The 57,671-nt window shown below is 57.2% G+C and carries 52 protein-coding genes (1 of these 52 cut by a window edge); 29 read left to right on the forward strand and 23 right to left on the reverse strand.

The genetic code is table 11. The annotated features are described in order from the left end of the window. Nucleotides 1–625: 625 nt before the first annotated feature. The 7 genes from HCU74_RS16215 to HCU74_RS16245 all read left to right on the forward strand — a co-directional run bounded on the left by HCU74_RS16215 (nucleotide 626) and on the right by HCU74_RS16245 (nucleotide 9,653). Nucleotides 626–808, forward strand: coding sequence for a hypothetical protein (locus HCU74_RS16215; protein WP_168451468.1), 183 nt, complete (start codon nucleotides 626–628; stop codon nucleotides 806–808). 197 nt (nucleotides 809–1,005) lie between these two features. After that, entirely contained in the window at nucleotides 1,006–1,203 is a 198-nt protein-coding gene (locus tag HCU74_RS16220) for a hypothetical protein (RefSeq protein WP_168451469.1), read from the forward strand. Nucleotides 1,204–1,432: 229 nt separating this feature from the next. Continuing rightward, a complete protein-coding gene (locus tag HCU74_RS16225) occupies nucleotides 1,433–4,819 on the forward strand; it encodes an Ig-like domain-containing protein (protein WP_168451470.1) in 3,387 nt (1,128 codons plus the stop codon). 53 nt (nucleotides 4,820–4,872) lie between these two features. Further along, nucleotides 4,873–5,598: a carboxy-S-adenosyl-L-methionine synthase CmoA gene (gene cmoA, locus HCU74_RS16230; protein WP_168451471.1), complete on the forward strand. Its 726-nt coding sequence runs from the start codon at nucleotides 4,873–4,875 to the stop codon at nucleotides 5,596–5,598. Next, the gene (gene cmoB, locus HCU74_RS16235; protein ID WP_168451472.1) at nucleotides 5,595–6,575 is read left to right on the forward strand and encodes a tRNA 5-methoxyuridine(34)/uridine 5-oxyacetic acid(34) synthase CmoB; all 981 of its coding nucleotides are present in this window, start codon (nucleotides 5,595–5,597) and stop codon (nucleotides 6,573–6,575) included. Before cmoA ends, cmoB begins: the two co-directional genes overlap by 4 nt. A gap of 221 nt (nucleotides 6,576–6,796) precedes the next feature. Then, a complete protein-coding gene (locus tag HCU74_RS16240; protein ID WP_168451473.1) occupies nucleotides 6,797–8,269 on the forward strand; it encodes a DUF1631 family protein in 1,473 nt (490 codons plus the stop codon). A gap of 106 nt (nucleotides 8,270–8,375) precedes the next feature. Beyond that, a complete protein-coding gene (locus tag HCU74_RS16245) occupies nucleotides 8,376–9,653 on the forward strand; it encodes an aspartate aminotransferase type Ic (protein WP_168451474.1) in 1,278 nt (425 codons plus the stop codon). A gap of 79 nt (nucleotides 9,654–9,732) precedes the next feature. Here HCU74_RS16245 and HCU74_RS16250 read toward each other — a convergent pair whose 3' ends face one another. Continuing rightward, nucleotides 9,733–10,080, reverse strand: a complete 348-nt coding sequence (locus tag HCU74_RS16250; RefSeq protein WP_210425338.1) for a DUF1820 family protein — start codon at nucleotides 10,078–10,080, stop codon at nucleotides 9,733–9,735. A gap of 188 nt (nucleotides 10,081–10,268) precedes the next feature. On the opposite strand from HCU74_RS16250, the gene miaB reads away from it, so the two are divergent. The 9 genes from miaB to holA all read left to right on the forward strand — a co-directional run bounded on the left by miaB (nucleotide 10,269) and on the right by holA (nucleotide 21,473). Further along, nucleotides 10,269–11,606 (forward strand): tRNA (N6-isopentenyl adenosine(37)-C2)-methylthiotransferase MiaB, encoded by a 1,338-nt coding sequence (gene miaB / locus HCU74_RS16255; RefSeq protein ID WP_210425339.1) that lies wholly within the window; start codon nucleotides 10,269–10,271, stop codon nucleotides 11,604–11,606. Between the two features lie 127 nt (nucleotides 11,607–11,733). Then, the gene (locus HCU74_RS16260; RefSeq protein WP_168451476.1) at nucleotides 11,734–12,717 is read left to right on the forward strand and encodes a PhoH family protein; all 984 of its coding nucleotides are present in this window, start codon (nucleotides 11,734–11,736) and stop codon (nucleotides 12,715–12,717) included. A gap of 2 nt (nucleotides 12,718–12,719) precedes the next feature. Beyond that, a complete protein-coding gene (gene ybeY / locus HCU74_RS16265; RefSeq protein ID WP_168451477.1) occupies nucleotides 12,720–13,193 on the forward strand; it encodes an rRNA maturation RNase YbeY in 474 nt (157 codons plus the stop codon). Nucleotides 13,194–13,252: 59 nt separating this feature from the next. Then, nucleotides 13,253–14,104: a CorC family transporter gene (locus HCU74_RS16270; RefSeq protein ID WP_168451478.1), complete on the forward strand. Its 852-nt coding sequence runs from the start codon at nucleotides 13,253–13,255 to the stop codon at nucleotides 14,102–14,104. Nucleotides 14,105–14,186: 82 nt separating this feature from the next. Next, entirely contained in the window at nucleotides 14,187–15,758 is a 1,572-nt protein-coding gene (locus tag HCU74_RS16275) for an FMN-binding glutamate synthase family protein (RefSeq protein ID WP_168451700.1), read from the forward strand. Nucleotides 15,759–15,906: 148 nt separating this feature from the next. After that, the gene (lnt, locus tag HCU74_RS16280) at nucleotides 15,907–17,394 is read left to right on the forward strand and encodes an apolipoprotein N-acyltransferase (protein WP_168451479.1); all 1,488 of its coding nucleotides are present in this window, start codon (nucleotides 15,907–15,909) and stop codon (nucleotides 17,392–17,394) included. A gap of 90 nt (nucleotides 17,395–17,484) precedes the next feature. Then, nucleotides 17,485–19,935 (forward strand): leucine--tRNA ligase, encoded by a 2,451-nt coding sequence (leuS, locus tag HCU74_RS16285; RefSeq protein WP_168451701.1) that lies wholly within the window; start codon nucleotides 17,485–17,487, stop codon nucleotides 19,933–19,935. Further along, a complete protein-coding gene (locus HCU74_RS16290) occupies nucleotides 19,925–20,461 on the forward strand; it encodes an LPS-assembly lipoprotein LptE (RefSeq protein WP_168451480.1) in 537 nt (178 codons plus the stop codon). The genes leuS and HCU74_RS16290 overlap by 11 nt, the downstream gene beginning before the upstream one ends. Then, nucleotides 20,445–21,473, forward strand: coding sequence for a DNA polymerase III subunit delta (holA, locus tag HCU74_RS16295; RefSeq protein ID WP_168451481.1), 1,029 nt, complete (start codon nucleotides 20,445–20,447; stop codon nucleotides 21,471–21,473). Before HCU74_RS16290 ends, holA begins: the two co-directional genes overlap by 17 nt. Here the strand turns inward: holA and lipB are convergent. From lipB to mpl, 15 genes are all read right to left on the reverse strand, one after another. Then, the gene (lipB, locus tag HCU74_RS16300) at nucleotides 21,470–22,150 is read right to left on the reverse strand and encodes a lipoyl(octanoyl) transferase LipB (RefSeq protein ID WP_168451482.1); all 681 of its coding nucleotides are present in this window, start codon (nucleotides 22,148–22,150) and stop codon (nucleotides 21,470–21,472) included. The two genes, holA and lipB, sit on opposite strands and share 4 nt — an antisense overlap. Continuing rightward, nucleotides 22,150–22,419, reverse strand: coding sequence for an HP0495 family protein (locus tag HCU74_RS16305; protein ID WP_168451483.1), 270 nt, complete (start codon nucleotides 22,417–22,419; stop codon nucleotides 22,150–22,152). Before HCU74_RS16305 ends, lipB begins: the two co-directional genes overlap by 1 nt. Before the next feature lie 10 nt (nucleotides 22,420–22,429). Next, nucleotides 22,430–23,542: a D-alanyl-D-alanine carboxypeptidase family protein gene (locus tag HCU74_RS16310; RefSeq protein WP_168451702.1), complete on the reverse strand. Its 1,113-nt coding sequence runs from the start codon at nucleotides 23,540–23,542 to the stop codon at nucleotides 22,430–22,432. Between the two features lie 126 nt (nucleotides 23,543–23,668). Beyond that, entirely contained in the window at nucleotides 23,669–24,487 is an 819-nt protein-coding gene (locus tag HCU74_RS20200; protein WP_168451484.1) for a septal ring lytic transglycosylase RlpA family protein, read from the reverse strand. Continuing rightward, nucleotides 24,484–25,497, reverse strand: a complete 1,014-nt coding sequence (gene mltB / locus HCU74_RS16320; protein WP_168451703.1) for a lytic murein transglycosylase B — start codon at nucleotides 25,495–25,497, stop codon at nucleotides 24,484–24,486. Before mltB ends, HCU74_RS20200 begins: the two co-directional genes overlap by 4 nt. A gap of 39 nt (nucleotides 25,498–25,536) precedes the next feature. Further along, nucleotides 25,537–26,679 carry a rod shape-determining protein RodA gene (gene rodA, locus HCU74_RS16325; RefSeq protein WP_168451485.1) on the reverse strand — a complete coding sequence of 381 codons (1,143 nt, stop codon included), beginning with the start codon at nucleotides 26,677–26,679 and terminating at the stop codon, nucleotides 25,537–25,539. Beyond that, nucleotides 26,672–28,552: a penicillin-binding protein 2 gene (gene mrdA, locus HCU74_RS16330; protein ID WP_168451486.1), complete on the reverse strand. Its 1,881-nt coding sequence runs from the start codon at nucleotides 28,550–28,552 to the stop codon at nucleotides 26,672–26,674. The genes rodA and mrdA overlap by 8 nt, the downstream gene beginning before the upstream one ends. A 7-nt stretch (nucleotides 28,553–28,559) precedes the next feature. Continuing rightward, complete coding sequence (rlmH, locus tag HCU74_RS16335; protein WP_168451487.1) at nucleotides 28,560–29,027, reverse strand: 23S rRNA (pseudouridine(1915)-N(3))-methyltransferase RlmH; 468 nt, start codon at nucleotides 29,025–29,027, stop codon at nucleotides 28,560–28,562. Beyond that, complete coding sequence (gene rsfS / locus HCU74_RS16340; RefSeq protein WP_168451488.1) at nucleotides 29,017–29,361, reverse strand: ribosome silencing factor; 345 nt, start codon at nucleotides 29,359–29,361, stop codon at nucleotides 29,017–29,019. Before rsfS ends, rlmH begins: the two co-directional genes overlap by 11 nt. Further along, a complete protein-coding gene (gene nadD / locus HCU74_RS16345; RefSeq protein ID WP_168451489.1) occupies nucleotides 29,361–30,032 on the reverse strand; it encodes a nicotinate-nucleotide adenylyltransferase in 672 nt (223 codons plus the stop codon). Before nadD ends, rsfS begins: the two co-directional genes overlap by 1 nt. After that, nucleotides 30,033–31,289, reverse strand: a complete 1,257-nt coding sequence (locus HCU74_RS16350) for a glutamate-5-semialdehyde dehydrogenase (protein WP_168451490.1) — start codon at nucleotides 31,287–31,289, stop codon at nucleotides 30,033–30,035. A gap of 150 nt (nucleotides 31,290–31,439) precedes the next feature. Then, nucleotides 31,440–32,048, reverse strand: coding sequence for an LON peptidase substrate-binding domain-containing protein (locus HCU74_RS16355; RefSeq protein WP_168451491.1), 609 nt, complete (start codon nucleotides 32,046–32,048; stop codon nucleotides 31,440–31,442). A gap of 6 nt (nucleotides 32,049–32,054) precedes the next feature. Further along, nucleotides 32,055–34,628 carry an efflux RND transporter permease subunit gene (locus HCU74_RS16360; RefSeq protein ID WP_168451492.1) on the reverse strand — a complete coding sequence of 858 codons (2,574 nt, stop codon included), beginning with the start codon at nucleotides 34,626–34,628 and terminating at the stop codon, nucleotides 32,055–32,057. 81 nt (nucleotides 34,629–34,709) lie between these two features. After that, nucleotides 34,710–35,288, reverse strand: a complete 579-nt coding sequence (locus HCU74_RS16365; protein WP_168451704.1) for a flavin prenyltransferase UbiX — start codon at nucleotides 35,286–35,288, stop codon at nucleotides 34,710–34,712. A gap of 17 nt (nucleotides 35,289–35,305) precedes the next feature. Next, a complete protein-coding gene (gene mpl, locus HCU74_RS16370) occupies nucleotides 35,306–36,682 on the reverse strand; it encodes a UDP-N-acetylmuramate:L-alanyl-gamma-D-glutamyl-meso-diaminopimelate ligase (RefSeq protein WP_168451493.1) in 1,377 nt (458 codons plus the stop codon). Nucleotides 36,683–37,352: 670 nt separating this feature from the next. Here mpl and HCU74_RS16375 point away from each other — a divergent pair. From HCU74_RS16375 to HCU74_RS16395, 5 genes are all read left to right on the forward strand, one after another. After that, the gene (locus tag HCU74_RS16375) at nucleotides 37,353–38,435 is read left to right on the forward strand and encodes a DUF3034 family protein (RefSeq protein WP_168451494.1); all 1,083 of its coding nucleotides are present in this window, start codon (nucleotides 37,353–37,355) and stop codon (nucleotides 38,433–38,435) included. 36 nt (nucleotides 38,436–38,471) lie between these two features. Continuing rightward, nucleotides 38,472–38,936: a group I truncated hemoglobin gene (locus tag HCU74_RS16380; protein WP_168451495.1), complete on the forward strand. Its 465-nt coding sequence runs from the start codon at nucleotides 38,472–38,474 to the stop codon at nucleotides 38,934–38,936. 35 nt (nucleotides 38,937–38,971) lie between these two features. Next, on the forward strand, nucleotides 38,972–39,580 hold the full coding sequence (locus HCU74_RS16385) for an FMN-binding protein (RefSeq protein ID WP_246864670.1): 609 nt from the start codon (nucleotides 38,972–38,974) through the stop codon (nucleotides 39,578–39,580). A 22-nt stretch (nucleotides 39,581–39,602) separates the two neighbouring features. Next, nucleotides 39,603–40,490: a PepSY domain-containing protein gene (locus HCU74_RS16390; protein ID WP_168451496.1), complete on the forward strand. Its 888-nt coding sequence runs from the start codon at nucleotides 39,603–39,605 to the stop codon at nucleotides 40,488–40,490. Nucleotides 40,491–40,590: 100 nt separating this feature from the next. After that, nucleotides 40,591–41,439: a cupredoxin domain-containing protein gene (locus tag HCU74_RS16395; protein ID WP_168451497.1), complete on the forward strand. Its 849-nt coding sequence runs from the start codon at nucleotides 40,591–40,593 to the stop codon at nucleotides 41,437–41,439. 215 nt (nucleotides 41,440–41,654) lie between these two features. Here HCU74_RS16395 and HCU74_RS16400 read toward each other — a convergent pair whose 3' ends face one another. The 3 genes from HCU74_RS16400 to HCU74_RS16410 form a co-directional block, all read right to left on the reverse strand. Continuing rightward, a complete protein-coding gene (locus tag HCU74_RS16400) occupies nucleotides 41,655–42,863 on the reverse strand; it encodes an alginate export family protein (protein ID WP_168451498.1) in 1,209 nt (402 codons plus the stop codon). A gap of 524 nt (nucleotides 42,864–43,387) precedes the next feature. Next, entirely contained in the window at nucleotides 43,388–45,106 is a 1,719-nt protein-coding gene (locus HCU74_RS16405; protein ID WP_168451499.1) for a bifunctional protein-serine/threonine kinase/phosphatase, read from the reverse strand. Between the two features lie 32 nt (nucleotides 45,107–45,138). Beyond that, entirely contained in the window at nucleotides 45,139–46,611 is a 1,473-nt protein-coding gene (locus tag HCU74_RS16410) for a NarK family nitrate/nitrite MFS transporter (RefSeq protein WP_168451500.1), read from the reverse strand. 424 nt (nucleotides 46,612–47,035) lie between these two features. Here HCU74_RS16410 and nirB point away from each other — a divergent pair, with 424 nt between their 5' ends. From nirB to HCU74_RS16435, 5 genes are all read left to right on the forward strand, one after another. Further along, nucleotides 47,036–49,588, forward strand: coding sequence for a nitrite reductase large subunit NirB (gene nirB, locus HCU74_RS16415; protein ID WP_168451501.1), 2,553 nt, complete (start codon nucleotides 47,036–47,038; stop codon nucleotides 49,586–49,588). Nucleotides 49,589–49,653: 65 nt separating this feature from the next. Further along, nucleotides 49,654–49,971, forward strand: coding sequence for a nitrite reductase small subunit NirD (nirD, locus tag HCU74_RS16420; RefSeq protein ID WP_168451502.1), 318 nt, complete (start codon nucleotides 49,654–49,656; stop codon nucleotides 49,969–49,971). A 151-nt stretch (nucleotides 49,972–50,122) separates the two neighbouring features. Next, nucleotides 50,123–50,650: an inorganic diphosphatase gene (gene ppa / locus HCU74_RS16425; protein WP_168451503.1), complete on the forward strand. Its 528-nt coding sequence runs from the start codon at nucleotides 50,123–50,125 to the stop codon at nucleotides 50,648–50,650. Between the two features lie 425 nt (nucleotides 50,651–51,075). Continuing rightward, the gene (gene zntR, locus HCU74_RS16430; RefSeq protein ID WP_168451504.1) at nucleotides 51,076–51,519 is read left to right on the forward strand and encodes a Zn(2+)-responsive transcriptional regulator; all 444 of its coding nucleotides are present in this window, start codon (nucleotides 51,076–51,078) and stop codon (nucleotides 51,517–51,519) included. Then, entirely contained in the window at nucleotides 51,512–52,531 is a 1,020-nt protein-coding gene (locus tag HCU74_RS16435) for a permease (RefSeq protein ID WP_210425340.1), read from the forward strand. The genes zntR and HCU74_RS16435 overlap by 8 nt, the downstream gene beginning before the upstream one ends. Before the next feature lie 41 nt (nucleotides 52,532–52,572). On the opposite strand, the gene HCU74_RS16440 is transcribed toward HCU74_RS16435, so the two are convergent. The 3 genes from HCU74_RS16440 to HCU74_RS16450 all read right to left on the reverse strand — a co-directional run bounded on the left by HCU74_RS16440 (nucleotide 52,573) and on the right by HCU74_RS16450 (nucleotide 54,781). Then, complete coding sequence (locus HCU74_RS16440; RefSeq protein WP_168451505.1) at nucleotides 52,573–53,052, reverse strand: hypothetical protein; 480 nt, start codon at nucleotides 53,050–53,052, stop codon at nucleotides 52,573–52,575. A 209-nt stretch (nucleotides 53,053–53,261) separates the two neighbouring features. Then, the gene (cysE, locus tag HCU74_RS16445) at nucleotides 53,262–54,014 is read right to left on the reverse strand and encodes a serine O-acetyltransferase (RefSeq protein ID WP_168451707.1); all 753 of its coding nucleotides are present in this window, start codon (nucleotides 54,012–54,014) and stop codon (nucleotides 53,262–53,264) included. Between the two features lie 29 nt (nucleotides 54,015–54,043). Then, nucleotides 54,044–54,781 (reverse strand): M15 family metallopeptidase, encoded by a 738-nt coding sequence (locus tag HCU74_RS16450; RefSeq protein WP_210425341.1) that lies wholly within the window; start codon nucleotides 54,779–54,781, stop codon nucleotides 54,044–54,046. Nucleotides 54,782–54,884: 103 nt separating this feature from the next. Between HCU74_RS16450 and HCU74_RS16455 the strand changes: the two genes are divergently transcribed. Together HCU74_RS16455 and HCU74_RS16460 are read left to right on the forward strand one after the other, a co-directional pair. Further along, nucleotides 54,885–55,946: a patatin-like phospholipase family protein gene (locus tag HCU74_RS16455; protein ID WP_210425342.1), complete on the forward strand. Its 1,062-nt coding sequence runs from the start codon at nucleotides 54,885–54,887 to the stop codon at nucleotides 55,944–55,946. Continuing rightward, nucleotides 55,947–56,303, forward strand: a complete 357-nt coding sequence (locus tag HCU74_RS16460; protein WP_168451506.1) for a Rieske (2Fe-2S) protein — start codon at nucleotides 55,947–55,949, stop codon at nucleotides 56,301–56,303. It abuts the gene before it with no gap. On the opposite strand, the gene sfsA is transcribed toward HCU74_RS16460, so the two are convergent. Beyond that, nucleotides 56,300–57,004 carry a DNA/RNA nuclease SfsA gene (gene sfsA, locus HCU74_RS16465; protein ID WP_168451507.1) on the reverse strand — a complete coding sequence of 235 codons (705 nt, stop codon included), beginning with the start codon at nucleotides 57,002–57,004 and terminating at the stop codon, nucleotides 56,300–56,302. The two genes, HCU74_RS16460 and sfsA, sit on opposite strands and share 4 nt — an antisense overlap. Nucleotides 57,005–57,132: 128 nt before the next feature. Between sfsA and HCU74_RS16470 the strand changes: the two genes are divergently transcribed. Beyond that, nucleotides 57,133–57,671, forward strand: partial view of an AsmA family protein gene (locus HCU74_RS16470; RefSeq protein WP_168451508.1) — the 5' portion only. Its footprint extends 2,167 nt past the window's final position; the window shows 539 of its 2,706 coding nt (coding positions 1–539); its start codon is at nucleotides 57,133–57,135; its stop codon lies beyond the right edge, outside the window.

Genomic DNA, 57,671 nt, shown 5'->3' on the forward strand with positions numbered 1-57,671 from the left:
TTATTCAAAAAGCCTGGCTGGTTCACACCGCCGGGCTTTTTTATGGCCCACCCCCAACCGCGGTCTGTCCCCACCTTTGGAGAACAGACCCACACTATAATAATGCAAATGCAGCTTAGGCGTGGAGGGTGGTTCTGTTAGAAGCGACTAGAACCCGTCCGGTATTGTAGGAACGCTGATCACTGCCCCGTCTTTAAATATATACGAAACAGTCTTGGTACCGCTGGCCAGATTCACCCAGGTGTATACCCAGATCACCTCACCCCCTCTGGTTGTAACCGAGTAAGGGTTACCCATCAGCTCAGTGACTTGATCAGCTGACATCCCCAGCTCCACTTTACGGGCATTCTCCCAAGTAAACGGCACGCCTGCACAGGCAACCAGTATCAAGCATGCCAATCCCAACTGAATCATTCTTATTAGCATTTCACCCAATCCTTTGGTTTAGAGGTCCGCGTATCAGACCATACTAACGCTGCCATTCCAAACATTAGGAATAGCCGCTATCAGCCATCGCATCAATCCGGTACGCTCCTGACGATACAACACCCTCCCATTGCCATAAAACGCCGACACCACGATGATTAGCACCATATTATTTCCGACATAACGGGACCATTCAGTTATGAACAAAGAAGGTTGGTGGCTATTGGCGAAAGGGCACCCCCTGATCAGCGCCATTATGGCCATTATCTGGCTGGGCTTAATATCGTTTGGGCTTACCATTGATCTAAGCTTTCTTACGGCTATCGCCCTGGCAACAGGACTGACCTTTGGGTTAATCATGGCGATTGGCCTGTTCGTTTAACGGAGGGCTGTACCAACGGGGTCTGTCCCCGCCTTGAGGGACAGACCCCGTCAGCTGGACGGACCCGCCGGGAAACCACCCAACTTCTCACAATCACCCCAAAATATACTTCTCTCACCCCCTAGCCAACGATCAGGACGCAGGAGCAATATAGCGGCTCCAACTCACACCCTGAGTACCTGCGTCAGCACCCCACCATGATCGACCTTTTCAACCTGTCAGCCCACAGCGCTTTATCCATTAGCATCATTTTCGCCGTCTCCTACCTTATCGGCGACCAGCTACTTGGCCGGCTGGCCACACAACACGGTGCGCCGGAGTATCTTGCGCGACTCATCTCTGCCACCGCTACGGTGCTTCTGCTGCTTGTCGGCCTGATGGCATTCACGCTATAACCACCGCGTCGTGGCGCTGCCGGATTAGATACCAGTAAGCAAACTGCTGCCCTGTTCACAAGTTTTCCCCATTGCCGGGGTAATTGGGCTAATATGCTTTTATTGTGAGTAGCTTACTGCGTTAAGCTAACATTAAATCTGACAGTTGGATTGTCAGCCGCGCCGGTGACAATGAGCCTTGGCGCTGAACCTATAAAACAAAGCGAAATCACAACAGAGGAAGAGGGTTATGGAGCTCAAGTTGCGCGCCAGTATGCTGGCTTTAACGATCGCAGCACTGGCCGGTTGCGGCGGCGGTGGCGGCGGCAGCGGCCCCTCTTTAACCCCGAACAATAACCCCGGCAGTGGCGACGCTGGCGGCGGCGACACCAGCACCACCGTTCGCTTCGGCTTACCCAGTGGCGGCAATTTCCAGGATGGCGTCATGCAGGCGACCCCTGCCACCCTGGCCTCGGGCGAATCCGCGCAAATCTTTGTGGCCTTTGTCGATGGTGATGGCATTCCAAGCAACGTCCCCGCCGACGTGACCTTTACCTCGACCTGTATCGCCAATGGCAAATCGACGATCAACCCCGCAACCGCTGCCAACAGCAACGGTTCCGTGGAAGTGACCTACACCGCAAACGGCTGCAATATCGAAGACAATATTATTGCCCGCACCCAGATTAACGGCACCACGTTTAGTGCGAACGTGGCCGTAGCCACCAGCATTGAAGTAAGCAATGGCGGGGGCGGCACGGGTGCTGGAGAAAGCCCGGACACAGATATACGTTTCGGAATACTCTCCGGCGGTAGCTTTAACGCAGGCAAGATCTCCGCCAACTTCACCGACCTGCGCCCCGGCGACACCGTTGACTTGGCGGTATCCTTTGTCATGCCAAACGGACAACCCTACACCGGCCCTGCCAATGTCACATTCAACTCCACCTGCATTAGCGCGGGACTTTCCACTGTCGCACCGGCAAATGTCACCAACACCAACGGATTGATACAGTCGCAGTACACGTCAAACACCTGCAACGGCGAAGACAATATCATTGCAACCGCCAGCGTAGACAACGCTACCCTAACCGCTGGCGTTATTCTGACAACGACCGCGGCAAACCGATTCGGCAGTTTCAACGGCGGCCGTTTTAGCGACGGCATCATGAAAACCTCAGCCTCTAATCTTAAAACCGGAGACACCGCGGCACTGACGGTACAGCTCCTTGACTCACAGCAGAACCCGATCTCCGGACAGAATGTGCGCTTTTCATCCGGCTGCGTTGGCACAGGCCTTTCCGCGATCACCTCTGCGGCGGCCACAGGAGCTGACGGCATTGCGACAGCCAACTACACTGCAAGTGGCTGTGATGGCGACGACATCGTCGTTGCAGAGACCCGCTACGCCGGCCAAGACCTTACCGCAACCGTCACTCTATCCACAGACGCACTGCAGGTTCGATTTGGTTCGTTTACCAATGTGACCTTTAACGAGGGCACTATTTCCAGCAGCGAAACCAGCGTTATCGAGTCAGGAGAGACCACGACGTTAACGGTTGATTTTATCGATCAGAACGGCGACCGATTCGTTGGCCCCGCAGACGTCTTCTTTACTTCAGCCTGCCTCTCCAATGGATTGGCAGAATTGGCACCGGCTATCGCGACTAACAACGGCGGCAGCGCAAGTGTCGTCTACACTGCCCGCGGCTGTAACGGCAATGACACAGTAACAGCCACCACCAGCGCTGCGGACAACACCCTTACCGCTACAGTGACTCTTGTCACCGACCAACCACCTCTCGGGGCCTTGCAGTTTGTGTCCGCTTCGCCGCAGATTATTGGTCTGAAAGGCACCGAGTCGATCAACGACGAAGACAATGAAGACGGCCGGGAAATTGGCCCACAATCGACGGTTACCTTTAAAGTCACCAGCACTTCCGGACAACCCCTACCCAATCAAACAGTGAACTTTGAGCTGGTCAGCGGAGATACCAATTCCGGCAATGCCGGCCCCGATGCCTTTTTGAATCACAACTCTGCCGCAACCAATGCCGGAGGGCTAGTAACAACCGTTGTCACGCCCGGCACCACAGCAATGCCTGTGAGGGTTCGCGCGACAACTACACATGAAGGCGCGACTGTTACCGCTCTGTCCAACAGCCTGGCAATTACCACAGGCATACCGGACCAGAACAGTATTGATATCAGTGCCTCGTGCCTCAACCCCGATGCGTGGGCCTACAACGGCATTACCACCCGAGTAACCGCGCATCTTGCCGACCGGTTCAACAACCCGGTTCCAGACGGTACTACTGTTATTTTCTGGACAGAAGGCGGCTCGATCGAAGGCAGCTGCGATACCGGGACCGGCGGTTCGCCCCACGGAGAGTGCTCGGTACTGCTTAGAAGCCAAAGCCCCCGTCCCGACAATGGCCGCATCACCATTCTCGCCACCGCAATAGGCGAAGAAAGCTATGATGACACCAATCCTACCAACGGTCGCTTCGACTCACCAACCACCCCGGGCGATTTGACCACCGGCGAACGTTTTTACGATATCGGCGAACCCTTCCTTGATATTGAGGAAGACGGCCTGTACGACAGCGTGTACGAGACCTACACCGACACCGACGGCGACAACCGCTACGACAGGATACCGGAGCCCTATTACGATACAGACCGCGACGGCAAGTGGGACAATGTATTTGAAACCTACACCGATACTGACGGCGATGGTCATTACGACCGGTTTACGGAAACTTATACCGACACCGACGGCGACGGCAGCTACGACAACGTGTCCGAGACCTATACCGACAGCAACTCGAATGGCGCCTACGACCCCGGCGAACCGTTCAATGATATCAATGGCGACGGCAACTACGACCCAAGCCCGGAACCGTTTAATGACATCAACGGCGACCGTAATTTCGACCCCGCTCCCGAGCCTTTTGCCGACACCAATGGCGATGGTAACTTCGACGAGCGCCCAGAACCCTTCGTCGACCTTGATGATGACGGTAATTTCGACCAAGTAGCCGAACCCTTTAACGACATCAATGGCGACGGCAATTTTGACGAAAAACCTGAACTCTTTAGTGACTTCGATAACGACAATAGCCGCGACGCTCCAAATGGGGTTTACGACGGATTGTTATGTGACACGAATCGCGCAAATCAGGTCTGCAATCCGGCGTCGGACACAGTGTTCGTGAGCGACCGCTTGGTTATCGTCTTTGCTGACGCAACGGCTTTAAACACTGACATCCTGATCGACCATCCCCGTGACGGCCTTGGCTATATCGCCGCCAACTCCAGCGACGTGATAGACCTCACCAAAGGCAGTGCGACAGTATTGATCAATGTCTATGATGACCGCGGGCAACTGCCGCCAGGCGGCACCAAGATCACCGCGTCAACCGACTTGGGCGAAATTCCGGACATTGAATACGATGTGCCAAACACCAATAGCCGCGGTCCCTATAGCGCGACTTTTCCAATTGCGCCTGGCACTCCGCCAACAGAACCGAAGACCGGCACAATGGCCATTACTGTCGAAACAGCGAACTGCTCGGAGGTAGAAACTGGCACAGTGACTTACACTCTCCTGATTCCGGTTATTCATAACCCCTGATACAAGTTCACCCGCGCCTGAACCACGGGCGCGGGTCTTCGCAGTGACCTCTCATGACCAAGCCCGACACCCTCTACGCCACTCCCCACCCTAATCTGGGGCGTTTTGCCTTTGACGAACAGGTGGTGGAAGTCTTCCCCGATATGATCCAGCGCTCAGTGCCGGGCTACGCCACTATCATCGCCATGACCGGCGTTATGGCCGGTCGCTACGCCATTGACGGCAGCCATTGCTACGACCTGGGCAGCTCGTTGGGAGCGAGTTCCCTGGCCATTGCCCGGGAGACACGGGGGCGGCGACTGAGGCTAATCGGCGTCGACAACTCTTCGGCGATGATTGAGAGATGCCGGGATTATTGCCGCCAGGAGGAGGTAGACATTGAGCTGCGCTGCGAGTCGATCCAACAGACTGATATTCGCAATGCCTCGGTGGTAGTGTTGAACTTCACCCTGCAGTTCGTACCGGAAAAGGACCGCCAGGCCCTGTGCCAGCGCATCAGTGACGCGATGTTGCCCGGCGGCATTTTGATTCTCTCGGAAAAAATACGCTTTGCCGACGACCACCTTCAGGAGCTGAATACCGAGCTGCACCACGCCTTTAAACGCGCCAACGGTTACAGCGAAATGGAGGTTGCCCAAAAGCGCAGCGCACTGGAAAACGTGCTGATCCCCGAAACCCTGCAACAACACCAACAACGCCTTAAAGACAGCGGCTTCAGCAATGTTGACGTGTGGTTTCAGTGTTTCAATTTCGCCTCAATGGTGGCGATAAAACAATGAGCCAGCGCATGAATTACCGCCCCTTTCTCGATGCGATGCGCACGCACGAGCTACTCGCTGATTGGGCGGACATATTACCTGAGCAGATCGCACGCGGATTGAACCCCAAGCGCTACGGTGATCTTCCCCGCTGGCAACAGGCACTGGATGCACTTCCCGCGCTTAATCTGGCATCGACCCAATTAGATACCTCCCGGGTCGGTGGTGACGGTCCGATCGACGACGCCACCCGTCAACATCTTCGCGAGGCGCTGATGGGGCTGCACCCCTGGCGCAAAGGCCCCTTTGAGCTGTTTGGCGTGCATATCGACACCGAATGGCGCAGCGACTGGAAGTGGGAGCGGCTGCATAAGGCGATTTCGCCGCTGACGGGCCGAACGGTGTTGGATGTGGGTTGCGGCAGTGGCTACCACTGCTGGCGAATGCGCGGCGCAGGTGCCGAGCTCGTCGTCGGCATCGACCCCACCCCCCTGTTTGTCGTGCAATATTTCGCCCTGCAATACTATTTACGCCAGCCTCAGGTGGGTGTATTGCCAATGGGCATTGAGCATCTACCAGAGAAGCTGGAAGCCTTTGATACAGTGTTTTCAATGGGGATTCTCTACCACCGGCGCTCTCCCTTTGATCACCTGTTTGCCCTGCGCGACAGCCTTCGCTCCGGAGGCGAACTGGTGCTGGAAACCCTGGTGATAGAAGGCCAGCTGGGCGATTGTCTGGTGCCGGAGGGGCGCTACAGCAAAATGGGCAATGTCTGGTTTATCCCCAGCCCCGCGACACTGGAAAGCTGGCTGCGCAAGGCCGGCTTTCGCCATATCCGGCTGGTTGATGTGGGCACCACCAGTCTCGAAGAACAGCGCCGAACCGACTGGATGCGCTTTCACTCCCTGGAACAGTTCCTTGACCCGACCGACCCGACCCGCACAGCAGAGGGCCACCCCGCCCCGCGACGTGCGGTGTTTGTCGCCGAAAAACCCTAATTGGACGACCGTACCCGCTCCCTGAACGGTCCCGTTACACCAGCGCGACGGAAAAAACCGGAACAGCGTCAACATTCGGCGAATTCAGCCCCGATATTACCCGCGTATGCGCAATAATATGTGCTATGTTCAATAAGAGTGCATTAAAATCATAAGACTTAACTCGGGCTATGGCCGAGAAGACCACGTAACACACGTAACAACAGGATGTTGCCCAACCGATGACCCCACAAGCGATGGAAAACCTGACGGCGACGATGGTGTCGCTGGCCAGCGGGTGGTTTGAAGACCATCTGTATCGCTATCTGGAGCGTCTGGAGGACAATTTCCGCCGCCGAGCCCTGACCTGCGACGATGACACAGAGCAAGCGGCGCTGCTGAAGCAGCAAAAAGCCGTTAAATCAGGTCAGGATGACGCCTTTCGCCAGTTCATTCGTCAGCTCCAGCAAAATATCGGCCATAGCCGGGGCGTCAACGCCAGTCACCCCCAGCTTTTGCTCATTCAGCAACGCGTAGATCAACTGGGCAACGAAACGGTCTCGGCAACGGTCAACAGACTCTGCCACGCCATTTCACCGGTCTCGCTGCTGGCGGGATTCCAGCATATGCTGCCTACCCTCAAACTCGACAAAGAGCACCACAGCCAATCGCTGGCGCTGTTTAATGTATTGATCCTGAAACAGGTACCCGCCCTTTACACGATGCTGTTGCGGCAAGTGCCCCGCTCCAGCGAGGAACTGCGCCCGAGTATCGACGCGTGGATCAATCACATTGAGCAACAGCTCGCACAGGACAAACTCAGCCCCTCCCAACGGGCCTTGAACGAGTTGCGTTTGCGGCGACTGCAAACCCGACGCCAGCTGGAGCCTGCCAACACCACCGACTCAGCACCGGTTACCGACGATCAACTGATCCACGAAGCCACCGCAATTTTCTACCGCCACGGAGCCAAACGGCGACAGCTTCCACCCAGTGTGCTGGCCTCGCTCAATACCCTGCAAACCCATGCCTGCGGAGTGGCGCTGGCAGAGCGCGAACTATTCCTGAATCCACTCCACCCGGTTCGCCAGATCAGCCACCAGCTGGTTTCCAGCGCCGAACGCTGGGAACAAGCAGAAGCAAGCCACCAACAGGTCTTTGACAGCGAACTTAAGCAAATCGCCCGCCTCGTCAGCAAGAGCCCTCCCAGCACTGCACTGTTCTGTGAGTTACAGGACCGCATCGACCGCTGCTGCCAGCAGCTGGTGCAAAGCGCCCGTGTTAATGACCGCCGCAAAACCCACAGCGAAGCCGGCAAACGACGAATTACTCGCCTGCGCCGCAAAGTACACGGCCTGATAGACAGAAAGACCCACAACGTGGATCTTCCCGCCAGCATCGACAACCTGTTATACGGTCCGGTAACCACCATACTGCTCTACCACTGGCTGCGCCACGGCAGCAACAGCGATGGCCTGCGCCGCAACCTGCAACTCGTCGATGATATTTTGTGGTACATCACTCCGCATCAGGACTGGGCCTTGCTGCGCCGGGCAAAGCTGATGTCTGCTGACCTGGAGCGCAACCTGCTGGAGGGCCTCGAGCGCATCAATGTCGATCCCCAAAGTGCCCGCTCCATTGTCAACGAGCTGCACCAGCTACGCCTGCTGGCCTCGGGCATGTCCAAGGTCAACACCCATAACAAAAGCCTCTGACGACGCCTTACTGATCTTCGGCAAAGACGGTATAATCCCCGCTCGGCGATTTTCCTCGCCCACACTCGACCCCACAAACTGCCAAGCGCAAAATTAGGTGACGACCTTGCAACTTGACCAAGCCTCAACGGAACAACTTCGCCAATGGGAATCTGCGCTCAGCGCGGAATACGAGCAGTTCAAAGCCGCCGGACTCAACCTTGACCTGACCCGCGGCAAGCCCAGCGGCGAACAGCTCAGTCTCTCTGACGCCGTACTCGACATTCTCGGCCGGGATCTCAGCAACGAAACCAACACTGATCTGCGCAACTACGGCGGCATCGACGGCCTGCCCGAGTGCAAGCGCCTGTTCGCGCCCGTGCTGGGCGTGAAGGACAGTGAAATTCTGATTGGCGGCAATAGCAGTCTGTCATTAATGTACTCCGCCGCACTCTACGCCCTGCACATGGGCTTTGGCGATCTCGGCGAGGCCTGGGCGAAGGAAAGTGGCAGTGTTAAATTCCTCTGCCCCGTGCCCGGCTACGACCGCCATTTCGGCGTATGCGAGCACCTGGGCATCGACATGATCCCGGTCGCCATGGATGACAACGGCCCCGACATGGACCAGGTCGAAGCGCTGCTGAAAGCAGACCCCAGCATCAAGGGCATCTGGTGTGTACCCCGCTTCAGCAACCCAACCGGCATTGTATATAGCGACGAGGTGGTGGCCCGCATCGCCAAGCTGGGCAGCATCGCCGGGAAAAACTTCCGCGTATTCTGGGACAACGCCTATGCGGTTCACCAGCTCAGCGAAGACGCCCCACAGCTGGCCAGCCTGATGGATAAATGCCGTGAATTCGGCACTGAAAACAGTGTTTATCTGTTTGGCTCCACCTCAAAAATCACCTACGCCGGTGCCGGTGTCGCCTTTGCGGGCATGTCTGAGGCCAATCTCAAAGCCTTCAAACAACACCTCGGCATGAGCCAGATCGGGCCTGACAAGATCAACCAGCTCCGTCACGTCCGGCTGCTGCAAGACAGCGACGGCCTGCACGCCCATATGCGCGCCCACGCCAGTGTGCTCAAGCCCCGCTTTGACATCGTCCTCAAGCACCTGGACGACGGTTTTGGCGACAACGAGCTGCTGAGCTGGACGGCCCCCGAAGGCGGCTACTTTGTATCGGTAGACACCCTCCCGGGACTCGCCAAAAAAGTCGTCGCCATGGCAGCGGCGGCTGGCGTGAAACTGACCCCGGCGGGCGCGACCTTCCCCTACGGCAATGACCCCGAAGATCGCAATATCCGCATCGCGCCAAGCGTGCCCTCGCTGGAGGAAATCGACAAGGCCATGGCGGTGTTCGTCAACTGCGTCAAACTGGCCTCCGTGCAGCAGCGCCTCGGCTGACACACAGGGCCAACGTGCCGTCGAAACCCCATAAAAAAAGGAGCCTGCTGGCTCCTTTTTTCGTTGTCTCACTCACCAACTAATCCTTGGCAGGTCCCTTCGGCGCCACCGGGCGACCACTCGCCATGGGGAAGTGACGCACATTACTGCTGCCGTCCGTATCCAGAATCTTGCCTGCGCCTTCCTTCTCCACTTCATCAATACGGATAATCGAATACATCGGAAGATAGCTGCGAATCACCCCATTAAACTCGTTTTTGAGCTTTTCTTCGCCGGGATTCACCACAATCTGCCCCGGCTCACCGAACACAAACTCTTCCACTTCAATAAAGCCGTACATTTCGCTCTGGTAAATCGCGCGGGCGTACAGCTCATAAACCTGATTGTTGTTGTGAAAAATCACTTTATAAATCGGGGACTTGGCCATGTGACTTCACTGCTCTCTCTGTGCATGGTCGAAATACTGTCTCAGCGACAGTGGGTTGGACGAGCGCAAGGGCGCTGGACCGGGCGCCGGATGATAGCACAATTCATGGTTGGCACCGACTTCATTGGGCTTTAAGCCCCGACATCGCTATAATGTCGGCCCATTTTCCAGCCACTTGTCGCCAGACTATGACCGAAAAGACGAAAAAGCTGTATATCAAGACCCACGGTTGCCAGATGAACGAATACGACTCTTCGCGTATTCAGGATTTGCTGGGAGTCAGTCATGGCCTGGAACCCACCGACAACCCGGACGAAGCCGATGTACTGTTGCTCAACACCTGCTCGATCCGCGAAAAGGCGCAGGAAAAGGTCTTTCATCAGCTGGGGCGGTGGCGCAAGCTCAAGGAAAACAACCCCGACCTGATTATCGGCGTGGGCGGCTGCGTCGCCAGTCAGGAGGGTGCCGACATCGGGCATCGTGCGCCCTACGTCGATGTCATCTTCGGGCCGCAGACCCTGCACCGAGTGCCGGACATGCTCAATGCACGCAAAGCCGACGGCCCCGCCATTGTCGACGTCACCTTCCCGGAAATTGAAAAATTCGACAGCCTGCCGGAGCCAAGCGTCGATGGCCCCAGCGCCTTCGTTTCGATCATGGAAGGCTGTTCAAAGTACTGCACCTTCTGCGTGGTGCCCTATACCCGCGGCGAAGAAGTCAGCCGCCCCTTCGATGACGTGATCGCCGAGGTCGCCCAGTTGGCCGCCAAGGGCGTCCGCGAGGTCAACCTGCTGGGCCAGAACGTCAACGCCTATCGCGGCGAAAACCACGAGGGTGAGATTGTCGATTTCGCTGAACTGCTGGGCTTTGTCGCCCAAGTACCCGGTATCGACCGCATCCGCTACACCACCTCCCATCCGGTAGAATTCAGCGACGCATTGATCGACGCCTACCGGGATATTCCCGAGCTGGTGAACCACCTGCACCTGCCCGTACAAAGCGGCAGCGACCGTATTCTGGCGGCAATGAAACGCGGCCACGTCATCGCCGAATACCGGGACAAAATTGCCCGACTGCGGGAAATTCGTCCGAACATCAGCTTGTCATCAGACTTTATTATCGGCTTTCCCGGCGAAACCGAGGCGGATTTCAACGACACGATGCAGCTGATTGCCGACATTGGTTTTGACCACAGCTTCAGCTTTATTTACAGCGCCCGCCCCGGCACCCCTGCCGCCCAGCTCGACGACGACACCCCGGAAGCAGTGAAAAAAGAGCGGCTGCAGCGGTTACAGCACCGTATTCTGCAACAGGCCAACCAGATCAGCCGCCAAATGGTCGGCAGTCAGCAACGGATTTTGGTTACCGGTGTCTCCAAGAAAGACCCCGGCCAGCTTCAGGGGCGCACCGAGAACAACCGGGTGGTGAATTTTTCTTCGACAAATCATCAGCTTATTGGTGACTTTGTCGAAGTCCACATCAGCGAGGCGCTGCCTAACTCACTGCGCGGCGCATTAGTTCATTAAACCGTGTTGGCGCCCTCTGGCGCCGACGAAAAAAGCGGATTCACCTCACCCGGAAACCGGCGTACACTTTTAGTATCCAGTGGTCCCCTTTCGGTAAACGCCGCTCGATGCGGCAAGCGGAGCAACATTGACAGCACAGGCCATTCAGCGCGTTCTCACCCTCGAACCCAGCGACAGTCAACATCTGGCAGCCCTTTGCGGACAGCTAAACGAAAACCTGAAACTGATTGAGCAGCGTATGCAGGTGCGCATTGCCGCCCGCGCCAATACCTTTCAGGTCAGTGGCGACGAAGAAGCGGTAGACGAAGCCGTTCACCTGCTCAAACAGCTGTATCGGGAGAGCATTGCCGGCACCAGCCTCAGCCCCGAATCGGTACACCTGCGCATGCAACAGGCCAACAGAGAACAATTTGCCGAGCAAAACAGCGACGACGAGCCCACCGAGGCCCTCGTGATTCGCACTAAAAAGGGCAGCATCAAACCCCGGGGCGGCAATCAGCAGAACTATGTGCGGGCCATTCAGGGCTGCGACGTCAACTTCGGTATCGGCCCTGCGGGCACCGGAAAAACCTATCTTGCCGTCGCCTGCGCGGTAGAGGCGCTGATAAGCCACTCAGTGGAGCGCATTCTGCTTGTGCGCCCGGCGGTGGAAGCCGGTGAAAAGCTCGGCTTCCTACCCGGCGACCTGGCGCAAAAAATCGACCCCTATTTGCGCCCGCTGTACGACGCACTGTATGAAATGCTGGGTTCGGACACCGTCACCAAGCTGATAGAGCGCAATGTGATCGAGATTGCCCCGCTGGCCTATATGCGGGGACGAACCCTCAACGACTCCTTTATCATTCTCGACGAGGCGCAAAACACCACCCGGGAGCAAATGAAAATGTTCCTTACCCGCATCGGCTTCGGCTCGACAGCGGTGATTACCGGTGACGCCACCCAGATTGACCTGCCCCGCGGCACCCCCTCTGGACTGGTTCACGTGATGAAGGTCCTTGATGGCGTTGACGGTATCAGCCTGACCTACTTCCAGTCCCGGGATGTGGTGCGCCACCCCCTGGTACAGAAAATTGTCGAGGCCTATGCCGCCTATGAGGACACCCAGGGCTAACCATGAGCACTTGCACGGCCGATGTGGCCCTGGACCTTGATATTCAGCTAGCCTGTGCCGACAACACGGGTCTGCCCGAAGCCGACAGTTTCCGCCAATGGGCCGCTCTGGCACTGAATGGCCACCGGGAGGACGCCGAACTCACACTCCGGATTGTTGACGAGGCCGAAAGTCAGCAACTGAACGCGACCTATCGCGGCAAAGATGCCCCCACCAATGTACTCTCGTTTCCCGCCGGCCTGCCCCCGGAGCTGGAGTTGCCACTACTGGGCGACCTGGTAGTCTGTCGCCAGGTTGTGGAACGGGAAGCCCGCGAACAAAACAAGGCCGTCTACGACCACTGGGCGCATATGCTGATTCACGGTACACTCCACCTACTCGGCTACGATCATATTAACGATGCCGACGCGGAAGAAATGGAATCACTGGAGATCGCACTGATGGCCCAGCTAGGCATTAGCAACCCTTACGCGTGAATCCATTACCGACGCAACACCCTAAACTTACGCCAAATTAGAGGACAGCACCCAAAATCATGAGCGAAGACCGATCTAGCAACGATCTGGGCGAAAAGACCTGGATCGAAAAAATTGCCCATGCTTTTTCCTCTGAACCAAAAACCCGCGAAGACCTGCTGGATGTGCTCGCCGTAGCCCGCCAGAACGAAGTCATCGACGACGATGCCACCAGCATCGTAGAGGGTGCCATGCACATCAGTGAAATGCAGGCGCGGGAGATCATGATCCCACGGCCGCAGATGGTGGTCCTCAAGGCCTCTCAGCCACTGAGCGAAATTCTGCCTATCATCATTGAGACCGGGCACTCTCGCTATCCCGTCATCGGCGAAAACCTCGACGAAGTGCTTGGCATACTGCTGTCCAAAGACCTGCTGCCACTGCTGTGGAAAGCCGGCCCCGCCGACGACATCGACATGCTGTCGGTACTGCGCCCGGCCACCCTCGTGCCCGAGAGCAAGCGCCTGAACGTCCTGCTGCGTGACTTTCGGGAAAAACGCAACCACATGGCTGTCGTCATTGACGAATACGGTGGCGCCGCCGGACTCATCACCATCGAGGACATTCTCGAGCAGATCGTCGGAGACATCGAAGACGAATACGACGAAGAAGACGACCTGCCCATTCGCAAAATCGCCGACAACGACTTTGTCGTAAAGGCCCTCACTCCCATTGAAGATTTTAACGATTACTTCAAGGCGGAATTGAGCGACGACGAATTCGACACCATCGGCGGCCTGCTGCTGAAATCCTTCGGTCACCTGCCCAGCCGAAACGAGGTCGCCCAGCTGGACCGCTTTGAATTCAAAGTGGTAAACGCCGACCACCGGCAGATCCACCTGCTGCGTATGCGCGAAATTACCCCGGCTTAAGGCCTGCGTTGAACAATTTACTCTGACAAGGTCTACAATGACTCCGTTATCCCGCGAGTCATTTACCTTTGTCGGAGTCCCCATGCCCAGCCACCTGCTCGACAGCCTGAATGCCATTGCCGCAGGTATTCTGCACTACAGCGCCCTGTTATTTGTCATTGCGATTGGCGCGATTGTCGCCTACCTCGCCGTGCTCTATATCAAGGATATGCGCCAGACCCAACACGCGATACGCCGCAACTATCCATTGATCGGCCGTTTCCGCTATTTTTTTGAACATCTGGGTGAGTTTTTCCGCCAGTATTTTTTTGCGATGGATCGGGAAGAACTGCCCTTTAACCGCTCCCAGCGTTCCTGGGTCTACCGCGCCGCCAAAAACGTGGACACCACCATCGCCTTTGGCTCTACCCGCCCCCTCAATCACAGCAATGAAGTGCTGTTTATGAACTGCCTGTTTGCCACCCTGAGCGAAGACGCCGCCCCCACCCACAGCGTCACCATCGGCGAAGGCTACTGCGCACACCCCCACAGCAGCTCGGCGATATTCCATATTTCAGGCATGAGCTACGGCGCCATTTCCAAACCCGCGATACAGGCCCTGTCCGCCGGGGCCAAGGAAGCGGGCATTTGGCTGAACACCGGCGAAGGGGGTCTGTCCCCCTATCACCTCGAAGCGGGCTGCGATCTGGTATTCCAGATCGGCACCGCCAAATACGGAGTACGCGATGAGCAGGGTAATCTGAGTGAAGAGCGCCTGCGCGAAATCGCCGCCTACCCTCAGGTGCGCATGTTCGAGATCAAACTCAGCCAGGGAGCCAAACCCGGCAAGGGCGGCATCCTTCCCGGCGGCAAAGTCACTCCGGAGGTCGCCCGCATACGGGGCATTCCCGAGGGACAAGACTCCATCAGCCCCAACGGCCACCCGGATATTCGCAGTATCGACGACCTGCTCGATATGGTGGTGCGGATTCGCCGTATCACCAACAAGCCGGTAGGGTTCAAGACCGTGCTCGGCTTTTCCGACTGGCTAGACGAACTCGGCGAAGCGATCCACCGCCGCGGCCTCGACAGTGCGCCGGACTTTATCACCATCGACAGTGCCGACGGCGGCACCGGTGCGGCACCGCAAAGCCTGATGGACTACGTGGGCCTGCCGCTGCGGCGCAGCTTGCCCCTTGTCGTCGACAAGCTCAGCGAATACCGTCTGCGCGAGCGCATCAAGGTTATTGCGTCGGGCAAAATGATCAACCCCGCCGAGGCGGCCTGGGCATTGTGCGTGGGGGCCGACTTTATCGTCAGCGCCAGGGGCTTTATGTTCGCCCTGGGCTGTATTCAGGCCCTGCAATGTAATAAAAACACCTGCCCCACCGGGGTCACCACCCACGACCCCGACCTGCAACAGGGATTGGTGCCCGCCGATAAATCCAGGCGTGTGGCAAACTATGCCCGCAACCTGATGCACGAAGTCGGTGTTATCGCCCATTCATGCGGAGTGCGCGAGGCGCGGGCTCTGCAGCGCCGCCACGTCTACCTGATCGACGAGCGCGGCGTACCGGAGCCTCTCACCGACCGCTATCCCGATAAAACACCGCGACCGGAATACCTTATTGCCAGCGACGCCGAGTCGAGTGACACACAAAAAGACACAGCCTGACCCCGGCCCGGGTCACACCGGGCACTGGCTAGCGCACACCCGGCTGGGTAAACTTGGGCGGCGTTGTCAGCGCTGAATGAATCTACTCTGCAACAGACGCGAAGAAATGCGGTCTGTTGCTACTTACACCCGATGGAGTCACCTCTGCATGATGCGGATGCTCGCCCTGATCGCCGGCGCCCTGATCCCCCTGTCCCTCGCCCCATTCAACTACTGGTGGACTGGTCCGATAGCGTTGGCCGCCTTGGCCGCCTGCCTCCAGCACAGCTCCCCACGAGAGAGCTTGCTGCGCGGCTGGCTGTTCGGCAGTGGCAGCTTTCTTGCCGGAGTGTCGTGGATCTACGTGGCGATGTACGTCTATGGCAATACCTCCGCCGCCCTCTCTGCCCTGATGACAGGCTTGTTCTGCCTCGCCCTCGGCTTGGTCACCGGCCTGTTTGCTTACAGCTACAGTCGGTTTTTGCGCACCGAGGGCAGCACCAATATTCTCGGCTTCGCCGCCGCCTGGGTGATATTCGAGTGGTTCCGGGGCTGGTTTATGACCGGCTTCCCCTGGCTTTACCTGGGCTATGCCCACGTCAGTACTCCGCTTTCCGGCTGGGCCCCCATCGTCGGTATTTACGGCCTCAGTTTCTGGACCGCCCTCAGCGGCGCAGCCCTCTATGTTGCGCTGCGCGAATTGCGCTCGCGACCACTTTCCGCCACCCTGCCCCTGCTGTGCTGTGGCGCACTGATGCTGCAAGGACAGTTACTGACAAGCACCGAGTGGACCCAGCTCAAGGAACGCCCGCCCCTGCGCATCGGCGCGGTGCAGGCCAACATTTCCCAGGATAAAAAATGGGACTACACCCATTACTGGAAAACCCTCGAACTGTATGACACCCAATCGGAAAAATTATGGGCCGATGCCGACTTGGTAATCTGGCCCGAGGCCGCAATACCGGCGCTTTATCACCACGCCTTGCCCTTCTTCGACTATATCCGCGAACGGGCCCAGGCCAACAACTCTGCGCTGATTACCGGTGTCCCCACCCGGGACGACGAGGACATGTACAATTCGGTGATGGTCATCAGCGGTGGCGAAGGTACCTATCACAAGCAGCGACTGGTTCCCTTTGGTGAGTATGTGCCGCTGGCGCAATATATTCGCGGTTTGATCAGCTTCTTTGATTTGCCCATGTCGAGCTTCAGCTGGGGCGGCCCCGACCAGGGCCCGCTGCAGGTCAAGGACTGGCTCCTCGCCCCGTCGATTTGCTACGAAATAGTGTATCCCGACCTGGTTGCACGGAGTGCCCGCAACGCCGACGTGCTGTTCACCATCAGCAATGACGCCTGGTTCGGTAAATCCATTGGCCCTGCCCAGCATATGGAAATGGCCCAGATGCGAGCCCTGGAAAACGGCCGCGAACTGATTCGCGTCACCGGCACCGGCATCACTGCCATCACCGACCACCGGGGCCAGATCAAAACCCGCATTCCCGCCCACGAGCAAGCCCTGTTGCGCGGCGCCGTCAGTGCGCGAGAGGGACAGACCCCCTTCAATCGTCTGGGTTCAACTCCCATTATCGCAGGCTGCTTTCTGTTGATTGCTGTCTCGGTGATCCTGCGCCGACGTCAACCATCGCGCAAGATTTAACCCTCATCGCGGTAATTCAATGTGCGGGGCGGTGACAAGCTGCTAAAATGTCGCCTTTTGATTTTTGTCGTACAGAGACCCGCATTGCCAATGGAACAACACTACGCCCCACGCGACATCGAAGCCCGCGCCCAGCAATTCTGGCAGGACAACGCCAGCTTTACCGCGGTTGAGGACCCCGGCAAGGAGAAGTACTACTGCCTGGCCATGTTCCCCTACCCCAGCGGCAAGCTGCATATGGGACATGTGCGCAACTACAGCATCGCCGATGTCATCTCCCGCTACCAGCGTATGCTCGGCAAGAATGTTCTCCAGCCTATGGGTTGGGACGCCTTTGGTCTACCTGCGGAAAATGCTGCGGTGAAGAACAACACCGCTCCCGCCAAGTGGACCGTTGAAAACATCAGCTACATGCGCGGCCAACTGCAACAGCTCGGCTTTGCCTACGACTGGAACCGCGAACTGGCCACCTGCAAGCCTGACTACTACCGTTGGGAACAGTGGTTTTTTACCCGCTTGCTGGAGAAAGGTCTGGTTTACAAAAAGACCTCCGCGGTGAACTGGTGTCCGGTTGATGAAACTGTACTCGCCAACGAACAGGTCATCGACGGCTGCTGCTGGCGCTGCGATACCCAGGTTGAGCGCAAGGAAATCCCCCAGTGGTTTATCAAAATCACTGACTACGCCGACCAACTACTGAATGACCTCGACCAGCTGGATGGCTGGCCCGAACAGGTGCGCACCATGCAGCGCAACTGGATCGGTCGCTCACAGGGTGTGCAACTGCGTTTCGATCTGGAAACCCCTGTTGCCAACACCGATCACTTTGAAGTGTATACCACCCGTCCGGACACCCTGATGGGGGTCACCTACGTCAGCCTGGCCGCAGAGCACCCGATCAGCCTCGCTCTGGCGGAGAACAACCCGGCGCTGGCCGCCTTTATCGACGAGTGTCGCCACAGCTCCGTGGCCGAGGCCGATATGGCCACCATGGAAAAGAAGGGCATGGCCACCGGCATTAACGTACTGCACCCCCTCACTGGCAAAGCCGTGCCACTGTGGATCGCCAACTATGTGCTGATGGACTACGGCACCGGTGCGGTGATGGCGGTACCCGCCCACGACCAGCGGGACTTCGAGTTCGCGCAAAAATACGCGCTGCCCATCACCCAGGTTATCGCCGCAGAGAACATTGACCTCAGCGCCGAGGCAGCGACGGAAAAAGGCACCCTGGTAAACTCCGGTGAGTTCGACGGTATGGACTTCGACGCGGCCTTTGCCGCCATCGCCGACAAGCTCGAGCAGTTGGGCAAGGGTCGTATCACCACCAATTACCGCCTGCGCGACTGGGGGGTTTCCCGCCAGCGTTATTGGGGCGCGCCGATTCCGGTGTTCAACCTGCCCGAGGGCGGAGAGATCCCGGTTCCCGCAGACCGCCTGCCGATACTATTGCCGGAGGACGTCGAGATGGACGGCGTTCAGTCGCCGATCAAGGCCGACCCGGAGTGGCGCAAAGACACCCTCGACGACCGCGATGTCGAGCGGGAAACCGACACCTTCGACACCTTTATGGAGTCGAGCTGGTACTACGCTCGCTTTACCTGTCCCGACTACGAAGACGGAATGCTCGACCCCGACCGCGCCAATTACTGGCTGCCGGTAGACCAATATGTAGGGGGCATCGAACATGCGATTCTACACCTGCTTTATGCGCGTTTTTTCCACAAGTTGATGCGCGACGAGGGGCTGGTCAATACCGACGAACCCTTCAAACAACTGCTCTGCCAGGGCATGGTATTGAAAGACGGCGCCAAAATGTCCAAATCCAAGGGCAATACCGTCGATCCCCAATCGTTGATTGAACAATACGGCGCCGACACGGTGCGTTTGTTCATTATGTTCGCCGCACCCCCGGAGCAAAGTCTGGAGTGGTCTGACAGCGCCGTTGAGGGAGCCAACCGCTTCCTCCGCCGGCTGTGGAAACTGGTGGCGAGCCATGTCGAGGCGGGCAACAGCGCCGTACTGGATACCGGCGCACTCAACCAGTCTCAGCAAGACCTGCGCCGCAAGACCCACGAAACCATTGCCAAGGTCAGCGACGACTACGGCCGTCGCCTCACCTTCAACACCGCTATTGCTGCGGTAATGGAGCTGGTCAACGAGGTATCGCGCTTTGACTGCAGCGGCGATCAGGACTACGCCGTTGTCGGCGAGGCACTGAATGCCACCGTGCGTCTGCTCGCCCCTATCGTGCCCCATATCTGCCACCAACTCTGGCAGGAACTGGGCCACGACGACGCGGTTATCGACGCCGACTGGCCCAGCGTCGACGAAGCCGCACTGGTGCGTAACAGCATCGAGATGGTGGTGCAGGTAAATGGCAAGGTTCGCGCTAAAATCGAAGTGGCCGCCGATGCGGATGCCGACACCGTCAAGACCCTGGCCCGGGAACAGGAAAACGTACAGCGGTTCCTCGATGGTTTGACCATTCGCAAGGAAATTCTGGTGCCGAAAAAACTGGTGAATATCGTTGCGAACTGATTACCTGAAAAGCATCTGTCTGTTGTGCGCGATGGCACTGCTCAGTGCCTGTGGCTTCGCCCTGCGCGGTAGTACCGGCATCGACGCCAGCCAGCAACCGGTGTATATCAGCGGAAGCCGCAACAGTCAGGAGCTGCATCAGGCTTTGAAACGTCAATTCACCATCAATCAGGTTGCGGTGACCCAGCGACCCGGCGAAGCGCGACTGCGGGTTGATGTGCAGTTGCTCGACGCCGAAAAGCGCAGCATCACCCTGGACAGGGAAGCCCGCGACGCCGAGTACGCCCTGTATGAACGTGCCCAGGTGCGCTTGCTCGACGCCCAGGGCAAGGTGCTAAGGGGCCCGCGCACACTCCAGCAACGGCGCTTGGTGGTCAACGACTCCGACAACCCCGTTGGAGAAGAAACCGAGTCCAGTATCGTTCAGGCGGAAATGCGCGAGCAACTCAGCATTCGCCTGGCCCAGCAGGTAGAAATCTGGGCCCGGCAGCTGCACGGAGACGCCAGCAATGCGGCTGCGCCCTGAACAGCTCAATGCCCAGCTTCAGAAGCAATTACTGCCCGCCTATCTCATCACCGGTGACGAGCTGCTGATTCAGCAGGAGTCCGCCGACGCCCTGCGCCACCAGTGCCGCGAGCAAGGTATTCTTGAGCGGGAGGTGCTCGAAGTCGATCGCAGTTTTAACTGGAGTAATTTACTTGAAGCGGGGCAGTCGATGTCCCTGTTCGCCGAACGCAAGTTGATTGAATTACGCCTTAACAACGGCGGTATGGACCAGAAAAGCTCTGCTGTCCTTCAGCAATTTCTGGAAATGTCAGACGGCAGCAATATCCTCCTGATGACCTGCGGCAAGCTCGACAGCCGCAGCATGAATGCCAAATGGGTCAAGGCCATCGACAGTATCGGCGCGGTGGTACAGATCTGGCCCGTCGATCGCCGTCAGCTCGGACCGTGGATTCAACAGCGGCTCAAGGCCAATGGCATGAGCGCCGACCGCGAAGCGGCTGAGTTACTGGCCGACCGGGTAGAGGGCAACCTGCTCGCCGCCGACCAGGAAATCCAGAAGCTGAAAATTTTGGTGGGTGAAAAAGCCATCAATGTGGAAACCGTCGCCTCTGCGGTGGCCAGCAGCGCCCGCTACGATATTTTCAAACTGATCGACGCCGCCCTGGCGGGTCGCGCGGCGCAGGCCCTGCACATGCTCGACAGCCTGCTTGCCGAAGGGGGCGAAGAAATTGCCATGCTCGGCGCCCTGTGCCGGGAGCTGCGCAATCTCAGCAACTGTGCCCAGCAGATGGATCAGGGCACACCGCTGGAGCGGGCGCTGGACGCAGCGCGAGTGTGGGATAAGCGCAAGGAAATGTATCGCGGCGCCCTGCAGCGCCTGTCACTGCGCAAACTTCAGGCCTTGCTGGTCATGGCGGCGGAAATCGATCGGGCGCAAAAGGGGCAAAGCGATGCCAACAGTCAGCTGCTGATGCGCAGTCTGGTCAGTGCCCTCGGTGGGCAGCCACTGCCTGGTCGACAGCGTATCTAGGGCTCTTCTACTCGGGACTCGGGCAGGTCATTTTCAGCCAGAATGGGTGCAGAATCGTAGCCCAAGCGACGGGCAAGTGCCGCTGCCAGAGTGTCCATCAAATTCTCGCGACTCGGCAAGCGGCCAAGCTGGCTGTGCATATCGGTCACTTCCATTCCGATATGTCCGCAGGGATTAATCCGCTGGAACACGCTCAAATCCATCTCGACATTGAGGCTCAAGCCGTGAAAGGTGCAGCCCTTTCTGACCCGCAGTCCCAACTGGGCGATTTTTGCGCCGGACTCAACATACACTCCGGGGGCATCTGCTCTGGGGTGGGCCGGTAGTCCGAGATCAGCGAGCAGTTCGACGATGCTCTCTTCTATCGCCGTCACCAGGTCGCGAATTCCAATGCCACGGCGACGCAAGTCAATCAGCACATAGCCCACCAACTGCCCCGGACCGTGGTAGGTGACTTGCCCACCGCGATCCACCTGCACTACAGGAATATCCCCAGGCATAAGAATATGCTCTGCCTTACCTGCCTGCCCCTGGGTAAAGACCGCCTGGTGTTCGAGAAACCACAGCTCATCGCGACTATCCTCACCACGGCTATCGGTGTAGGCCTGCATGGCGTGCCATACAGGCTCATAGGCCTGATCGCCCAGCAGTCGGCGCTGCCACAATTGGTTTGCCATCACATTACCATTTTAACAAGGCCGGTGGCCTTGAGGTCGGTGTGAATATCCTCCAGCTGGGGTTTGCCGGTAGCAATAATTTTCACCGTCATCGAAATGTATCGCCCACCGCTGCTCAGTCGCTCACTGATGTCGACATCGGCGACCGGCGCCGCATGGCGCGCAAATACCGCCATCACTTTTTCACGGAATTCCGCCACGTTGTCGCCAATCACCTTAATGGGATAGTCGCAGGGAAACTCAATTTTTGGGGGATCAACATTCGCCACAACACCGGCCTCAGGAAATCAGATTCAGGAAGAACAGCACTATGCTGTCCCAAAGCCGCTTGAAGATACTGCCTTCTTCCACAGCTTCCAGTGCTACCAGCGGAATGCGGATTTCCTCCTCACCCTCCAGGGTAACCAACAGCTCACCGTACTCCTGATCGGCGGCAATGGGGGCAATCAACACGTCATCAACATTCAGCTGAGCGTCAAGTTTGTCACTTTTACCCCGGGGAATGGTCAGGTAAACGTCGTCGCGAACACCCAGCGGCACATCGAGGTTGGCGCCCTTCCAAACCTTGGCCTTGATCAACTCGCTGCCGGCGGAATAGAGGTGATGGGTTTCGTGATAGCGGAAGCCGTAGGCGAGCAGTTTCTGGGTTTCCCGCTCGCGACTGCCGGAGCTGCTGGCACCCATCACCACGGAAATCAAACGCATGCCGTCGCGTTTCGCCGACGTCACCAGGCAGTAGCCCGCATCGCTGGTATGGCCGGTTTTCAGACCATCCACACTGTCGTCCGTCCACAGCAGACCGTTGCGGTTGCTCTGGCGAATGCCGTTGTAGAGAAACTCCTTTTCACTATAAAGGGCGTATTCATCGGGGAACTCGATGATCGCCTTGGCCAGTTTGGCGAGATCCCGCGCCGACGTGTAGTGCTCCGAGTGGGGCAGGCCGTGCGAGTTCACAAAGTGGGTATTTTCCAGACCGAGCATTTGCGCATGCTGGTTCATCATTCCAGCAAAGGCATCTTCGCTACCCGCCAGATATTCGGCCACCGCCACGCTGGCATCATTACCCGATGAAATCACCACCCCCTTGTGCAAATCGCCGAGGGTCACTTGCTTGCCCACCTCGATCCACATCAGCGATGAGCCGGCGAATATCGGATTTTGTGCCCAGGCGTTTTTGCTGATGGTAACAAGGTCATCATTGCTGACCTGTCCGCGTTCCAGCTCATAGGACAATACATAACTGGTCATCAGCTTGGTCAGGCTGGCGGGGGGAATACGCTGGTCGGCGTTGTGCTCCACCAACACCTCACCACTGTCGGCGTCCATCAGTAGGTAGGCGCTTGCCGCAATGGTCGGCGCCGCGGGCACCAGACTCTGCTGGGCAAATACCATATTTACCGACACCACAAGGGAGAGAATCACTAGAACGAAGCGCTTCAAAACAGAACCTTTTGAATGTAATGATTGTTTAAGCGAACTGCTCGGCAGTCACCCTGATTAATTGTTCGATCCAAACCGTTAACTGCCGGTTTCTTCAACCAGCAGTGTCGGCTCACCGGCCCAGTATTCACGCAATTGCTTGCGCGCCGCCTGTGCGGCGGGAAAATCTCGCAGCGGCCCGATACGCACGCGATGCAGGGCGCCGCTGCCCTCTTCCTGACTGGTGATTTGTATGGGCAGCTGCATCGGTACCAGACTTTGCTGCAATTGCTCTGCCGCCGAATAATATTTGAACGCTCCCACCTGCAGGAAATAATTCGCTGTGGGGCCCGCTTGCGCTCTATTATCCGTATCTATCACTTCAATTTCCACCGGCGCAGTCCCCTGCTTGGCAAAGCCCAGCTTTACCGCCGCCGCGTAGGACAGGTCGATAATCCGGTCGGAGTGAAATGGGCCGCGATCATTGACCCGCACTATCGCCTCGCGGCCATTGTTCAGGTTTTTAACTTTGACGTAGACCGGTATGGGCAGCGTACGGTGGGCCGCTGTCATTTCGTAGAGACTATAGGTTTCGCCGTTGGAGGTCGCCTTGCCATGGAACTTGGTGCCGTACCAGGACGCCACGCCGCGCTGGCGGAATCCACGATGATCGTCCACCAGCTTATAAGTCACGCCATTGACCACATAGGGGCTCATATTCCCCGCCAGGCGCAATATCTCCGCCCGCGGCACCGCATCTGCAATCCCATCGGGATCCAGCACCTCCGGCGGTGCACCGTCCTGATCACTGGGCGGAAACACCTTGGCCTGGGATGCGCCACCTGACGGCGGCGGCACCGAGGTACAAGCGGAAAGCCACACTACGAGAAGCAGAAGCCCAAGTCCGCGACCCATCATTCAGTTTTCTCGGCAAGGGCACGCTCGTAGTCCGCCTTCACCAACTGGCTGAGCTGGTAGGCGGCCATGGCGTACATCGCGCTGTGGTTGTAGCGGGTGATGACGTAGAAATTTTTCAGACCGATCCAGTATTCATCGCCCTTCTCACCGTCAAACTTCATCGCCGTCGCTTTCAAGTTCAGCGGCAGCTCGCGATCACTGGCAATACCACCGTGGGCCAGCTGCTTAAGGGTTTTGGTCGGTTTCAAACCGGCATTGAACAGGGTTTCGTCTACCGGTTCCGACAACACGGCACCGGTTACCACCGGAGCATCTTTCTTCCAGCCGTGCCGGGCAAAGTAGTTGGCCACACTGCCAATCGCATCGACGGGATTGGTTAAAATATCGGCCTTGCCGTCACCGTCAAAGTCCACCGCATAGGCGCGGTAGCTGCTAGGAATAAACTGGCCGTAGCCCATGGCACCGGCGTAACTGCCTTTGAGATCAAAAGCATCGAAGCTCTGCTCGCGAACCATCAACAGATATTCTTCAAGCTGGCCAAGGAAAAAGGCGCTGCGGCGGGGGTAGTCGAAACCCAGTGTCGCCAGGGCATCGACCACCCGGTAGCTGCCCATATTGCGGCCAAAGCGGGTCTCGACACCGATAATGCCAACGATCATTTCAGCGGGAACGCCGTATTTTTCTTCGGCGCGCGCCAGCGTCTCGGCGTGTTCCTGCCAGAACTGAACGCCCTGGGTAATGCGCACATCCTGAATAAAGATATTGCGATACCGGGCCCAGGTCATCACCGACTCAGCGGGCCGCGACATCGCGTCCAGAATCGATTGCTTACGCTCGGCTTGGGCGAGAATATCCTCGACCCACTTTCGATCAAAGCTGTGTTTTTCGACCATTTTATCGACAAATTCACGACTTTTTTCGTGTTGCCGATAGTCTGCTGTAGCGGGCAGCGCCGCAGTGAGGCTAGCCGCAGCAAGTACCGCCGCCCACAGGCCGCGCAGTGTATTCATTCTCTTCACGATATTCTCTCATTGTTATGCAAGCAGTGATTATTGATGAACCAGTCGCTCATCGGCGTAGATCCCCATCAGAATGCCAAAGCCTATCAGCAAAGTGACGATAGACGTACCACCCTGGCTCACCAACGGCAGCGGTACACCGACAACGGGCAGCAGTCCAGACACCATACCCATGTTAACAAACACATAGACAAAGAAAGTGAGCACAATACTCCCACCCAACAGGCGACCAAAGCTATGTTTTGCCTGAGATGCCACCCAGACACCGCGACCGATAATCAGACCGTACAGCAACAGCAACAGCAACACACCCCGTAGACCATATTCTTCGGCCAACACGGCGATTATAAAGTCGGTATGGCTTTCGGGCAGAAAGTCGAGGTGCGACTGGGTGCCCTGCAGCCAGCCCTTGCCCTCAAAGCCGCCGGAACCGATGGCGGTCTTCGACTGAATGATATTCCAACCCGCGCCCAGCTTGTCACTTTCGGGGTTCAACAGGGTGAGAACCCGCTGCCGCTGGTAGTCGTGCAACACAAATTGCCACATTGGCCAGGCCATCGCCAGTACCAGCCCCATCCCGGAAAAAATCAGCGTCCAGCTAACCCCGGCCAGAAACAGCACAAACATCCCCGACATGGCAACCAGAATCGAGGTACCGAGATCCGGCTGCATGCCGACCAGCACGGTAGGAATACCTATCAGGATCAAACTGAACACCGTGTGCTGCCAGTTGGGTGGCAGCGGATGGGAGGAATAATACCAGGCCACCGTCATCGGTATGATCAACTTGGCCAGCTCCGACGGCTGGAAGCGAAAACCCATTATCGACAGCCAGCGCTGGGCGCCCTTCGCCCCGACACCGAGGAAATGCACAGCGCCGAGCAGAGCGATACAGGCGCAGAACACCAGCGGCGCCCAGCGCTGCAATTGCTCGGGGTGAAGCTGGGCAACCAGTATCATGGCAACAAAGGCGATTGACATGAAACGCGCCTGTCGCAGCACCGTGGCGTAGCTGCTGTCACTGGCACTGTAGAGCACAAACAGGCCCACCCCCGCCAGCGTCATCAACAACACCAGCATCACCGGGTCGATGCGCAGGCGCTGACTGAGACTGCGGCTGCCGGGCATACCGCCACCGCCGGGCAACTGGCGGACAAAATCCGAGTTACTCATCACTTTCTACCTGAGTTGCGGGTGTATCAGCATCTTCGACACTCTGTGGCCCCAGTATGTAGGCATCCATCACTTTACGCGCAATGGGTCCGGCGACGCCGCCGCCACTTTCACCGTTTTCCACAATCACGGCCACGGCAATTTCCGGCGCATCAACCGGCGCAAAGGCAACAAACAGGGCGTGGTCGCGCTTGCGCTTTTCCAGTGCCGCCGAGTCATATTTCGCCCCCTCGGCGATACCCACTACCTGAGCAGTACCGGTCTTGCCGGCGAAGCGGTATTGCACGCCTTTACTCAGTCCCCGCGCCGTACCCTGGGCACCAAAAATCACTTCCTCCATGGATCGCACCACCGCATCCCAATGGGCTTTGGGCACATCGGTCATGGTGCCCAGCAGCGGAGCCACATGCTCCTCACTGCCCACGGCCGCCAGCAGCCGTGGCGCGCGCAGTTCGCCCCTGGACGCGATCACCGAGGTCGCCACCGCCAACTGCAGCGGCGTGGCCAACATAAAGCCCTGACCTATGCCGACGTTTATGGTTTCACCGGGATACCAGTGACCACCGCGAACATCCTGCTTCCATTCGCGAGAGGGCAACAGGCCGCCACGCTCATTGGTATTGTCCACACCGGTGGCATCGCCAAGACCAAAGCGGGCGCCAAAGCTGTGCAGACGGTCGATACCGAGCTTGTAGGCCAACTCGTAGAAATAGACGTCGCAGCTCTGGGCAATGGCCTGTTCCATGTTGATGGAATAGCCGTGACCACCCCGCTTCCAGTCGCGGTAGCGGCGGGTGTCATTGGGTAACGAGAACCAGCCGGGATCAGCAAAGCGGGTTTTTGGCGTGACCGTACCAAAGTGCAATCCCGCCAATGCCCAGATCGGTTTGATCGTCGATGCCGGCGGATACTGCCCCTGCAGGGCGCGGTTGTATAACGGCAGGTCTGGATCATCCTGAAGCGCAGTGTAATCCGCCGAGCTGATGCCGTTGACGAACAGATTGGTATCGTAGCCCGGCGCACTCACCATCGCGACAATGCCGCCGCTGCGCGGATCAATGGCGACAACTGCACCACGCACACCGGCCATCGCGTTGTAGGCAACTTCCTGCACCCCGGCGTCGAGGTGCAGACGAATGTCCCCGCCGGGCAGAGGGTCGTGGCGCTCCAGTACCCGCAGGATTCGCCCGTGGGCATTGCTTTCGACGTTTTGATACCCCACCGTGCCGTGCAGCAGGTTCTCATAAAATTTTTCCAGACCGATTTTGCCGATGTAGTGGGTGCCGCTGTAATTCACCGGGTCGATCTTGTCCTGTTCTTTTTCGCTGATGCGGCCCACATAGCCCAGCACATGGGCAAAGATTTCCCCCTTGGGGTAATGGCGCACCAGCTGGGCGTCGACCTCTAGACCGGGTATTCGATGGCGATTCACCGCTACTCGGGCAATTTCCTCTTCGGTCAGGCGGAATTTCAGCGGCACCGGCTCATAGGGGCGGCGGCGTTTCAGGCGGCGGTAAAACTGCTCAATATCGTCGTCGTTGAGCTCGACAATATCGGCGATCACCTCCAGTCCCTCCGACAGGGAGGGCATACGCTCACGCACCACCGTGAGGGTATAACTGGGAATATTCTCTGCCAGCAGCACACCGTTGCGATCGAAAATCAACCCGCGCTTGGGTGCAATGGGCATCAACTGAATGCGGTTGCGGTCTGACTGGGTAATGTATATTTCGAAGTCGAGAATTTGTAACTGCGCATAGCGGGTGACCAACACCCCGGTCAGCAGCATTACCACCAACACCGACACGAACATCCTGCGCTTGTAGATGCTGCGTTCGCGGGGGGTATTTTTCAGCGTCTGGCGTTTAGGCATGAACGGCCTAGCGGTGATAGGGGTGATTGGCGAGTATGGTCCAGGCGCGATACAACTGCTCCGCAAATACCACTCTCACCAGGGGATGGGGCAAGGTCATGGCAGACAACGACCATTTCTGCCGCGCTGCGCTTAGGCACTCCGCCGCGAGCCCGTCGGGACCTCCCACCAGAATACTGATATTGTCGCCCTCCATTTGCCACTGCCGCAGTGACGCCGCCAGCGACTCGGTGCTCACGGATTTTCCCAATACGTCCAGCGCAATGACCACATCGCCCTTGGGCACCGCCGCCAGCAGGGCTTCGCCCTCCTGGGCTATGGCCCGGCGAATGTCAGTGGTTTTGCCCCGCTTGGCCATGGGCAGCTCGCGAATATCGAGCTGAATCTCGGCGGGCAGGCGCTTGCGATACTCCGCCACTCCGTCTTCAACCCAGGCCGGCATTTTACCGCCGATACAAAGCAGACTAACTCTCATCGTCAGCGTTGGGCACTACCTGCCAGAGGCGCTCCAGATCGTAGAACAGCCGCGCCTCGGGCAACATTACATGAACCACCACATCGCCGAAATCCACCAGCACCCAGTCGGCGCTCTGCTCACCTTCCATCCCCAGCGGGGTATATCCGGCTTTTTTGGCTTCCACCCACACGTTCTGGGCGAGTGACTTTACGTGGCGATTGGAAGTGCCACTGCACACTACCATATAGTCGGTCACACCACTGACGCCGCGTACATCCAGCGTGACGATGTCGCGACCCTTCAAATCGTCCAGGGCTTCTATCGCCAGGGCTTTCAATTGCTCAACTGCCATTAACTTGGTATTCCTGTAGGTTGGGCCTGGTATAAGGCCCAATGATGAATCAGTTCCGCAACCCCGTCGGGTACCAGGTAACGGATGGAACGACCGCAGCGTATACGGTCGCGAATATCACTGGCCGAAATCGGCAGCTGGATCAAGCTCATGCAGTAAAAACCGCCCGCGGCCTGGCGGCCAAGCTCTGACGCCCCGGCCAAACGGCGCGGCGCGCAGAATTCAGTCACTTCGGCGGCCGGTTGCAAGGCAAAATCAGCCCGTTCAATCACCAGCACATTGGCCAGTTCGAACAGCGACTGCCACTGCTGCCAGCGGTGAAGTTGATTATAGGCATCGCTACCCATAACCCAGGTCAGCGCCCTGTCCTCACCAAACTCCGCGCGCATTTGGCGCAGGGTGTCTACCGTGTACGAGGGACGATCCCGCAGCAACTCGCGACCATCGACCACCAGCCCCGGCGTGCCGGCGATAGCCGCCTCGACCATCGCCAGACGCTGCTTGCTGTCGGCACCCGGCGCGCCGCGCAGCGGCGGTCGATGGCTGGGCACCAGCCGAAGTTCCTCGGCGGCAAGGGCCTCGCGCAGCTCGATGGCCGAACGCAAATGCCCGTGATGTATCGGGTCAAAGGTGCCACCGAAGACGATGGTGTGGTGCCTTGCCGCTGTCATTTAACCGCGAATATGGCCATCGCCGAAGACCACCCACTTTTGCGACGTAAGCCCTTCCAGGCCAACGGGGCCACGGGCGTGAATTTTGTCAGTGGAAATGCCGATTTCCGCCCCCAGACCGTACTCAAAACCGTCGGCAAAACGGGTCGAGGCGTTAATCATCACCGAGCTGGAATCCACCTCGCGCAAAAATCGCCGCGCCAGGGTGTAGTTTTCGGTAACAATGGACTCAGTATGCCCGGAGCTGTATTGGCGAATATGGTCCATTGCGGCGTCGATATCGGCGACGACTTTCACCGACAGCACCGGCGCGAGGTATTCGGTCGCCCAGTCTTCCTCAGTGGCGGCCACAGCCTGAGGCAGCAGCTCACAACTGCGCGCACAGCCGCGCAGTTCCACTCCGGCGGCGCTCATCTGTTCACCGATCGGCGGCAGCAGCTCCGCAGCCCGTCGCTCCGCGATCAGCAGTGTTTCCATGGTGTTACAGGTACCGTAGCGCTGGGTTTTGGCATTCACCGCAATCGCCAGAGCCTTGTCTGCGTCAGCGTGATCGTCGATATAAACATGACAAATGCCATCGAGGTGCTTTATCACCGTCACACTGGCGTCGCGGGAAATACGCTCAATCAGCCCCTTGCCGCCACGGGGAACGATAACATCGACATAATCCGGCATTGTAATCAGCTCACCCACCGCAGCGCGGTCAGTGGTCTCCAGCACCTGCACGGTGGTCATGGGCAGCCCCGCTGCCGCAAGGCCTGTGCGAATACACGCGGCCAGCGCCTGATTGGAGTTGATTGCCTCGGAACCGCCGCGCAGGATGGCCGCGTTGCCCGACTTAAGGCACAGGCTGGCCGCTTCGACCGTCACATTGGGCCGCGACTCATAGATAATGCCAATCACCCCCAGAGGCACCCGCATTTTGCCCACCTGAATGCCGCTGGGGCGGTAGTTCAAGTCGGAAATCGCCCCAACGGGATCGGGCAGGGCCGCGACTTGACGCAACCCCTCAATCACACCATCCACGCCAGCGCTGTTCAGGGCAAGGCGGTCAAGCAGTGCGGCATCCAGGCCATTGGCACGACCCGCCGCCAGATCCTGTTCATTGGCTGCAATAATTTCCGAGCGTGCGGCATCGACGGCCTCGGCAATGGCGAGCAGTGCCCGGTTTTTTACACCGCTGTCAGCGGCGGCAATTGCTCGAGACGCCTCCCGTGCCTGCTGCCCCAGTTGCTGCATGTAGTGCCTGACGTCCATCGAAAATCGTTCCCCTCACAATCAGTCGTGATGACGGCACAAAACCGCCGGAAAATAGCGGCACAGTATACCGGAAAGCCCGACGACTCACTATGTGTGGCATTTTTTGACCTACAGACGCGCAGCGCCGTCAGCGCGGCCTCGTCGGGATCAGCTCTCGAACTGCTCCAGCAAGTCGTGAAGGGCATCAAGACGATCCAGCGGCGAGTCGATCGCCAACAGAGGATAGGTATCCGACGCGGGCAAGGGCAGCAGCTGGGCGAGTCGATTCACCAGCTCCCCGGCGCCGTTCACCTCAGCCGACAAGCCGAGCCGTTCGACATGGGGGTGGGAAGTGAGCTGGCGTAACAGACTCTCCATCGACGCACAGTCCGCAGGCAGGGGAATATCCTCCACCTCCTCACACCACTGCACTTCACCAAGATGCAGGCCACTGTCAGCCCGACGGGAGGCGAGCACCTGGAAACGGCGCCCCCCTTCCACAGTTATGCCGAGTAGACCATCGGGCAGCTGATCCCAATCGACAACCCGAGCCTCACAGCCCATCGCTGACAGTTGCGGCGCTTGCTGCCCGGGGTGATCGACCTCGCTCTCACCCGGGGCCAGCAACACAATGCCAAAGCTGCTTTGTTGCCGCATACAATCCCTAATCAAATCCAGGTAGCGCCGCTCGAATATCCGCAGCGCCAGGCGGCCGCCGGGAAACAGCACCGAGCCGAGGGGAAACAGCGGGTATTCCTGTTGCACGCTCTCAGACACCGCGACTTACTCCCCTGCCCGGCGGCTTTCTCCGCTACCGGAAAACTCCGGCCCCATCGGCTTGACCATCAATATCAGCTTGGGCAGTAACATCATTGATCCCAGCAGCGCCGCCAGCATGGCCGCTGCGGTGAGCAAGCCAAAGTAAATACTGGGGGTAAAGTTCGACAGCGCGAGAATAGAGAAACCGAAGACAATAATCACCGAGGTGTAGTACATCGCCTTGCCGATACTGCCGTGACAACGATACATGGTCTCCAGATAATTGCCGCTGCTGGGGAATTCCGACATAAAGCGGTGCACGTAGTGAATCGCATTGTCCACACCAATCCCCACGGTGATCGCCGCAATGGTGATGGTCATCATATCCAAGGGCACCCCGGCCAGCCCCATCACCCCGAGCACCACTCCTGCGGCCAGTAAATTCGGCGCAAGGGCAATCAGGGCCAGACTGAGGGAGCGGAACAGCACCAGGAACATCGCCAGAATAGCGACAAATACCGCGCTCAAGGTCAGGATCTGCGACTTGAACAGGCTTTGCAGCATATTGTTGTACAACACCAGCAAGCCGGTAATCTGTACATCCTCTTCGGCAAAACCCAATTCCTCCACCAGGTGGCGGCGCACCTGCTTGAGTAATTCGTTGCGCTGCAGACTGCGGCTGGTTTCCTTCACCCGCAAGCTGATCCGTGCCTCGTCGATATCGGCAGAGAGATAAGGATCGATAAGAATCGAGTTGATCGACTCGGGCAGCGATCGCTGGGCCAGCGCCAGCTGCAAGTCATCCACATTGCCCATGATGATTTGCATCAACTCATAGAACGTCGCCAGAGACTGTACCTTGCCGGTTTCCGGCAGGCTGTCGAGGTAGTCGTGTACCTCCTGAATCCGGCGCATACCCGCCACGGTGAACCATTCGCTGCTCGCCGCCGAAGCACCTGAGCCACCGCCCCCAAAGTCGTCGAAGGCATCGCCAAAGTCATCGCTGAAATCGTCTGCAGCACCGACATTGGCTGGCTCATCAAAGTCGCCGCCAAACTCATCATCTGCCACCGCCACTGCCACTGGGTCGGCGGGGCGGCGCAGAATAATATCCAGACCAATGGTGCCCCCCAACTCCTCGTCGATGGTTTCCATGCCCTGGTATATCTCGGTATCTTCATGGAAATAGTCGATGAAGCGGTTTTCCACTTTCAATTGCGAAATACCGACGCCACTGACCACCAACATCAATACTCCAACAACGAGAATCGGCAGACCAAAGCGCTCTGTCGCCACCGCGAAATAGCGGGTAAACGATGCCGACTCATCCGCACCGCCCTTTTCCTCTTTCGGTGCCAGCAGCATCAGCAGGCAGGGCAGCACCAGAAAACTGAGGATTAACGCCACCACCACACCGATGGTCATCATCCAGCCAAAATCAATCACCGGACGTATACCGCTCACTACCAACGAGGCAAATGCCACCAGGGTCGTCAGCGAGGTATAGATACAGGGGCGCGCCATCAGCGACACGGTATTGGCCACCCGTTGCATCTGACTGGCCGCCGGGTCGGTTGCCGACAGCTCACGGTAGCGCACCACCAGATGGATATTGATCGCCAGAGTCAGAATCAGCAGCAGGGCGACGAAATTGGCCGAGATCACCGTCAGCCGCCAATCCAGCCAGGCCAGCAAACCGAGCATGAACACAACTGTAAGCACGCAGTTCAACAGGGGAATCAACACCCAGCGCAGGCTGCGGAAAATCACCACCAACAGCACAACGATAAAGGCAAGAATGCCGCTGCCGAAAACCTTCAAATCGCTTTTCACGAAGTCGATCATGTCCACCGAAATCATCGGCACACCACCCAGGAACAGGCTGTCGCCGTTGCGGTACTTGGCCACAATCTCGCGGGCGGCGGCAACCAACTCTTCCTGCCGTTCATGCACCTCGGCGGTGTAGTCGTCCAGGCGTTGCTGGGCCTCAGCCAAGGCGGCCTCGGCACCGGGCTCGCCTTTTAATGACAGTGCCCGCTGCTGATCCCGTGCATCAACCAGTTCGTAAAACTTTTCGTCCCGCTGGAGGTTCACCTGCAGGGCCGTTGTGCTGCCATCAGGGCTGGTCAGCAATGAACGATAAATGGGGCTGGTGGCAAACTCCTGGCGGGCCATATCGATATCGGCCTGCCCATTAGCCAGGGTGGGAATATCGCCGGAGGTCACGTCTGACAATCCTACGGGAGGGCTCTGCAACAGCGGCACATCCAGGATCGAGTTCACCTGGGATACCCGCGGTAATGCCGCCAGGTCATCGCGCAATTTCGCCAAAGTTGCCAACTGCTCCGGGGCGAACAGGTCGCCCTCCGGCTGGAAGGTCACAATCAGAAACTCTTCCGTTTCATAGCGTTTGCTGATCTCCCGGTAGTACTCAAGGGATTTATCCCCCTCCAGCACCAAGGCCTCCGACGAAGCATCCAGCTTGAGATCAGGCAGGTGGCTGCCCAAAAACGCGATCAACGCCAGTAGCGCAACCAACACCCAGGGTGCCTTCGCCAAAACTACCCGCTGATACAATGTCGCCAACGTTGCACTCATTCCGCTTCCTTTATAGTTAAACACCAGGCCACGCCCGGGCTTTTAGTAGATATTCCGCTTGGTTGCGGCCGCACGCAGGGATTATTCGCCCCATCGCGGCAGCAAGGCCTGCTCAACCTCAAGGTGATCCAGCACCCGCGCCACCACAAAGTCCACCACCTCCGCAACGCTGTTTGGCTTGCGGTAGAACCCCGGCGAGGCCGGCATGATGGTCGCCCCCATTTGGCTGAGACTGAGCATATGCTGCAAGTGGATAGTGGACAAGGGCATTTCCCGGGTCACCAAAATCAATTGACGACGTTCCTTAAGCACCACATCTGCAGCGCGCTCTATAAGGTTATTACTGGCACCACAGGCAATCGCCGAGAGAGTACCCGTGCTCGCCGGGCAAACGACCATGCGCGTCGGTGCGCCACTGCCCGACGCGACCGCCGCCATCCAGTCTTCAGCACCGTGTACCTGCAACTGTTCCGGCTCGCATTGGTAGCGCTCGCACAAGTAGCGGTGCAAGGCAGCGGGCTTGGCCGGCAGTTTTTCCTCGGTCTCGGTGGCCACCACCAACAGCGCCGCCTTGGAGATCATAAAATGTACGCGACAGCCGGCCCCCAGCAAACATTCCAGCAAACGCAAACCATATTGCGCCCCCGAGGCACCGGTCATCGCCAGAGTGATGGCCTTCACACCGCACCCCCGCGCTCGCTCAGCGCCTGCAACACGCGCTGGTGCACACCACCAAAGCCACCGTTGCTCATAATCACAAGGTGGTCACCCGCTGCCAATTCCGCTGCCAGCTTCGTTACAGTGACCTCAAGATCACTGCTCAGGCTGGCCTTCACCGGGCTGTCCGCCAAAACACCCTCCAGCGACCAATCCAGCCCCGGCGGCTGATACCAGACAACCTCATCAGCATCGGCGGTTGAGGTCGCCAAGCGATCCTTATATATCCCCATACGCATGGTGTTGGAACGTGGTTCAATCAGCGCAACAATTCGACCGCTGCTACCTACACGGCCACGCAGCCCCTGTAGTGTGGTTGCGATGGCCGTGGGATGGTGGGCGAAGTCGTCGTAAACCGACACCCCGGCGACACAACCCAGCAACTCCATTCGGCGTTTCACGCCCTGGAACTTCGACAGCACTTCGCAGCTGGCCGCCACTGGCACCCCGACATGGCGCGCTGCCGCGATGACCGCCAGCGCATTGTGGACATTATGCAAACCGGTATGCAGCCATTCGACCCGGCCCTGCACCTGACCTTCAAAGCAGACATCAAAACAGGAAAAGTCAGCGCTGACATTTTGCACCTGCCACTGGGCACCACCCTCTCCGGCAAAGGCTTCGCACTCGCTCCAGCAACCCATCGCCAGCACCTCGTCTACCGCGGACACATTGTCAGGCACAATTATTCGGCCGATACCCGGAACAGTGCGCACAACATGGTGGAACTGCCGCTGAATGGCCGACAGATCATCAAAGATATCGGCGTGATCGAATTCGAGGTTATTAACGATCAGCGTTCGCGGTCGGTAATGGACAAATTTTGAGCGCTTGTCAAAGAACGCACTGTCGTACTCATCGGCTTCGATAACGAAGAAGTCCGAACCGCCAAGCCGGGCCGACAGGCCAAAGTCGGCGGGCACCCCGCCAATTAAAAACCCTGGCTGATAACCGCAGCCCTCCAGTACCCAGGCCAGCATACTGCTGGTGGTCGTTTTGCCGTGGGTACCCGAGCATGCCAACACCCAGCGCCCCTGCAAGACCTGTTCGCTGAGCCACTGGGGGCCAGAGGTATAAGGAAGGCCGCGATCGAGCATCGTCTCAACAGCGGGATTTCCCCGCGACATGGCATTACCCACCACCACCAAATCCGGCGCGGGATCAAGATGCTCGGCCTTATAGCCCTCCATCAATTCAATGCCCTGGGCCTCAAGCTGAGTGCTCATCGGCGGATAGACATTGGCGTCGGAACCGGTGACCCGATGTCCCAGCTCCCGGGCGAGAATGGCGACCCCACCCATAAACGTCCCGCAAATTCCTAATATATGTATGTGCATGGCATCACTAGTCGGCTAAACCTGCTGGCATGGTATCACCGCAACCCCTTCGACTCTACGCTGACCAAAGGCCGCCAACGCCGACCCCGGCAACCCCGCAATGAATGAAAATGGGGCATTTTCTCGACGAAGGGCCTGCTATAAAAACGGACATATGCTTCAAAAAGTCGCACCGAGAACATTCGGCAACACACAATCGGCAGTCACTTTGCCACTGTGGAATATACCTACCCGCAAAAAAGTGTGATCCATTCGACATAAATATTACTTATTTTTCCGCGGCAAATTCGCCCCATTATTTTCCATCGTCGAGATCAACACGTCACACCCGGTGTTTTTTCGCACCACAAAAAAACAAACACGCAAATTCCATACATTTTCCGGCACCGCAAAAAAGCGGCAAATTTTTTACGTCTTTTACGCAATTTTGGATCAATTCCCGCGTTTTTTTTCTCTGGCACAGCGGTTGCTATTACCCATTTGCGCCCAACTTGAACACGGAGAGCGCTTGTAAGCCAGCGATAAAGAACACGGTCACGATTCACTAAAAGTGTAAATAACAGTACTCCAAATGTGTCCGCATACAAAAAGGCATGACAAGGAAATACCGCAATTTGCGGGCGTAAGAACGCCGAAACAGGCGACCCAACTTTGGTATTGGAGTATTGAAATGGTTATCAAAAATCTATTTTCACGGCGCACCGCAAGCGCTCTGTTACTCACCGCCGCCAGTGCTACCGGCTCACAGCTCGCCAGTGCGGAATTGTTCAACACGGGCAAAGTCCTCGCCACCGGTGGGGTAAGTATGATCGATGGCGCAGGCGGCGGTGGTATCACACCCTGGGCGACCATCACCGGCTACGCCACCCGCGACGGTATTAACGGCGACGTGCATTATACCTACGCTAACCTGCCCAACTACGCACTGAACTCGCTGGGTGTGGCGGTGGGTTTCTGGGACCGCTTCGAGCTGTCCTACACCAAACAAATCCTTACCACCGGCTCGACATTTAACACCGTTGGTCTGGTCACCGACACCACCAGCAGCGCAGGCGGCGGTGCCGCCGGCGAAGCCACCACCGCCGGTGGCGAGGGCGACGAATCCACGAACCCAGGTATCGAGCCATTCAACACCACCATTAAAATGGATGTTTACGGCGCGAAAATCCGCGTGTTCGGTGAAGCCATTTACGACTCGGACAACCTTATCCCCCAGGTGGCGATTGGTGCTTTTTACAAGGACAATGAAAACACTGATCTGCTGAAAACCCTGAAGGCCAATAAAGCCAAGGACTGGGAAGCCTATATCTCGGCGACCAAGATATTCTTCCCGATCAACACCCTGATCAACATCACCGCACGCTATACCTCGGCCAACCAAACCGGTCTTACCGGCTTTGGTGGCCCCGATGGCAACGAGAAAGAAATCCGCCCTGAAATATCAATTGCCTACCTGCTGCGCAAAGACACGGCAATAGGCATGGAGTGGGCCCAGCACGGTGACAACCTGACTGGCGAAAGCGTGCAACTCGGCTCCGTAGATGCCACCGAAGCCGGCCCGGCTCTTCAGGCCACTGGACTGGGTGGCCTCAGCGGCACCCTCACCCAGGACGAAAGCGATTGGTACGACGCATTTATCGCTTACTTCCCCAGCAAAAACCTGTCGATAACAGCGGCCTACGCGATGCTCGGCAATATCACCATCACGCCGGAGCAACACGGCTTTTACCTGTCTCTCCAGGCCAGCTTCTAAGCCCGGTTTAGCATTGAGACTCATTAGGAGATTGCCATGAAATCAACACTTAGAAATATCGTTATAAGCGGCGCTATCGCCCTCGCGACTACCAACTCAGCCTTCGCGCAAACCGGGCAAACACGGACCCTGCCCGGACTGGACTCCGACGCACTGGAACAGTGGGGCGGTGAGGAAGGCATCCGCAATTGGGTAGAAAGCCTGTTCTACTACATTATGCTGGATAACCGCATCAACCATATCTTCCGCGAATTCGGCAACATCGAGCGGCAGATTTTCCTCAACACACAGTTGGAACAGTTGGTACTGGGTGGCGACGTCGAGTACCAGGGGGCCAGCATGGAAGCCGCCCACGCCGATCTCGGCATTACGGTCACGCAGTTTAACGCCGTGGTAGAGGCGGCTTACAACGCCTGCGAACGCATTAACGTGACCTATGAAGCCTGCAACCAGCTGATCGCTGCACTGGCTCCTTATGAGCGCGTCATTGTTACCAAGTAACAGTCCGTGACATTTACAAAATCACAAGGTACACCATGAGTGATATGCATTTTTCTCCAGCAACTTTGGCGCCCGCAAGGGGCGCCCTTTTTTCCAGACTTGAACTGTCGAGTCGCTACCGGAGGACACTTCTAACACTACTATTATGCACTGGATGCCTGCTCAAGCTTTCGCCTGCTCAGGCATTTGAACTTTACAAAACCTTTCAAACACCCGACCTCTTCCTTGCAGAAGTGTTTAGCAATGACGTTCCCCAGGTCAAGGTACTGATGCTGAACAGTTCGTCCCAGCAACAAATCAGCGCGGTGTTTAATCGACCTTTCCCCCAGCAGCGGGTGCGCTATTGGGAGAAAGCCGGGCGCAGCGTGTGGATCTTCGACGACATCGGCAAGGAGGGCTATGTCCCCACCACCTGCGGTTTCGTTGTTGAAAACAATGCAATCAAACAGGCGAAAGTCCTGATCTATCGCGAATCTCGCGGCGAACAGGTTGGCGAAGATGCCTTCCTCAACCAACTCAAGGGCGCCAAAGCAGCGGGCAATAAGCTCGACGTGCAAGTGGACAATATCACCGGTGCCACTCTCTCAGTAAAAATGATGGAACGCATGGCTAGAACCGCGCTCGCGCTTGCAGCGCTGCGGTAGCACATGGGTCAAGGAGAAAACAATGTCCAGTTCTGGCAGCAGTCTCGCAGAGAAAATCGACCTGAAGTTAGCGGAAACGGAGGCTTCTATGCCTCCCACCGCGCAACCGGTCGCGAAGGCTAGATCAAACACCAAAAGGAAAGCCAAACGAAATCTGCAGCAGACCCTGCGCAGCTTTCACCAACGCGGCGGCCTGTTCGCCTTTTTCTTTATGGCCTGGCTGGGCTTTAGCGGCATTCTGCTCAACCAAAGTGCCGACTGGGGGCTCGACGCTATCCGCGTAAAAGCCAGCAGTATCATGGCCTTTTATGGCCTGCACACCGAGCCGCCGAAATTCGGTTATTTCTCCGGGGACGCCTGGCTGGTGCCAACGCTGGAAAATACCGTGGTCAACGGCGAGCTCGCCGAGGAACACATTCCCTCACCGCTTGGCATGGTCAGTATTGGCAGTGACGATGCCGAATTGATTTTCATCGCCAACCACGACAGCCTGAGCATATTCACCCCGGACGTGAAACGTCTCGACAAGCTGAGCGGCTATATGCTGCCACTGGGTCAAATTCGCCGCATTGGTGCCCACAACGGTGGCATGGTAGCGCTACAGGGCGAGTCGGTTTATCTCAGCACCGATGGTATCTCCTGGGAAACCTACGCCGGCAACGGTAGCGATATTACCTGGTCCGAGACCTCGCCACTGCCAGAGAACATCGTCACACAGAGCTTACCCCACGCCCGACCCAGTGTGGCGCTGGAGCAGCTCCTGATCGACCTCCACAGCGGTCGCCTGTTCGGCAAGCTGGGCGCGTATTTCGTCAATCTGGTTGGCATTGTGTGTATCTGGCTGTCGGTCAGTGGGGTCTGGATGATGTGGCGCACTCAGAAAATGCGCAACAACCGCAGCAAGAACTAGCTCCTGAATTCTAACTGACGTCCTGCCGCCGCCTGAATCGCGCGGCGGCATCGTCAAGACCTAGCGATTCGTCCCCTCCTGAAGCCCGAGGACTGCAACCATGTCTGCTGACACCACCAAACCCTATCGACTGCTCTACCTCAGCGCCATTGCCACCGCCGTGATTGGCATGACAATCGCCTGTGACCTACACGCCGACGATAGTACTGCAACGCGCAAAATCAAACTGGAGCACTTCAAGGCCAGCCCAAAAACCCTCGGAGTCAAAACCGGCGGCACCGTCGAATGGTTTAACCAGGACGGCTTGACCCACTCGGTAGAACTGGAGGGCCAAACCCTTCAACGCATGCCTGCCAACAGCAGCTTTCGCTATCAGTTTAATGTGCCTGGCACTTACAGCTACCAGTGTGGGATACACGGCTCCATGCGCGGACAAATTGTTGTCGCCGACTCTATTCCCGCCGCGACATCCCACAGCAACTATCGCGACGGCATGAGCAGCGCCACCGCTCGAAGCAAGCCGAGCAACACCGTCAAACCTCATCGCGCCGCGCACACCGAGCTCGGTGCGCAACAACAATACAACGACCCGGCACCCTACCAGCTTCAGCCGGAAGCCATTGAGCGGCGCAGTGCAACGCCGCCAAAGGCCTACCCCGGCCCCACGTCTCCTGCAGCTACCCCGGCCCCGGCGAAAAACCAGGGCGTGGTAAAAATAGTCGATTTCATGCGTTTTGAACCCACAGTGATCAGCGTGAAGGCCGGATCAACAATACGCTGGGAAAACGAAGATGGCTCCAACCATATGATCCTGATTGATGGCAAAAAAGGCCCGCGAATTCGTCACGGTGGACACTATGAAACCGTGCTGACTACCCCTGGTGAACACGACTATATCTGCGCGATGCACGGCAAGAAAATGAGTGGCAAAATTATTGTGACCCCTTAGCTCTCAGGGTAAAGTCGGCGGGCAAGAGACGATTGAGCAGTAAGCCCTTTACCCATTGCTGAAGCGTCGTTCTGCGCGTGCTGCGCCTATATTGATGGCTTGGCATAAAAAAGCACGACGCACCTCAGTCAGAAGAAGTGTCGAGGCAAAAAAAAAGCCCCGACAATGCGGGGCTCGAAACCCGGCCGGAGCTTCTCCAGCCGGTAGTGGAGTATTTAGAAAGACACTCCCATCCACACCCACAGCTTATTGGTGTCTACGCCGAAGTCATCGGCGGAATAAGCGGCATACTTGATCCCGGCGTTGTAACTCTTGGCAAACTTGCGGCTGTATACCACGTCAATTTCGCTACCGTAATCGGACATCGTCGGTGTATCTTCGTCGGCGCTGAATTCGTGGTACACCAGCCCCCACTGCCCACCAGCCAGGCTGCCACCTACACTGGCATAGAGATCAACAAGGCCGGCTCCCGGCGTGCCAATAAACAGGTCTGCCCAGCCGTTAAATTTGTGCAAGGTGGCCAGAGGCGTGGCAAAGCCTACCGTGCCATCATCAGAACCAAGGACTTCGTAGCCAATTTTAGTGGTCAAGCCACCCGCAACGACGCCGCCCTCTAACAACATGTAGCTGGTATCCGCATCACCTGCTGCCGACTCGGCCGACTGAGTAGCGTATTCCGCGGCATAGAGAAACTTCGTATCACCGGAGGCCTTGGCACCTTTGAGGCTGACACCCACGGTGTCCAGTCCGTTCTCTGCGGGAATATCCAGCTCCAGCATATAGGCGTAGGCCGTTACCTTGCCAATTGCTGTGTCGTAGGCCACGTTCATGAAATGGTCCTTGGAATCCAGATCCGCTGCCTCGGCAAAGATACGGTTACGCTGCTCGACATAGCCGTAGTTCAAGGTCAGTTTTTCACTGGGCTGATAGCTCATGGTCAAACCATCAAAGGTTTGACGATCTTGGCGCCAGCCAACATGACCGATAAAACGATGACCGTCATAGGTAATTACCTGACGCCCTAACTTAGCCACGAAGCTACCGCTTTTATATTTTACAAACGCCTGATCCAATTCAGTGGTTTCAGGATCGGCAATAACAGAATACTCTCCCGGGTTATAACCGGCGGGGCCGACCGTATAGTCACCCTCACCTGCCACAATGCGACTGTCTTCAAATTCCAGCGTGGTCGAAAAACCGTTCACGCTTCCCGAGTTGTAACCCAGCTTGGTGCGTAAGGTTAACGCTGTAGCGTCATCGGTCGCAGCGTTGTCATCTTCCACAGACTCGTAACGCAGACGCAAATCGCCATAGACTTTTCCCTCTGCCAGCGCCTCGCTAACAGTCTCTGCCCCTTGGGCCGCCGACATGGCGCTCAACAAAAAAATCGACGCGCTCAGCGCTTTCAGTTCAAAGGATTTCATTTAATTCTCCTGGTATGTCATACAAAATTTGTCGAAATTACTCTGCAATATTCCAATAGGATTCTTTCGGGACTTACGCTTGTGGCAATTCGCAGTAGCGATTTTTCTCATTACCGGTATCGCCTTTCGCACCACTCTTACTCCATCATCCCTATTGCAACCGATATGCCATATATCAATATCGCGTATTATTTTTTATTTTCTTTTTATTTCAGTTAGTTACAAAAACAGGCAAAAAATACGCATCAATTTTTGGACAAAACGCCTTTATATAGTGCGTATAGATTCTTTTCCTATGAATCATTAAATGGCTAACGCGCCCCATTTTGAGCCTTCAGCCAGTTGCTCATTGGGGGCATGGCACAGAGAACAATCAGCGCCGCGCAGGCAAAAAAACACCAGGAAGGAGATAAACGAGAAGCGGAAAAACACTTTATAGAAAAGAGGCAAACCAGAGGAGAAAAGCCCTGAGAAACAGGGCAAGAAATGCTACGTCGGCAAAGGGGATCAGCAACCAGGGCGCCCTAGCGGGCCAGGCTCCACAGCAACGCCAGGGTCAACACAAAGGATACTCCCTGCCAGAAACGCAGAGGATTGCGGTGAATCAAGGGCTGATACTGACGCTTGTCATAGACCGGGTTGGGCCGCTGCAAATCCTGCACAAACTCAGCAATATCGTGATAACGCAGTTCGGGGGAAATACTTAGCGCACGCTTCAAAGCGCTGTCCAACCAGAGTGGGATATGGGGATTGTACTGGCACGCCGACACATACTGCAGGCGCGCGAAAGCTGCTGCCGACTGACATTGCTCAAGCCGACCGTCGTAGACAGGCCTGCCGGTCAGCATTTCATAGATAATCACCGCAAGAGAAAACTGATCGGCCCGCGGCCCTGGTTTACGCGCCAACACATGCTCAGGGGCAGAGTACTGCGCCGTGCCCAGTACCCGGTCTCGCTCCACCGGCGAGGCAATTTCCGCCAGCCCCGCCACATGGCAGCTACCGAAATCGATAATTCGTACACTGCCATCGCGGGCGACCAAAATATTATCGGGTTTGATATCCTGATGCAGGGTGTCGCGACGATGCATGGCCTGCAAGCCTTTGGCAATCACCACCACCAGGCTGATCGCATCACTGACCGCCGGCTTGCGGTGAGACTTCATCCACTCGCCAAGGGTTTCACCGTCGATATATTCCGCCAGATAGTACAGCGATGTTGGACGCTGGGGCGGCTCCACCACCTTCACCACCGCCGGGTGGTCGATGCGCTTCGCGATCCAGCTTTCCAGCACAAATCGCTCGATATAGGCCGCGTCGTCGATAAAATTCGGTGACGGGGTTTTCATCACGTAATATTTATCGGCGGTGGCATCGTAGACCTTATAGAGCTGGCTGCGCGGACTGGCATGAAGCTCGGCCTCAACCACCAATCCATCGAGAACCGCCCCGGCCTGCAATGGCGGCGGGAATGGTAGTTCGGTCAGCTTGCGATAGACATCATCGGCGTCCGCCAAGGGCAAGCCATCCACCACCAACAGCTGACAGCTCAGATTGTCATCACTGCCTGCGCCAAGCGCCGCGGCGATCAACGACTCACAGGCCGCACTCAAGTGTTCACCGTGAGCAAGAATGATGCGAGTCATCTCCTCGCCACTCAAGCTGTCGTGAATACCATCGGTGGTCAACAGGAAAATGTCGCCGCAACTGATATCCACTGCCCGGTAATCAACATCGAGATTTATATCCAGCCCCATCGCGCGGGTCAGGTAAGCCTGATTTTGATTGATACGCCGCGCGTGATCCCGGGTAAGCTGCTCCAGATGACCATCGCGCAGACGGTAAATTCGGCTGTCACCAACATGGAATAGATGGGCAACCTGGGACTTGAATACCGCAATACTCAGGGTAGAGACATAGCCTTTTTCCGCCTGGGCGTAACCCTGCCCCTGAGCAAAGAGCCAACGATTCAGCGCGTTCAACACCTGCTGCGCCGAACGCTTCACCGACCAGGAATCCGGAGTCGAGTAGTAATCACTGAGAAAGCCGGTGACACAACTCTCCGCCGCTTCCTTGCCAGCTTCCGCCGCTGACACGCCGTCGGCAATTACTGCCACCGCACCCTTGGTGGTCAGCGACTGATCTTCGGGCACACAAATGCCAAGACTATCTTCATTTAACGGTTTTTGCCCAGCGCTGCTGCGCTGGGCAATACTGAGTTGAAGACCACCATCAAGATGCAAGAGGGCTTCTCCGGTTAGCGCGTCAGCATCAATCAGCTGACTTCAATCAAGGCAACACTGCCGTCTTCATTGTACTCAGCGATATGACCTTCGGGCTCTTCCATAAACTGCACCCCAAGAAAGACCACCGCCGCACAGCAGGCTATCACAATAAAGAATGTTGAGGAGCTGACAAAGCTCAGCGTTGTCAGGAATATCACCGCACCAACGTTACCATAGGCACCGGTCATTCCCGCAATCTGGCCGGTCATACTGCGCTTGACCAGCGGCACAATTGCAAATACCGCACCTTCGCCGGCCTGCACAAAAAAGGAACAGCACATGGTTGCGACAACCGCCAACCAGATCGGCCACGCACTGGTGATCTGACTCAGCACCAGATAGCCCACTGTCAGCCCGGCGATCAAAATCGTCAGTGAACGGCGGCGACCGAATCGATCTGACATATAACCGCCACTGGGACGCGCCACCAGATTCATAAAGGCAAAACCGGAGGCCAGCATACCGGCGGTCACCGCACCCAGATCAAAGGTTTCCATAAAGAACAGCGGCAGCATCGACACCACAGCCAACTCTGAGCCGAAGGTCGCCAGATAGGCCACGTTCAGAATCGCCACCTGCTTGAATTTGTACTTCTGCATTTCCGGGATCGGAACGTTGTTCAGTACATCGCTATTCACCCGTAAAATTTGACTGACCTGAAATACAAACAATACCGCCAACACCACGTAGAGCGCGATGGCCGCAACATCATTGAGCAAACCCAGGTTGGTCGGCGACAATTTCCAGGTCAACACCGCCAGTGCGGCATACATTGGTACACACATCGCAATGTAGAACACCAGATCACGCTTGCTGGTTACTACCAACCCACCGCTTTTCTTCGGTTTGAAATACGTGGAGCCTTTGGGAGTATTACGCGCACGCCAGTAAAAGAAAAAACCATATAACAGGGCAACAACGCCGGTACTGGCAATGGCATAGCGCCAGCCATCATCACCGCCATAGATCAACGCCAGGGTCGGCAAGGTCATTGCGGCCGCTGCAGAACCGAAGTTTCCCCAGCCGCCGTAAACACCCTCAGCCAAACCCACCTGGCGAGCGGGAAACCACTCACCCACCAGACGAATACCGATAACAAAGCCGGCGCCGATAAAGCCCATCAGGAAACGCAACAGTGCGATCATTTCGTAACTGTTGGCGAAGGCGAAAGCAATACACATTACCCCGCCGGATACCAGCAGCGCGCTGTAGATAATACGCGGCCCGAACCGATCTACTAACATACCCACTATGACGCGCGCGGGAATCGTCAATGCGACGTTCAGGATCATCAAGGCTTTGACTTGCTGCCCGGTTAAATCAAACGCCTCTTTAATAGAAGCCAGCATCGGTGCGTGGTTGAACCACACAACAAAGGTTAAAAAGAAGGCAAACCAGCTCAAGTGCAACAAGCGGATTCTTTCCTGCTTGAGATCGAGCACATTTAATGTAGAAGTAGACATAGCAGCTCCGAACAGCGAGACCAAATTAAAAACACAATGGCTCGACAAGAGCAAAGGCTGTGCCAAGGCGTCGCACAAAAACCATAACCCATTGTTTTTTCTTAATTTAATTTACCATAAACGACACATTTGCACCGCAATGACGCATTAGCTCGAGAGCCTGATAGCCACTCTCGCCCCACCGACGCACCACCATGGGTCACGACGCCCCAGCAAATCCCAAATGCACCAGCAACCACTCGCACTACAACGAACCATGACAGTGCATAAAACGAACAATATCTTTTAAAAACAACAGCTTAAATAACGATCTATTGTGTGGCACAGGTCTTGCTTTGACTTTGGGCAACGCCACCACGTTCAACTCCATGCCTGGCACAAAGCGGACACGCCCAAGGGCATCAAAGATCTAAAGGAAGTAACCATGAGCAACCCACAACGCCTGTTGATAGTCGGGAATGGCCCGGTCGGCCATCAGTTCCTGGAGTCCATCGTCGAAAGCGGCAAGGCTGGCAATTTCGATATCACCGTTATCGGCGAAGAACCCCGCGCCGCCTACGACCGCGTGCACCTCACCGCCTGGTTCGAAACCCGCCAAGCCGAATCGCTGAATATGGTGGCTGAGGGCTTTTATGCAAACAATGGCATTAAGGCGCAAACTTCCGAAAAGGTCGTGAGCATAGATCGCGCGGCTAAGGTGGCTACCACCGACCTGGGCAACACCTACCCCTACGACAAATTGATCCTGTCTACCGGCTCATACCCCTTTGTGCCACCGGTGCCGGGTCACGACCGTGAAAACTGCTTTGTCTACCGTACTATTGAGGACCTCGAAGCGATCACCGCCGCGGCCCAAAACGCCAAGGTCGGCGCTGTTGTCGGCGGCGGCCTGCTGGGTCTTGAAGCCGCCAAGGCGATTATGGATCTTGGACTGCAAACCCACGTTATTGAATTCGCCCCACGCTTGATGGCCGTTCAGGTCGACGACGGCGGTGGCAACCTTCTGCGCCGCAAAATCGAAGACCTCGGCGTGAAGGTACACACCCAGAAAAACACCCAGAATATCGGTGACGGCGAAAACTGCCTGCACAAGCTGAGTTTCGCCGATGGCGAGGAACTGGAAACCGACATTCTGGTATTTTCCGCAGGCATTCGCCCCCAGGATGCACTGGCACACCAGTGCGCGCTTGAGGTAGGTCAGCGCGGCGGCATTGTGATTAACAACAACTGCCAAACTTCCGACGACGATATCTACGCCATCGGTGAGTGCGCCCTGTGGAACCAGCGTATTTTCGGTCTGATCGCGCCCGGCTGGGATATGGCCCGTGTTGCCGCAGACCACGTTCTCGGCGGTATTGAAGGCAAACAGTTCAACGGCGCAGACATGAGCACCAAGCTCAAGCTGATGGGTGTCGATGTAGCATCCATTGGCGACGCCCACGCCAATACGCCAGGGGCAAAATCCTACACCTATATCAACGAGCAGACAGAGGTGTATAAAAAAATCGTCGTCAGCGAGGACGGCAAGCACCTGCTGGGCTCAGTACTGGTTGGCGACGCCGAGGACTACGGCAACCTGCTGCAATTTGCGCTGAACAAGATTGAACTGCCAGAACACCCCGAGGCGATGATTCTGCCCAATCTCGACGGCAGTGCCAGCGTCGGTCTCGGTGTCGATGCACTGCCCGATGTCGCCCAAATCTGTAGCTGTAACAACGTCAGCAAGGGCGATATCTGCGCGGCCGTACAGGGCGGCGCCATGACCGTAGGCGACCTAAAAGCCTGCACCAAGGCGGCAACCACCTGCGGCGGCTGTACCGCGCTGGTCGGCCAGGTACTGAACGCCGAGCTGACCAAGCTGGGTGTAGAGGTCAACACCGACCTGTGTGAACACTTCCCCTATACTCGCCAGGAGATTTACCATCTGGTCCGCGTCGGTGAAATCAAAACCTTTGACGAGCTGATCAGCAAACACGGCAAAGGCAAGGGCTGCGATATTTGCAAACCCACCGCCGCGTCAATTTTCGCCTCCTGCTGGAACGACTATATTCTCGAGACGTCCCACGCCGGCCTGCAAGACACCAATGACCGCTTCCTGGCGAATATGCAGAACAACGGCACCTTCTCAGTGGTGCCGCGCATGGCTGGCGGCGAAGTCACCCCCGACGGTTTGATTGCCGTGGGTAGCGTCGCCAAAAAATACAATCTCTATACCAAAATTACCGGTGGCCAGCGGGTCGACCTGTTTGGCGCCACCGTCGATCAGCTGCCGCTGATCTGGAAAGAGCTGATTGACGCTGGTTTTGAAAGCGGACACGCCTACGGCAAATCGCTGCGCACAGTGAAATCCTGCGTTGGCTCCACCTGGTGCCGCTACGGGGTTCAGGACAGCGTTGGCCAGGCCATTGATCTGGAAAACCGCTACAAAGGTCTGCGCTCTCCCCACAAACTGAAAATGGCGGTCTCCGGCTGTACCCGCGAATGCGCCGAAGCCCAGAGCAAGGACGTAGGCGTAATCGCCACCGAAAAGGGCTGGAACCTTTACCTCTGCGGCAACGGCGGCATGAAACCCCGCCACGCGGATCTCTTTGCCTCGGATATCGACACCGCCACCCTGATCAAATACGTCGATCGCTTCCTGATGTTCTACGTTCGTACCGCTGACCGCCTGCAACGCACCTCGGTGTGGATGGAAAACCTCGAGGGCGGACTGGATTACCTGCGCAAGGTCATTATCGACGACTCACTGGGTATCTGCGACGAACTCGAAGCCGAGATGCAGCATGTCATCAACAGCTACCAGTGCGAGTGGAAAACCACCATCGAAAATGAAGAGAAGGTCAAACAATTCCGCAGCTTCGTCAACGCCGAGCAGGGCGACAAGGAAATTGTTTTTGTTCAGGAGCGCGGCCAGATTCGCCCCGCCACTGATGAAGAGAAGCGACTCAACAGCAACCTGATCGCTGTGGCTTCCTGATCCACCTACAACACACGACCTACGGGCGCCAAGCGCGCCCGCAGTAAAGAACGGAGAAATACCCGATGAGCTGGACAACAGTTTGCTCGCTTGACGACATTCTACCCAACGCCGGTGTAGCTGCACTGGTGAACGACACCCAGATCGCCCTGTTTCGTGTCGACGACAAGGTCTACGCCCTGGCCAACAAAGACCCCTTCAGCAATGCCAATGTGCTGTCGCGGGGCATTGTCGGCAATCTGCAAGACACACTGGTAGTCGCCTCCCCCATCTACAAGCAGCATTTCAGTCTTGAAGCAGGTACCTGCCTTGAAGACGATACCGTCTCTGTGCCCTGTTACGCAGCGCGCACCGAGGGTGGCCTGGTGCAGGTCCAGATTTAAACACGCACCACTTCAAGGATTAGTCTCCCCTTTGCCGGCTGCCCCCTTTGCGGGGCTGTCGGTTTTTTAACCTCCTTTGGTATTCCCGGCCTGTGCGGTTTATAATCTGCGCCAGTTTTCTCACTCTCACACTGATAAATGGAAGCCCATAATGAGCTATAACCAGATCCCGGCTGGCAAAGACCTGCCGAACGACATCTACGTCGCGATTGAAATCCCTGCCAATAGCAGCCCCATCAAGTACGAAATCGAAAAAGATTACGACGCACTGATGGTCGACCGCTTCATGGCTACCCCCATGTTCTACCCCGCCAACTATGGCTACATCCCCAACACCCTGTCTGAAGACGGCGACGCCCTGGATGTACTGGTTGTGACCCCTTACCCCGTAGTACCTGGCTCAGTGATCCGTGCACGTCCCATCGGCATCCTGAACATGAGCGACGAAGCAGGCAAAGACGCCAAGCTGCTGGCCGTTCCCCACGACAAACTGACGGTTCTGTACAAAGACGTTAAAGAGCCCTCAGACCTGCCCGAGCTGCTGATCCAGCAAATCGAGCACTTCTTTGAGAACTACAAAGACCTCGAAAAAGGCAAGTGGGTGAAAGTTGACGGCTGGGAAGGCAGCGAAGCCGCCCGCGCTGAAGTCATGAAAGCCGCAGCAGCCTACAAGGGCTGAGACGCTAGACGCTAGACGCTAGACGCTAGACGCTAGACGCTAGACGCTAGACGCTAGACGCTAGACGCTAGACGCTAGACGCTAGACGCTAGACGCGGAATAGTGTTCTGGTGATTCGAGGAAAGCTCCACTATTGGTGGGGCTTTTTTTGTGCCGGGGAAATGCTGGACGGGAGACGGAAGACGCGAAAACCCCAAAGCATCTGTCGCCTCTCGCCTCTCGCCTCTCGCCTCTCGCCTCTCGCATCTCGCATCTCGCATCTCCCGTCTCCCGTCTCCCGTCTCCCGTCTCCCGTCTCCCGTCTCCCGTCTCCCGTCCAGCGTCTCCCGCCTCGCCCAACGCATCATCCACCAAACCCTTGACCCCGTACCCTACTACAGGGTCTATGCTACAACTATCAGACTTAAATCCGTGGAGCCAACACTGTGAACACCTACCGCATCGGAGAACTGGCCAGCGCGCTGAGCTGTAGCGTGGAGACTTTGCGCTATTACGAACGCGAAGGGCTGTTAACGGCCACCGGCCGCAGTAGTAATGGCTACCGTTTTTACAATGAGGACGCGGTTCGCCAATTGAAGTTTATTCTTCGCGCCAAGGCCATGGGCTTCAGTCTGGAGGATATTCGCGAGCTGCTGGCGATCCGCGTTGATCCCAAGGCTGCCTCTTGCGGCGCGGTGCGGGATATTACGGAACACAAATTGCAGTGGGTAGAACATAAAATTGCTGAGTTGCAGCGCTTCCGCGATGCCCTTCAGCGCATGGTCAATGCCTGCTGCGGCGGCGATGTACCGGCTGAACACTGCTCGATTCTGCTGGCTCTGGACGATCAACACCCCATTCCCGGTAACGAGGAACACTCCCGTGACTAACTACTTGATGAGTTTTTACGACCTCAGCCTCGACGCAGCGCCCTATCTCGTGCTCGGTTTATTGCTCGCTGGCCTGATGCGGGCATGGATTCCCGAGGCCATGCTCAACCGCCAGCTGGGTAAGCCTGGCATCGGTTCAATTATCAAGGCCTCTATCATCGGCGCGCCGCTACCCCTGTGCTCCTGCGGAGTGCTGCCGGTCGCAATGGGGCTGCGCCGCGCCGGGGCATCAAAGGGATCAACGGTCTCCTTTCTGATTTCCACCCCCGAGACCGGAGTCGATTCCGTTGCCCTGAGCTACGGCCTGCTCGGCCCTCTGATGGCCGTAGTCAGGCCACTGGCGGCGGTCACCACCGCCATCACCGCCGGACTGCTGACTGGCTGGAGCGACGACAATCAGCCCCCCGCAGCACCTTCAACCAGTAGCTGCTGCGCCAGCAAAGCCAGCCCCGCCAGGGAAACCTGGCGCACGAGCCTGAACTACAGCTTTGGCAAGTTATTCGATGACATGCTGCCCTGGTTGCTGGTGGGTTTGCTATTTGCCGCCGCAGTGCAGGCCTTTGTGCCCCAGGCATGGCTGCAAGAGTGGGGACAAGGCCCGCTGGCAATGCTGGTCATGCTGGTGATTGGCATCCCGATGTATATCTGCGCCAGCGCCTCGACTCCCATAGCCGCGGGTTTTCTACTCGCGGGGGTCTCCCCCGGCGCGGTACTGGTGTTTTTGCTGGCCGGCCCCGCCAGCAATATTGCGGCGGTTGGCATGGTGCACAAGGAACTCGGCCGACGGGCTCTGTTGGCCTATCTGTTCGCCGTCGCCACAATGAGCATGTTATTCGGTCTGGGCCTCGACAGCGTACTGGCAAATACCAGCTTGAGCATTGACGTAACGGCAGGACACCAGCACGACATTGTGCCACTGTGGCTGAGTCTGACATGCTTGCTTTTGCTGGTCGTGTGCGCGATCAAACCGCTGCGACGAATGACCGTGGAGAAGGGACTACAGGCCGTTTGAGGGCCACGCCGCAGCACGCGGCGTGGGGGCCGGGGAATACTTCAGCCCGCGACCTTCGGCTTGGCCTGAAGCAGGCGCTGATACAACTTGGAGTTTTTGTGGATCGACTTGTGCTTGGCATAGGCGTCAACCGCCTTGTGCCAGGCGTCTTCACTGCCGTGGGCATTCAGCGAAAAACTGGTGCACACCGTCTTCTTTTCGACCTTGGAGGCCACACCAACCTGAAAAATAGGGGTCAGATTGCCGCTTTTCTCGGTTTTCAGCAGGTAGCTGATCCCGCGAACCGTGCCATCGGGCTTGAAACAGCGCTCTTCCTTGGTCTGTTCAAGGTATTCCCGCTGACGCGCTTCCAGCTCTTCATCCCGGGCAATCGCCTCTTTTTCGATCGCTTTCGCAGGGCGGCCTTCAAGACGCTTGCCGTCTTTTTTCAGCGAGAAATACTCCTGATAGAGTTCACCGGCGACAGTCCGCCTCACCCGATAGCCATAAAAGGCTTTGTTATCCAGTAACTTTACGCTCACAAGCACCTCCACCTTTGCGGTTGTGTGATATATGCGATGCGAATTGGCTACCGATTAATACAACTCGCCAGACGCAACGGCACAAAGGAATGCCACTGTAATGTAAACACTCTGACGAGATTATCAAGCCGCTAAGTTCGAACTGTGCGCCATTCACCCTTTTCAGCACATGGTGCTGCCAATCAGGGCACTTTTGCGCTCGGCGCGGTCTAATTTCCGATATTCTGATCCATATCGAGGGCTGGCTGGCTGACCGAAGGAACGCCGACCTGCCTGGCGGGCACTCCCGCAACGGTGGTATGGGGTGCCACATCGATCAGCACTACGCTGCCCGCAGCAATTTTCGCCCCCTCACCCACGTCGATTTTCCCCAGCACCTTGGCGCCGGCACTAATCAGCACCCCATCGCCAATCGTCGGGTGACGCCGCCCCGGACTGCGACCGCAGCCGCCCAGCGTGACCGAGTGAAGCATCGACACATTGTTGCCCACCACCGCTGTTTCACCGATAACGACTCCGGTTGCGTGGTCTACCATCACTCCGCAGCCGATAGTCGCCGCCGGATGAATATCCACGTCGAACACACTGGCAATACGGTTTTGCATAAACAGGGCCATTGACTCCCGGCCCTGCTGCCACAGCCAGTGGGCGATGCGATAGGCCTGAATCGCCTGAAACCCTTTGAAATACAGGAAGGGCATGCCGTAGTGGTCGCAGGCGGGATCGCGGTCGTAGTGGGCGCAGATATCTGCGGCAGCGGCCTGCAAAATAGCGCCATCACTGGCGAAGGCCTCGTGAAAAACATCCCGAATCAACATCGCGGGCACCGAGTCACAGCCCAATTTCGCGGCGATATGAAAGCTCAAGGCCGCCGCAAAGCTGTCGTGATTCAAAATACTGGCATGATAAAAGCTGGCCAATACCGGCTCATTACGGCCGAAGTCCCGGCCTTCTCGCTGCATTTCTTCCCAGAGTTGGTCCACTGTTAAACTCACAAACCCACTCCCTCAGACAATAACGGCACATAGGCCGATGGGTACGCCGACTCCGGCACAATAACATAGCGTTGGTAGAGCTCGTACAACCGCGCCAGCACCACCTCTTTTAACTCGACATCCCGCTGGCGCAGCAGAGTCCGCAACAGCCCCTCATCGTGCATTGCCTGACAGCGCGCCGCCAGAGGTGCGTAGCTGAGATGCCAGCGCTCCGGCGCAATGCCGCCGAAATCACAGGCGTAGGGGCGAAAAAAACCATAGCCGGCGCCGTGGGCGAGCTGGTCGTCCAGCCACCGGTGCAGGGCACCAAAGGGGCCGTCAGGCGCGACCTCTTCCGGGGTAAGCTGAACCTGATAATCTGCTGGCACCGCCGCGGCGTCATAGACATCGATGTCACTGCCCCAGTGATGGCGCGAGGCACCGGGCAGAGCCGACCAACGCATAATGCAATCGATCAGGGCATCGCTGTCGAGATCGGCGAACCTGACCGGGCAGCCCTCGCTGTCCAATAATGTTCGCTCTCCCCTCGCCTTGGCGTTCCAGATACGACACTGGCGATCGAAACTGCGAAATCCACTGACAATTTGCAGATCAAAGCCGGCATTGGCCGCGTCGGCACGCAGCGCCTGGAACGGCGCTACAATGGCGTTGTGCACCGGCGGACCAAGAACCGCTACCATCGCGCGATCATCGCAGCCGGTGAGCAATTCAGGGGTGATGCGGAAATCGATCATGGAGGTGGAGCATCCCTTGTGTGTCGTAAGGGTAACGCTAGCGCAAAAACTGTCATAATAGAACCGCCCGAAGGTATCCAGTGAAATCAGGAGTTGAAATACTGTGGATTCAAGCACCTCATCATACAAAAAAGTGGCATTGGCACTGGGCAGTGGCTCTGCTCGGGGCATGGCCCATATCGGGGTGATCCAGCGACTCGGCGAGCTGGGCATCAAGCCCGACATTATTGCCGGGACCTCTATTGGCTCGGTCATCGCCGCCTGCTACCTCACCGACCACCTGGAGGACTTTGCCGAGTGGATTCAGTCGCTGAGCAGTGCTCAGGTGTTTCACTACATGAGTATCAGCCTGACCGCCACCGGGGGCGTCGCCCACGCGACGCGGCTGATCGAACACTTTATGGCTGAATACGGCAATCCGAACATCGAAGACCTGGACATGCCCTTCGCCGCGGTGGCCACCGACCTGATTCGCGGCCGCGAAGTCTGGCTACAGCGAGGTTCGCTATGGGAAGCTGTGCGTGCCTCAATGGCCATTCCCGGCATTCTCACCCCGGTGGCCTATAACGAGTCGTGGCTGGTTGATGGCGGTCTGGTTAACCCGGTACCGGTATCGGTGTGCCGGGCACTGGGAGCCGACATCATTATCGGCGTAGACCTCAACAGCGACCTGGTGGGACGCAAAAAGGTCGATCGCGACGCCAAGGCACCCAATTCCACCGAGGCCGACAATATGCCGGAAGAGGATCTGGTCGAAGAGGAAGAGAGCGAAGAGGAGACCTCCCCCGCCGAAAACGACGAGGAATCCCAACTGGCCGCCGCATTCAGCCGCTTTGCCAGCAGCGTAAAGGAAGCCGCCGCTAACTGGCGCAGCACACCGAGCGTGAAAAAGCCCGAGCCCCCCGGCACCGTGGGCGTGATGATGAGTGCTATCAATATTATGCAGGACCGAATCACCCGCTCGCGCCTTGCCGGTGAGCCCGCCGACATTATGTTGTGGCCGCGACTGGGGCATATCGGCCTGCTCGATTTTGGCGACGCTGCCGAGGCCATCGCCGAAGGGCGTGACGCCGTCGACCGGATGCTTCCCGCGATTCGTCACGCCTTTGACGCCGAGGGCGATCTGCGCATCGCCGCTCCCGCACCCGAGGGCGACGAGGACTGAATGGCCAAGCTCACTGACACAACAGCCCCAGAGCACTACCTCTGCGATATCGACGACATCGCCGACCCCGGCGCCAAGGGCCTGCGCCTGGGTGACCGTTCATTGTTCGCGGTGAAACAGCGGGGCGAGGTCTATGTTTACCAAAACCGCTGCCCCCATATCGGAGTGGAACTGCATTGGCAGGAAGACCAGTTCCTCGATATCGATGAGACCCTGATTCAGTGCGCGACCCACGGCGCACTGTTTATCATCGAAACCGGCGAATGCGTCTCGGGCCCCTGCATCGGCCGCAGCCTTGAAGCAGTCACCAGCAGGGTCGACAACGGCAAACTGTATCTGGTTGAAAACGCCGATTAATCTACCGACACCGGCAGCGAATGGCTTAAACGCATCTCGCTAGTGGTAATTTCTGCGCGGTAGGCGAGCAGTTTTACCCCTGCCGCCTCGGCGCGGGCGAGCGCGTCGCGGTAGGCCGGGTCGATCGCCCCGGCCGCTTTCACCCGATCGATACCCCGGTGTAATACCGCAAAAAACAATACCGCAGACTGCCCGGCCTCGACCCACCCTCGCAGCTCATCAACATGCCGCAGCGCCCGACTACTGGCCGCATCGGGAAAGCGGCCACACCCCTCGGCATCGAGCAAGGTCACCGACTTCACTTCCATATGGCAGTCCGGCAGACCCTCACTACGCAATAAAAAATCAATGCGGCTGCCGGTTTCCGTCTTTACCTCTCGTCGAAAGCTGCGGTAGTGCGCCAGCTCCGTCAATCCCGAACTGCCCAGGGCCTCGCCGACCAGATTATTGGCCAGGGCCGAATGGATGCACACCGGCTGGTCATCCACTTCAACCAATTGCCACGTATAGGGGTATTTGCGTTTGGGATTATCGCTTTGACTCAGCCACACTCGGCTACCCGGCTCGGCGCAGCCGGTCATCGCTCCGGTATTGGGGCAATGAACGGTAACCTCACTGCCGTCTGCCAACACCACATCGGCAAGAAAACGCTTATAACGCCGCTGCAGAGTGGCGGGAATTAAATCACTTGGCCATTTCACAACTACCACAACCTCTCGCGGTGAACACAGGCCAGACTATCGCTGACATATCCGCGATGATTGCAGATTGGCAGGCGAAGCTCCACACTGTTGTGTCGAACTCGCAAATTTAGGACTCGATCTGACCAATGGTAAAAAAGATCCTGCTTGTTATTGGCCTGTTACTCCTGTTGATAGTGGCCGCCACCACAACCCTGGTGATTCGCCCGGACTTACTGCGGGGAGCAATCGCCAGTGGCGCACAGCGTTTTGCCGGTCTCGACTTGCACATCGCCGACATACAAAGTCATACATCGCCGGTGCGACTGGAAATTCGCGGCGTCAAACTGGCCAACCCCAGCTGGCCGGAACCCAAGTTGCTCAGTCTTGAGCACCTGACCCTGACCCTCAGCGAAGTGCCTTTTGGCGAAAAGCCTTTTTGGTCACTCAGCGGTGGTGGACTCGATGTCCGCGTAGCAAAAAATCGCGACGGCGAGTTGAATTGGCTCACTGGCAAACTTCAGGGCAGCGACGAGCAGGAGCCACCCGCTGAAAGCGGCCTGCCCCAGTTACCCGGCGATTTCAGTTTCAACAAAATCACTCTCCAGGACATCAGCATAAGCTACCGTTCACCGGACAATGAAGATCTGCAAATTGTTATTCCGGAAGTGCGTGGCGAACGTCTCGA

This window comes from Spongiibacter thalassae, assembly GCF_012272835.1.
Taxonomy (GTDB): Bacteria; Pseudomonadota; Gammaproteobacteria; order Pseudomonadales; family Spongiibacteraceae; genus Spongiibacter; species Spongiibacter thalassae.

Excerpts from the sequence above, each read along its gene's own strand:
- cysE (WP_168451707.1), bottom strand. The coding sequence starts at position 54,014 with ATGCAGCGAGAAGGCCGGGACTTCGGCCGTAATGAGCCGGTATTGGCC.
- HCU74_RS16395 (WP_168451497.1), top strand. The coding sequence starts at position 40,591 with ATGTCTGCTGACACCACCAAACCCTATCGACTGCTCTACCTCAGCGCC.
- leuS (WP_168451701.1), top strand. The coding sequence starts at position 17,485 with ATGGAACAACACTACGCCCCACGCGACATCGAAGCCCGCGCCCAGCAA.
- rsfS (WP_168451488.1), bottom strand. The coding sequence starts at position 29,361 with ATGGCAGTTGAGCAATTGAAAGCCCTGGCGATAGAAGCCCTGGACGAT.
- HCU74_RS16275 (WP_168451700.1), top strand. The coding sequence starts at position 14,187 with ATGCCCAGCCACCTGCTCGACAGCCTGAATGCCATTGCCGCAGGTATT.
- nadD (WP_168451489.1), bottom strand. The coding sequence starts at position 30,032 with ATGACAGCGGCAAGGCACCACACCATCGTCTTCGGTGGCACCTTTGAC.
- HCU74_RS16270 (WP_168451478.1), top strand. The coding sequence starts at position 13,253 with ATGAGCGAAGACCGATCTAGCAACGATCTGGGCGAAAAGACCTGGATC.
- HCU74_RS16365 (WP_168451704.1), bottom strand. The coding sequence starts at position 35,288 with ATGACCGGTGCCTCGGGGGCGCAATATGGTTTGCGTTTGCTGGAATGT.
- HCU74_RS16375 (WP_168451494.1), top strand. The coding sequence starts at position 37,353 with ATGGTTATCAAAAATCTATTTTCACGGCGCACCGCAAGCGCTCTGTTA.
- HCU74_RS16385 (WP_246864670.1), top strand. The coding sequence starts at position 38,972 with ATGAGTGATATGCATTTTTCTCCAGCAACTTTGGCGCCCGCAAGGGGC.
- mrdA (WP_168451486.1), bottom strand. The coding sequence starts at position 28,552 with ATGCCTAAACGCCAGACGCTGAAAAATACCCCCCGCGAACGCAGCATC.
- HCU74_RS16450 (WP_210425341.1), bottom strand. The coding sequence starts at position 54,781 with ATGATCGATTTCCGCATCACCCCTGAATTGCTCACCGGCTGCGATGAT.
- HCU74_RS16310 (WP_168451702.1), bottom strand. The coding sequence starts at position 23,542 with ATGGTATTTGCCCAGCAGAGTCTGGTGCCCGCGGCGCCGACCATTGCG.
- holA (WP_168451481.1), top strand. The coding sequence starts at position 20,445 with ATGCGGCTGCGCCCTGAACAGCTCAATGCCCAGCTTCAGAAGCAATTA.
- HCU74_RS16220 (WP_168451469.1), top strand. The coding sequence starts at position 1,006 with ATGATCGACCTTTTCAACCTGTCAGCCCACAGCGCTTTATCCATTAGC.
- HCU74_RS16460 (WP_168451506.1), top strand. The coding sequence starts at position 55,947 with ATGGCCAAGCTCACTGACACAACAGCCCCAGAGCACTACCTCTGCGAT.
- HCU74_RS16240 (WP_168451473.1), top strand. The coding sequence starts at position 6,797 with ATGACCCCACAAGCGATGGAAAACCTGACGGCGACGATGGTGTCGCTG.
- ybeY (WP_168451477.1), top strand. The coding sequence starts at position 12,720 with ATGAGCACTTGCACGGCCGATGTGGCCCTGGACCTTGATATTCAGCTA.
- cmoA (WP_168451471.1), top strand. The coding sequence starts at position 4,873 with ATGACCAAGCCCGACACCCTCTACGCCACTCCCCACCCTAATCTGGGG.
- rlmH (WP_168451487.1), bottom strand. The coding sequence starts at position 29,027 with ATGAGAGTTAGTCTGCTTTGTATCGGCGGTAAAATGCCGGCCTGGGTT.
- HCU74_RS16410 (WP_168451500.1), bottom strand. The coding sequence starts at position 46,611 with ATGTCTACTTCTACATTAAATGTGCTCGATCTCAAGCAGGAAAGAATC.
- lnt (WP_168451479.1), top strand. The coding sequence starts at position 15,907 with ATGATGCGGATGCTCGCCCTGATCGCCGGCGCCCTGATCCCCCTGTCC.
- HCU74_RS20200 (WP_168451484.1), bottom strand. The coding sequence starts at position 24,487 with ATGATGGGTCGCGGACTTGGGCTTCTGCTTCTCGTAGTGTGGCTTTCC.
- rodA (WP_168451485.1), bottom strand. The coding sequence starts at position 26,679 with ATGAGTAACTCGGATTTTGTCCGCCAGTTGCCCGGCGGTGGCGGTATG.
- nirD (WP_168451502.1), top strand. The coding sequence starts at position 49,654 with ATGAGCTGGACAACAGTTTGCTCGCTTGACGACATTCTACCCAACGCC.
- HCU74_RS16400 (WP_168451498.1), bottom strand. The coding sequence starts at position 42,863 with ATGAAATCCTTTGAACTGAAAGCGCTGAGCGCGTCGATTTTTTTGTTG.
- miaB (WP_210425339.1), top strand. The coding sequence starts at position 10,269 with ATGACCGAAAAGACGAAAAAGCTGTATATCAAGACCCACGGTTGCCAG.
- nirB (WP_168451501.1), top strand. The coding sequence starts at position 47,036 with ATGAGCAACCCACAACGCCTGTTGATAGTCGGGAATGGCCCGGTCGGC.
- HCU74_RS16350 (WP_168451490.1), bottom strand. The coding sequence starts at position 31,289 with ATGGACGTCAGGCACTACATGCAGCAACTGGGGCAGCAGGCACGGGAG.
- HCU74_RS16390 (WP_168451496.1), top strand. The coding sequence starts at position 39,603 with ATGTCCAGTTCTGGCAGCAGTCTCGCAGAGAAAATCGACCTGAAGTTA.
- HCU74_RS16215 (WP_168451468.1), top strand. The coding sequence starts at position 626 with ATGAACAAAGAAGGTTGGTGGCTATTGGCGAAAGGGCACCCCCTGATC.
- HCU74_RS16250 (WP_210425338.1), bottom strand. The coding sequence starts at position 10,080 with ATGGCCAAGTCCCCGATTTATAAAGTGATTTTTCACAACAACAATCAG.
- HCU74_RS16360 (WP_168451492.1), bottom strand. The coding sequence starts at position 34,628 with ATGAGTGCAACGTTGGCGACATTGTATCAGCGGGTAGTTTTGGCGAAG.
- HCU74_RS16225 (WP_168451470.1), top strand. The coding sequence starts at position 1,433 with ATGGAGCTCAAGTTGCGCGCCAGTATGCTGGCTTTAACGATCGCAGCA.
- ppa (WP_168451503.1), top strand. The coding sequence starts at position 50,123 with ATGAGCTATAACCAGATCCCGGCTGGCAAAGACCTGCCGAACGACATC.
- mltB (WP_168451703.1), bottom strand. The coding sequence starts at position 25,497 with ATGAATACACTGCGCGGCCTGTGGGCGGCGGTACTTGCTGCGGCTAGC.
- cmoB (WP_168451472.1), top strand. The coding sequence starts at position 5,595 with ATGAGCCAGCGCATGAATTACCGCCCCTTTCTCGATGCGATGCGCACG.
- HCU74_RS16380 (WP_168451495.1), top strand. The coding sequence starts at position 38,472 with ATGAAATCAACACTTAGAAATATCGTTATAAGCGGCGCTATCGCCCTC.
- mpl (WP_168451493.1), bottom strand. The coding sequence starts at position 36,682 with ATGCACATACATATATTAGGAATTTGCGGGACGTTTATGGGTGGGGTC.
- lipB (WP_168451482.1), bottom strand. The coding sequence starts at position 22,150 with ATGGCAAACCAATTGTGGCAGCGCCGACTGCTGGGCGATCAGGCCTAT.